Genomic DNA, 55679 nt, shown 5'->3' on the forward strand with positions numbered 1-55679 from the left:
CAAGAAACAGAGCCGACAGCGACGGCGCCATCGGACAGTAACTGGGAGTGACCGCACCGGCGTGGCACCGCAGCTGATCCACCCGGGCTGCCCGCCGTCCGGGCGGCGCCGGCGGATCTCACCGCCCGGCTGGGGGAACTCGACGCGGAGAGCGAGAACTTGCGCATCACCCGCAAGACCCTCCTCGACATCCCCGCACCGGCCCCCACCGACGAACCGGCCCGACCCGACGTCCCGGACCACCCGGCCTACCAGCAGATCCTCGCCACCGTCGCCGACACCGGAAAGCCGCTGCGTGCCCGCGACCTCTGCCAGGCCTCGACCTGCCCATCGTCCCGAAGAACACCGAAGGCATCCGCTCCAAGCTGAAACGCCTGGTCACACGGGGCATCCTCACCGAACCCGAGCCCGGCCTGTTCGCTCAGCCCTGCCCCTGACCGTCCACCCGCCCCGCCGACCAGGGCTCCTCACCCAGGCCCAACCCCGAAACGGACATCAGCTCACATCCCGCACTCTCAGTTCCTCATGCTCGGCTGTGGTCAATCCGTCGTCCCGCTCGCCGCGGTCGACCTCGGCCTGGCGGACCCAGCCGCGGAACTTGTTTCCGTGCGGCTTCGGACGGCTCAGATCTCCTGGGGCTTGTAGGAGCTGGGGTCGCGCAGGATGACGCGGCGCAGGAGATCGACGGTTTTGGTGACGCCCTCGACGGGGGCCACAAGAACGTCCTCGTGCTCGATGCTCAGGACGTCGTCGTAGCCGGCTCGGCGCAGGGCGAGGCAGAAAGCGCGCCAGAAGGCGTCGTCGTGGCCGTAGCCGAGGGTGACGTAGTTCCAGGAGCGTTCCTTGGCGGCCATGACCGGCAGCGTCTCCAGCCTGCTGGTCAGCGCCTGCCGGGTGGGTTCCAGCCGGGTGTCCTTGGCGTGCACGTGGTAGATCGCCTCGCCCAGGGCCTCGATGGCGGCCAGCGGGTCGGCACCCATCCACATCAGGTGACTGGGGTCGAAGTTGGCCCCGACCACGGGCCCGACCTCCTCGCGCAGGCGCAGGAGGGTGGGGACGTTGTAGACCGCCTGGTGGGCGTGCATCTCCAGAGCGAGTTTGGGTACGCCCCGGTCACGGGAGTGGGCGACAAGGTCTCGCCAGTACGGGAGTACGACCTCGGACCATTGCCAGTCGAGGATCTGTGTGGTCTCCGGCGGCCAGGAGACCGTGATCCAGTTGGGGTTGGCGTCGCCCGGCCCGCCCGGCAGCCCGGACATCATCACCACGCGGTCGACGCCGAGGAGCGGGGCGAGAGCGATCGTCCTGCGCGCGACCTGGTCGTGCTCGCGGCCGCTGGGCCCGGGGTGCAGGGGGTTGCCTGAGCAGGTGAGGGCGCTGATCGTGAGCCCTCGGTCGGCGACCTTGGCCAGCAGTTCGCGGCGCGCGCCGTCGCTGTCGAGAAGCCGGTCGATGTCGATGTGCGGGGCCGTGGACCAGGCGCCGGTGGCGAACTCCACGTGGTCCAGGCCGAGTTCGGCGGCCAGGTCCAGGGTCTCGTCGAGCGTGAGCTGCCCGACGCTGTCGGTGTTGAGACCGATCTTCATGATGCGTCCCGTCTGCGGTGTGGTCGGGCGGGGAGCGGTCGTTCCCCGCTGGTTCGGTGTGCCGGCGATAGGGGTCAGATGTAGAGGGCTGGGCGCTCGGCCAGTTCCACCTCGACGCGGCGGCCCTCGGTCTGGGCGCGGATGCCCGCCTCGCAGACCGCGGCCACGGCGTAGCCGTCCCAGGCGCTGGGGCCGGTGACCTCGCCGCGCCGGGTGGCGTCGACCCATGCCTGGACCTCGCGGTCGTACGCTTCCTCGAACCGCTCGACGAAGCCGGGGGTGACCGTGCCGCCCCAGCGTCCGCCGGTGCTGACGAGCATGTCGTGCCGGTCTCCGACGCGGGCGGTGCCGTGCTCGCACACCGCCTCGGCCTGGACCTGGTAGCCGTAGCGGGCGTTGACGTAGATCTCGACGTCGACGAGGGCGCCGCCGTCGGTTTCGAAGACGACGAACTGGGGATCGGCCAGTCCTTGGGGTGCGTTGCCGGAGGGCCGCGGCCGCATGACGGTGACGGAGGTGATCTCCTGGCCGAGCAGCCAGCGGGTGACGTCCATCTCGTGGGTGACGGAGTCGTTGATGAGCATGGCGCTGGTGAAGTCCGGCGGGCAGGACGGGTTGCGGTGCCGGTTGTGCAGCATCAGCGGCCGGCCCAGTTCCCCGCTGTCCAGCAGCGCTTTGAGCTTGAGGTACTCGTGGTCGTAGCGGCGCATGAAGCCCACCTGCACCCGGCGGTGCCCGAGGCGTTGCTCGGCCTCCAGCACACGCAGGGCGGAGGCGGCGTCGGGGGTGAGGGGCTTCTCGCACAGGACGGGCAGGTCGTGCGCGAACGCGGTGAGCAGGGCCGCCTCGTGGGCGATGCCCGGGGAGGCGAGCAGCACCGCGTCGACGTCGGGTGAGGCCATCGCTTCGGCGACGTCGCCGTAGGCCGCGCATCCGTCGACGTTGGCGGCGACCGTCTTGGCGCGATCGATGTCGACGTCGACGACGGCGGCCACATGGGCGCCGCTGGTCACCTCGCTGATCCGGCGTACATGGTCGGCGCCCATGCGGCCGGCGCCGATCACGGCGACTCCAAGGGAGGTGTGGTGGGTCATGTGGTTCCTTGCCTTGGGGGGGTTGGGGGGGGCGGCGGTGACGGTCAGCAGTGGGCCGGCCGGACCCACACGGGTCCGGCCGTGACCCGGGTCGTACGCGTCACCGTGTTCCCTTGGCGGCGAACGCGGCGACGGCGGCGACGTTGGACTTGTCGACGAAGGCCGGGCCTGTCAACACGGGCGCGACGCCGCCGCCGCTGTAGTTGCCGTTGTTCTTGTAGAGCCAGAGGGAGTCGACCGCCAGGTAGCCCTGCAGGTAGGGCTGCTGGTCGACGGCGAACTGGATGCTGCCGTCCTGGATGGCCTTCACGAGTTCCTTGTTGAGGTCGAAGGTGGCGACCTTGGCCTTGCTGCCGCCGTCGGACACCGCCTGCGTGGCGGTCAGCGCGACCGGGGCGGCGAGGGTGACGACGTAGTCGATGGAGGGGTCCTGCTTGAGCTTGGCGGTGATGGTCGACTGCACGGACGGCATGTCGGCGCCGTTGACGAACAGGTTTTCCGTCGTGCCCGAGAAGCCCTTCTTGACGCCCGCGCAGCGTGCCTCGAGGGCGACCTGGCCCTGTTCCTGAATGACACAGGCGACCTTCTTGGCACCGAGGGAACTCAGCTTCTTCCCGACCGCCTCGCCCGCGACGGTCTCGTCCTGGCCGAAGTACTGGAGCAGGCCCTGCTTCTTCCAGTCGTCCACACCGGAGTTGAAGCCGACCACGGGTATACCGGCCTGCACGGCCTTGGCCACGGTGCCCTTCATGGCATCGGGCTTGGCGAGGGTGACGGCGATGCCGTCGACCTTCTGGTCGATCGCGTTCTGGAGCAGGTTGGCCTGGTTACCCCCGTTCGGGTCGGAGGAGTAGATCAGCTTGACGTTGTCCTTCGCAGCGGCGGCCTGGGCGCCCTTGCGGATGGTGTCCCAGAACGTGTCACCGGGGACGGCGTGCGTGATCATCGCGATGGTCATGCGGGGCGTGGTGGCCTTGCCGGCAGAGACGCCACCGGCGCTCTCCTCCGACTTCTTGCCGCCCGAACTGCTGGAGCAGCCGGCGACCGTGAGGACGGTACTGGCGGTCAGGGCCACCAGGACGGTGAATCTGCGGGAGCGGGAGGAAAGCGAGCGGTTCATTTCGGCACCTCACTGTGCTGACTTGCGGGAAGGGGTGATCCACCGGCGGGACGCGACACATCCCGTTGCGGGTCGGGCGGGGAGCTGTTGAGCGGCCGGCTCTGCGGCTCGGGATGGGGATCAGACGGTGAACGCGGCGCGAAACCGCTCCATGGCGGTGTGACTGTCGCCGGAGGGCCATGCCTCCAAGGCGACCGTGCCGTCGTAACCGAGGTCGGTAAGGGCGCGGGCGACGGCCGGATAGTTGATCTCTCCGGTGCCGGGTTCACGGCGGCCGGGCACGTCGGCGACCTGGATCTCTCCGATCAGGCCGGCGCTGTGCGCGCGGCGGACAAGCTCGATGAGGTTTCCCTCGCCGATCTGGGCGTGGTACAGGTCCAGATTCATCCGCAGGCCGGGCCGATCGACTGCCGCGACCAGAGCCAAGGTGTCGTCGGCCCGCGCGAACGGGACACCGGGGTGGTCGACGGCGGTGTTGAGGTTCTCCAGGGTGAAGGTGACGCCCGCGCTTTCGCCCAGTTCGGCCAGGCGGGTGAGCGTGCGGTGGGCGGTGATCCACATTTCGCCGGTGGCCTCGCCGGTCACCGGCACCACGGGCAGGCCCTCGCCGTCCAGGCCGGTGCCGTGCAGGTTGAGCCAGGGGCAGCCGAGATGCTCGGCGGCCTTGATCGACTCCTCGGCTGTGCGCAGGAGTTCGGCTGCGCCGTCCGGGTCGGTCAGGGTGCCGCGGATGTAGCCGGTCATCGAGGAGAACTCTGCGGAGGTCTGGGCCAGTGCGTTCAGGTCGTGCCGGGTCCAGTCCCAGATCTCCACCTGGAAGCCGGCCTCGTGGATGCGCCGGGCCCGCTCCTCGATCGGCAGGTCGCCGTAGACCATCTCGGCACAGACCGCCAACGTGTACATCTCAACTCCAGACTTATAACGTTCTAAGAGAACAGGAGCAGTACGCCAGGCACCGGGCAAGCCTGTCAAGGGTTTGTGCGGACATTTGATTCATAACGTTCTAACAACGTTGACCAGTGCGTGCCCTGCTTGGCCCGGTCTACGATCACCTCGGAGAAGACCCTCGATCAGGAAGGCCGACGGTGCCATCGCGCTCTGCCGCCCGGGACGGAAAGCGGCCGACGCTCAGCGACCTCGCGGCGCGGGCAGGTGTCTCCGTGCCGCTTGCTTCCATGGTCATGCGCGGTGCCAAGGGGCCCAGCGCGGCGAGTCGCGAGCGGGTACTACGGGCCGCGCAGGAGATCGGCTACCGGCCGGACAGCAGGGCACGCCTCCTGCGCAGCAGCCGCTCGCACCTGGTGGGAGTGCAGTTCGACCTGCGACAGCCCTTCCACGCCGACATGGTTGAGGCGCTGTACGCCGCGGCGGGGACGGCCGGCTATCAGATCGCGCTCAGCGCCGTGGCCGCGAGCCGCAGCGAACAGGAGGCGGTGGAGACGCTGCTTGCCGACCGGTGCGAGGCGTTGATCCTGCTCAGCCCCCATGCCCCGGCGGCCCGGCTGGCAGAACTCGCGGCGCAGCTGCCCGTCGTCTCCGTGGCCCGCCGGCTGCGCCCGCTCGCCGACGGCGTCGACGTCGTCCGCGCGGCCGACGACGAGGGCGCCCGACAGGCGGTCGACCACCTCGTGGCACTGGGCCATCGCGACATCGTCCACATCGACGGGGGCAGGGCACCGGGCGCGGCGGACCGGCGCCGCGGCTACAAGTCGGCCATGAAGGACCACGGCCTCACCGACCGCGTCCGCCTCGTGCCGGGCGGGCTGACCGAGGACCACGGCGCGGCAGCCGCACGAACACTCCTTGCCGAGGCGGCCCGCCCCACCGCCGTCCTCGCCTTCAACGACCACTGCGCGATCGGCGTCCTCGACACCTTCCTGCGCGCCCGTATCCCTGTGCCCGACGAGATCTCGGTCGTCGGCTTCGACGACAGCCACCTCGCCCGCCTCGCCCACGTCCAACTCACCACGGTCGGGCAAGAAGCCCGCCAGCTGGCGCGCCGGGCCGTGAGCCGGGTCGTCGCCCGGCTGGAGGGTGGGGCGACGGACGACGAACGAGAAGTCGTCGTCACACCACACCTCGTCATACGAAGCACCACCAGGGCACCTTGCCGCTCCTGACCCGCGCTGCTCCACGTCGCGGCTCGATCTGGTCGAAGTTCCACCCGCCCCCATGGGACCACCCGCGGCTGCCCGCCGAGGAACCCGCCTCCATCCAGGCGGACGCGCGAGCGGTGTCGGCGAAGAGCACGACGGTGCCGGCCTTGACGGGCACCCGGCTCACTCAGTCGCCGACCACGGCGTGACGACACCTCGCAGATCAAGAACTACAGCTGCCGTGTCTGACCGGCTCGGTGCCGGGAGGCATAGTGCACTGCGTGTCCGCGTACGAACGCCGGCCTCGCGAGTCTCACAGACATCTACCGGACGGGGTGAGAGCCGATTCCCGGAGTTGCGTGGGTGGAGGATGTCCTGGGAAGCGTTTGCCGCGAGGCGAGTTAAATGAGCGGCTTCTCGCGCTCTCGATGGTGGCGCAGGCCCTCGGAGGTTACGAAAGGAAGCGGCTCGGCAACGTCCGCGGCATGGTCCAGTCGGGACAGCAGTTCAGCCGCTCCTTCACCGGTCGAGCCGCCTGAGCTCATCCCGGGCGCTGGCGTACCACCCGGCGCCGAATCCACACCGTCACCTGCAGACTCACCGGTCCGTCATCGGCGCGGATCGGACAGTGGGCCGCGGCGCGGTGGCCGGGGTCTTGGAAGACCTGCTCGGCGACCGGCTGGGTGGACCCGGTGACGTGCACGACTATCCGGTCGGTTGGGTAGTCGCAGGGCGGTAGTCGGCGTCGGATGCGGCGCTCCACGCGGCATCGGACTGGTCGACACCCCGGACTGTGACGTTGCTGTCCCGGTCTCCGGTGCCCTTCGCATCGGGGCCGGTGTCGGCGGCGTAGGCGATCGCGGCGAAGGGTGCGGCGCCGGCACCGATGAGCAGGGCCGGGCGGAACGGGAGGCGCCGACGTCGGTACGGCAGCGGGTTCGGGTGGTTCATGTGGTCCTTCACGTGAGGGGTGCGGGGGCGTGCGCCGCGGGTGTCCGCGCGGCGCAATGGCGGGTGGTCACTGGGCGACGTAGCCGCCATCGACGGGCAGGGCGATGCCGGTGACGTAGCCGACGCCGCCGGGGCTGCTCAGCCACAGGACGGCCTGGGCGATCTCATCGGTGGTTCCGAGCCGGTCGATGGCCTGGCCCGCTTCGGCCTGGCGGCGGTCGAGTTCGCCGCCCACGACGTCCGCCACCGCGGCACCGGGGTGAAGCGCTTCCACCACGCGACGGTCGGCGAGTTCACCCTTGCCTTCGAGGGCCTGGAGATGGCCGCCGAACCCGGCCTCACCCTCACCATCTACACGGCTGAACCGGGCACGCCCTCCGAGGAGGGGCCCGCGCCTGCTCGCTTCCTGCGCCGCCACCCAGGGGGCCACCGCACCCGCGCGCTCGGTCAGACGTCCTTGATCTGTACGCGGTCGCCGCACAGTTTCGACCAGTCGTCGCGGTCCGAGGTCAGTGCGAGGACGGGTGCCGGGGAGCGGAGTGCCATCGCTGCGACGAGGGCGTCGATGGCGTACTTGTGGCCGTGCAGACCGCCGGCGTCGCTCAGCAGCTGCACCGCGGTGAGGCTGTCCGCCTGGGTGACGTCCTGGACCTGAAGGCGGGAGAGCACCCAGTGCAGCCGGGCGGTGTCCGTCTTCCCGTAGACGGCCTCCACCACCGTCAGGGCCGACACGAGGACCGGCACGCCTACGCGCCGAGCGGCTTCGATGCGGGTGATCATTTGGCGATCGTTGCGCAGGAGCAGCGACAGTGCCTGGGAGTCGAGTACCAGGGACCTGGCCGCGGGTTCCTTCATGCGGCGCTGTCGTTAGACGCGTAGGGCGCCGGTGCGTCACCGAACAGTTCGCGCTGCGCGGCCTGAACTTCGGCCTCGCTCAGCGGTTCGTGCTCGGCTTCGTAGGCGGCCACGATTTCCGCGAGGCCGTCCATGGCGAGCTGGTGCCGAACCGCCGCCGTCACGTACGCGGACACGCCGCGCTTGCCGGTACGGGTGCGCAGAGCGCCGAGGAGTTCCGAGGGCATCGAGACGGAGATGTTCTCCGTGCCGCCGGGGCGGGGTGACTTCATGAGGTCAGTCTAGTACAGGAACTATTACAGCGCTGGGGGTGCTGTGCAGCCTGCATCGGTGGCGCATAGTCTTGGCGTCCCGGATCTTCTTGTACTTTGTTGCTGCTCCCGTGCTGGGACGGTGCTGGGATGCGCCCGCATACCTGCAGGTCAGAGCCTTGTGGTGGAGTTCCGCTTCAACGTGTGAGCGGGCGAAGGTGTCGAGGCGGCCGTGAGTGGTGCGTTATGTGGCCACTTGGTGTAGAGAGTCGTCTCATGTCGATAACTGCGAGCGAAGCCCGCAAGGCCCTCATTCCGCTGATCAAGAAGGTCAACGACGATCACGAGGCCATCGAGATCGTCTCCAAGCACGGCACTGCCGTGCTTGTCTCGGCCGAGGACTACGCGGCGCTGCGCGAGGGCGCGTTCCTGCTGCGCTCGCCGGCGAACGCACGCCGACTCCTCACGGCGTACGAGAACGCCCTGGGGAACATCAATGTGTCGGAGCGCGAGCTGATCGATCCGGACGCGGCGGGCCCGGCTGCGGGTGCCGCGTGGGCGGATCGACAAGCTCATCGTGGACGTCAGGCGTGATCCCTTCACGGGTTGGGCAAGCCTGAGCCACTCAAGTACCACTTGCCCGGGGCCTGGTCGAGGCGGGTCGATGACGAGCACCGTGCCGCCTGCTGCGTGCGTGCGGGCGGGCCTCAAGCAGGTTTGTGTACGGCCCCCGTCCGAGCATGTCCCAGCGCCGTCACCCCGCCCGCCAGCAAGCCCAACGCCACGAGCGAAGGAATCAGGGTGACCAGCGGGCCCGCCGCCAGGCAGACCGCGGCCGCGATGAAGAGTGCCGGGGAACGGCGGTTCGACGTGCGGAGCACGATGAGGGCCGCGGCCAGGAGGAACAGGCCGACGCCTCCGGGGAGGGCCCAGGCGACCACGCCGTGCAGGGGCTCGGTCAGGTCGTAGTGGTCCGTGTCGGCGATCTGCTGGAGGGTCTTCTTCATGCCGAGGGCCGTGATGACCACGCCCGCCACCAGCGGAAGGTGGAGGAAGGTGTACACGTCGCGGGCGAGGCGGGTGCGGTCGTCGGCGGTCAGCGTCGTCAGGCGGTGTTCGGCGGCGTCGGCGACCTGGTGGAAGTACAGGTGCCACAGGCCCGCGGACAGGAACAGGCCGACGGCCGCGGCACCGACGGTCGGGCCGCTCAGGGGGAAACCGGTCACGCCGACGCCGATGGCCACGATCGACTCGCCCAGGGCGATGATCACGATCAGCCCGTGGCGTTCCGCGAAGTGGCCGGGGGAGGACACCCGCCAGCCGGACTTGCCCGTGACGAAGATGGCCAGGTAGTCGACGGCCACCGCCGCCAGCCAGATCAGGATCTGGGGTACGCCCGTGAAGGCCGTGCCGAGCAGGAGCAGGGCGAAGGGCGGGGCCACCGAGAGGAGGGCCGTACGGCGCAGGACGCGGTGCAGGGCCTGGTCGGTGGGGTCGGAGAGCCAGTACGTGACGAGGTGCAGGATGCGGACGGTGCCGTAGCAGAGGACGAAGAGCAACGGGGTCGGCAGGCCGCCGGGGGCGTCGGAATAGACCTCGGGGACCGCCAGGGAGACGATCAGGACGACCGCCATCACGGCCACCAGCACCGCGAACATCGCGCTCGAATCGGCGCGCACCACGTTGCCCAGCCAGGCGAAGCAGCACCAGCACCACCACAGAAGCGCCAGTACGACCACTCCGCCGAGCAGGCGCAGCGGGCTCGGGGCGGCCGCCATCAGGGCGGTGACCTGGGTGATGGCGTACACGAAGACCAGGTCGAAGAAGAGCTCCGCCGGTGTCACCCGGTGGCCGCCCTCCGTCGCCACCAACCGGGCACGTTCGCTGTTCGTCGCCACAGCACCCCCAACTGCCCCTGCACAGCGCGCCCTTACGCCCGCTGCCCCCATGCGGAACCCTACACACGGGGCATGGGGTCCAGCTGCGGGAGCACCTCACTCGCGATGAGTTCCAGGTGGTCGAGGTCGCGGAAGTCGGTCAGACGCAGATGGATCCGGTTCGCGCCGATCGCGGAGAACTCGCCGAGCCGCTGCACGAGTTGGGCCGGAGATCCGATCACCGGGTCCTCCGGTGGCAGCGCGCTCTTGACGTGCAGCGGGGCGGCCCGCCACTGCGCCTCCGCGTCGGTACGGCCGATCGCGGCCACGACCCCCGCCGAGAGCACCAGCGGTGGCCGGCCGGCGCCGGCCCGGCCGGTCCGTTCGCAGGCCTCGGCGACCCGTCGGTACGCCCGCGCCGTCTCGGCCACCGACTTGAAGGGCATGTTGAACTCGTCGGCGTACCGGGCGGCCAGGTCGGGGGTGCGCTGGGGGCCGCGGCCCCCGACGATGATCGGCGGGGCCGGCATCTGCACGGGCTTCGGCAGGGCGGGCGCGTCGATCAGCTGGTAGTGGGTGCCGCGGTGAGTGAAGCTCTCGCCGACCGGTGTCCGCCACAGTCCGGTGATCACCGCCAGCTGCTCCTCCAGCCGGTCGAAGCGCTCCCGGACGGGCGGGAACGGGATGCCGTACGAGGTGTGCTCCCGTTCGTACCAACCGGCGCCGAGGCCGAGTTCGACCCGTCCGCCGCTCATCTGGTCGACCTGCGCCACCATCACGGCGAGCGGGCCGGGCAGCCGGAAGGTGGCCGAGGTGACCAGGGTGCCGAGCCGGATACGGGAGGTCTCCCGGGCGAGCGCGGCCAGTGTGAGCCAGGCGTCGGTGGGGCCGGGCAGCCCGGGATCGGTGCCCATCGCCTGGTAGTGGTCGGCCCGGAAGAAGCCCTCGAATCCGCCGGCCTCGACGAGCTTTACGAAGCGCAGCTGGTCGTCGTAGTCGGCGCCGCGGTGCGGCTCGGTGAAGACGCAGATCCGCAGGGTCATCGCCCCTCCGTTTCGGCCGGCGTGGGCACGTCCCGCTCCATCAGCAGCTCCTGCAGATCGGCGGTGCACCGGGCCACTTCGTCGAGATAGGCGGTACGGCCCAATGTCCTCGGCCGCGGGATGCCGATGTCGATGACCTTGCGGATACGGCCCGGGCGCGGGGTGAGCACCACCACCCGGTCGGCGAGCAGCACGGCCTCGTCTATCGAGTGGGTGACGAAGACGACGGTGGCGGAGCTCTCGATGTGGATGCGTTGCAGCTCCACCGCGAGTTCCGCGCGGGTCAGCGCGTCGAGTGCGGAGAACGGCTCGTCCATCAGCAGCACCCGGGGCTCGCCCATCAACGACCGGCACAGGGACACACGTTGCTGCATCCCGCCGGAGAGCTCGTGCGGCCGGTGCTTCTCGAAGCCGCTCAACCCGGCCGTCTCCAGCAGTTGGTACGCCCGGTCGCGGTGCTCGGCCTTGTTCCAGCCGAAGATCTCCACGGGCAGCAGGACGTTGTCGAGGACGGACCGCCAGGGCAGCAGGGCCGGCCGCTGGAACAGCATGGCGACATCCCGCCGGGCTCCGGTGACCCGCTCCCCGCCGATGGTGATCTCGCCCTCGGTGACCGGCAGCAGCCCGGCGATCAGCCGCAGCAGGGTGGACTTGCCGCACCCGGACCGCCCCACCACCGCCACGAACTCACCCTCGGCGATGTGCAGATCGATGCCTTGAAGCGCGACCGTCGAACCGGACCGACTGGTGAAGCTCCGGGACACACCGGTGAGTCTGATCATCCGGCGGTCTCCCCATCCCTGGCGACCGCGCTATCCCTGGCGATCGCAATGCCGGCCGGTTCGTGACGCCCGGTCAGGCTACCCGGGACGGGCCGCCCGGCGGTACCTGTCGTCCTGCCGGTGAATCCGGTGAATTCCGCACGCCCGGTTCCACAACTGCCCGGCTCTCGTACGCTGTTGCCCGCACGAAGTGTCATGCCCTCCGGCGGTCGGAAAGGACCTCACAGTGCGCATGAACAGCTTCGCCCGTACGACCGCCGCGATGGCCCTGGCCACGGTGCTGGCCCTGGTGTCGGGGTGCGGCGGCTCGGACTCCGACGACGGTGACGACCCGGACGCCAAGGCACCGCGGAAGGTGACCTACCTGACCTCGTTCGGCAACTTCGGCCGGGACGCGTACGCCTGGGTCGCCAAGGACAAGGGGTACTTCGAAGAGGCCGGCTTCGACGTGCAGATCAAGCCGGGGCAGGGCACCGGCGGCGTGATCCCGGCCGTCGTGAGCGGCCAGGCGCAGTTCGGCCCGATCGACCTGACGGGCGGTCTGCTGAACCTGGGCAGCGGCCAGGCGAAGGACTTCGTCGCGGTGGCCGCCATCCAGCAGCGCACCATGGCCGCGATCGCCTCCACCGAGGGCAACGGCATCACCGCGCCCAAGGACCTGGAGGGCAAGCGGCTCGCCGACACACCCGGCTCGGTCGTGCGCAACCTCTTCCCGACGTACGCCCGGCTGGCCGGAGTGGACGCGGCCAAGGTGACCTGGGTCAACGGCGACGCGCAGACCCTGATGGGCACGCTCGCCAGCGGCGCGGTGGACGGCATCGGCCAGTTCGTGGTGGGTGAGCCGACCATCGAGGCGGTGACGAAGAAGAAGCCCGTCCTGCTCCCGTACAGCGATGTGATCCCCGATCTCTACGGAAACGTGCTGATCACGTCCAAGAAGCTGGCCGAGCAGGAGCCGGAGATGGTGAAGAGGTTCAGCGCGGCGCTGCTCAAGGGCCTGGAGTACAGCCTCGCGAACTCGAAGGAGGCCGCCGAGATCCTGCAGCGGAACGTGGACGCCACGAATCCGGCCGCCGCGGCAGCCGAGTTGGAGCTGATGGCCGCGTATGTCAGGCCGGAGGGTTCCGGCGCGACGCTGGGGACGGTGGACTCCGGGCGGGTCGCGAAGAGCATCGCGCTCCTGGAGGACGCGGACGCGCTGCCGGAAGGGATGACCCCTGAACAGATCATCGACTTCGACCTCGTACCGAAAGCCTGATCGCACCGGCAAGGGGACGAGCGCCGGTGTCGTGCTGCTCCCCTTCGCCGGGCTGCTGGTCGCGCTCGGCGCGTGGTGGCTGCTCACGTCGGCGCTGGAGGTGATCCACCCGGCCATCCTGCCTCCGCCCGGCGCCGTGCTCTCGGCGTTCAGCGCGGCCCCGGCCCGGTTCCTGGACCACACCGGCGACACCACGGTGGAGACGGTGGTCGGGTTCGTGCTCTCCAGTGTCTGCGCCGTGGTCATCGGGCTGTCGCTGGCCGCCTCGCGGGTCCTGGAGCGGATGTTCACGCCGCTGCTGGTCGCCGTCAACGCGGTGCCGAAGATCGCGCTCGGGCCGCTGCTGGTCGGGGCGCTCGGCTGGGGGCAGAAGCCGGTCCTGACCATGGTCTTCCTGCTCTGCTTCTTCCCGATCGTGCTGTCCACCGCGACCGGCCTCACCTCGACCCCGGCGGACCTGGCCGAGCTGGCGCGCTCGCTGGACGCCTCGCGCTGGCAGGCGTTCCGCAAGGTACGGCTGCCGGCCGCGCTGCCGCAGATCTTCGTCGGGCTGAAGGTCGCCATGCCGCTCGCCGCGATCGGCGCGGTCATCGGCGAGTTCCAGGCCGGTGAGACCGGCCTTGGCTATCTGATCGTGCAGGCCGGCGGGGTGGGCGACACCGCCACCGCCTGGGCGGCGATCATCCTGATCGGGCTGATGAGCATCCTGCTCTACTTCGCCCTGGTGCTGCTGGAGCGGTTCGCGCTGCCCTGGGTCAGGGAAACCACCTCGCGCGGCTGACGGCGCTCAACCCATAACAGACTGTTACTTTCACTGGGCGCAGGATATGCTGCGTCCAATGAAAGTATCGCCGAGCCTGCTCCCCATCCTCCGCTCCCGGGCGCAGGGTGAACTGCTCGCGCTCGTGCTGCTGCACCCGGAACGCGAGTACACCATCACCGAGCTGGCCGCCGACATCGGAGTGACGCCCACCGCCGTCCTGCGCGAGGTCGACCGGCTGACCGGCGGCGGGATCCTCGCCGAGCGGAAAGTGGGACGCAGCCGCCTCGTCAGGGCTCGTACGGACACCCCGCTGTACCGCCCGCTGAGCGACCTGATGTCCGTCTCGTTCGGCCCCCTGCCCGTGCTCACCGAGGCGCTGGCGGGACTCGAAGGAGTCCGGCGGGCCTACATCTACGGCTCCTGGGCCGCCCGGTACAGCGGCGAGTCGGGGCCGCCGCCCGCCGATGTGGATGTGCTGGTGGTGGGCGACCCCGACCCCGACGCCCTCTTCGATCTCGCCGAGGACGTCTCCCGTAGGCTCCGCCGCGAGGTCAACGTCCATCGGGTCTCCGCCGAGGCATGGCATGCGCCCACGGACGATCCGTTCCTCACCAGCGTCCGCGAACGCCCGCTGGTCGAGCTGAACCTTGACGTGGAGGCGTAGTGGAGAGCTGGACTCAAGGGCGGTCGACGATCGACGCGCTCCTCGGCAGCGGGCGGCTCGAACGCGTCCCCGCGTCCCGGCAGGCCGCCGAAGCGGAACTGGTCCGCGCCCGCGTCCATGTCGGCTCCGCACGACAGCTGGCGGCCCGGGACCCGGAGGGTGCGTACACCCTCGCGTACGACGCGGCCCGCCGAGCGCTGGCGGCGGTACTCCAGAACCAAGGGCTGCGCGCCACCAGCCGCGGCGGCCACCTCGTCATCTACGAGGCCCTGCGTGCGCAGCTCGACCCGCCGCTCGGATCCACGCTGCGGCCCTTCAACCGGATGCGGGCCCGGCGTAACGAAGTCGAGTACCGGTCCACGGAGGCTCCGACGGTGACGTCGGAGGAGGTTGACGCGGATCTGACGAAGGTTGAGGCGCTGATCGAGTTGGCGGAGAAGACGGTCCCTGAGATGCCGCGTTACTGAGCGCCCCGAAGGGGCGCGGGGAACTGCGCGACCAGCCACAACGGCGCCGCAGCGGACCGACGGCACATCGCGGCACTTCAGCGGAGCGCTCGGCATGCCCGTGCATAGCCCCGTACCAACGGCAGCTCCCCGTCCTCCCTCCGCCATGCCAGGGCGTAGCGGCTGGGCGACAGCCCCCGCACCGGTCGGGTGGTGACGCCGCCCAGGGTGATCAGAGGGGCGTTCCCCTCGGCGACGAGGCAGATGCCGAGGCCCGCGACCAGGGCCTCGTACGTCTCCTCCGTGCCGGCGATCTCCGCGCCGATGCGGGGTGGGCGGCCGGCGCGGGCGTCGAGGGCGAGCCAGTGGTCGCGGAGGACGCCGGCGCTGCGGGGGAGGGCGAGGAAGGGCTCGTCGAGGAGGTCGGTGAAGGTGAGGTCGGTGCGGGCGGCGAGCGGGTGGGTGTCGGGGAGGGCGACCAGACGGGGTTCCTCCGCGAGCACCGTCCACCCGTAGCGCTCGGCGTCGGGCAGGGGCAGCCAGACGAAGGCGACGTCCACCGAGCCGTCCGCGAGGCCCGCGGTGGGGTCCTCCCAGCTGACCTGCCGCACCCGCAGGGCCGTCTCCGGGTGGGCGGCCGTGAAGCGGGAGCGGATCGCCGGGAGCAGACCGCCGCGGCCCGGGCTGGTGCTCATCCCCACGGTGAGCGTGGAGCGCTGGACCGCCCTGGCCCGCTCCACCGCCGCCGCGGCCTCCTCCCACGCCGCGAGCACCCGCCGGGCCGGTGCCAGCAGCGCCTCGCCCGCCGCCGTCAGCGCCACGCCCTGCCGGTCCCGGCGCAGCAGCTCCACCCCCAACTGCCGTTCCAGCGCCCGGATCTGCTTGCTCAACGCGGGCTGGGAGACGTAGAGCCGCTCGGCGGCGCGGGTGAAGTGCAGTTCCTCGGCCACCGTCACGAAATAGCGCAAGTCGCGGCCGTGTACGTCCGAAGTCGCCATAACCATCGGCTATCACGAAGGGTCTTGGACGCGCCACCGGGAGGTCGCACAAGCTGGAAGCAGAACGACGGATCCAGTAAGGCTCAAGCGCTCATGAACCAGGAGAGGTCATGAACAAGGTGTGGCTGGTGACCGGTGCGACCAGTGGGTTCGGACGGGCGATCGCCGAGGCGGCGGTGGCCGCGGGGGACGTGGTCGTGGGCGCGGCCCGGCGCCCAGAGGGCCTGGCCGACCTCGTTGCCGCGCACCCCGACCAGGTGGAGGCGCTCCGGCTCGACGTCGCCGACACGGGCGCCGCGGAAGCCGCCGTGCAGGATGTGCTGGCGCGGCACGGGCGGATCGACGTGCTGGTCAACAACGCGGGGCGGACGCATGTCGGTGCGTTCGAGGAGACCGCCGAGGACGAGCTGCGTGACCTGTTCGAGGTGCATGTCTTCGGGCCCGTCGCCCTTACGTGCGCCGTGCTGCCGGGCATGCGCGAGCGGCGCTCCGGCGCGATCGTGCAGATGAGCAGCATGGGCGGGCAGATGTCCTTCGCGGGCTTCTCGGCGTACAGCGGAACGAAGTTCGCGCTGGAGGGGCTGTCCGAGGGGCTCGCGGACGAGGTCGCGGAGTACGGCATCAAGGTGCTGATCGTCGAGCCGGGCTCCTTCCGCACCGCGCTGTTCGACCCCAGCCGGGCCGGGGTCAGCTCGGACACCGGGCTGTACTCCAAGGTGGAGCAGACCCGCGAGTTCGTCGCCGGCGGTGACGGCACTCAGGCCGGCGACCCGGCGAAGGCGGCGGCCCTCATCCGCGCCGCCCTGGACGCCGAGCAGACTCCGCTGCGGCTGCCCCTCGGCGACGACGGCGTCAGCGCGGTCCTGGACCACCTCGACCAGGTCCGGCAGGACGTCGCCGCCTGGGAGAAGCGGACCCGGGCCACGGCGTTCGACGACTGACGCGGACTGTCGGGTCGGCACGGAGAGCCACGCTTCGTGTGTGAAGCGTGGCTTACGTCTGTGCACAGGGGCTTGTGCAATTCCTGTGGAAGCCTCAATCTTTCGGCTGACGCACAGGCGCGGCACTGGAATTGACATGATCATGCCCATAGTCGTAGCGCCTGGCTTCGTGCACGCCGCACCACCCCCCACCAACGCACCACCGATTGAGGAGGACCCCTCAGATGGCAGTGATGCGTCAGACCCGGCGAAGACTTGCCGCGATCAGCGTGGCAGCCACCGCGGTACTCGCCGCCGGCCTCGTCTCCGCCCTCCCCGCCGCGGCCGCTCCCGAAGGCCGTATCCAGTACGAAGGCGCCGCGAACGCCGTCGCCGACAGCTACATCGTGACGCTGAAGGCCGACACCCGGGCGGGCTCCGCCCAGGGCAAGGCGCTCGCCCAGGAGTACGGCGCCGACATCGAGCGCACGTACACCAAGGCCCTGAACGGCTATGCGATCGAGGCCTCCGAGACCGAGGCGAAACATCTCGCCGCCGACCCGGCCGTCGCCTCCGTCGTCCAGAACCGCACCTTCCACATCGAGGCGACCCAGCCCAACCCGCCCTCCTGGGGCCTGGACCGCATCGACCAGAAGACGCTCCCGCTCAACAGCAGCTACACCTACCCGGATTCGGCCGGGACGGGTGTGACGGCGTACGTCATCGACACCGGCGTCCGCATCAGCCACAGCGACTTCGGCGGTCGCGCCGCCAACGGCTACGACGCCATCGACAACGACAACGTCGCCCAGGACGGCCACGGCCACGGCACCCACGTCGCCGGCACGGTCGCGGGCAACGCGTACGGCGTCGCCAAGAAGGCCAAGATCGTCGGCGTCCGGGTGCTGAACAACTCCGGCCAGGGCACCACCGCCCAGGTCGTCGCCGGCATCGACTGGGTCGCCCAGAACGCGGTCAAGCCGGCCGTCGCCAACATGTCCCTCGGCGGCGGCGCGGACACCGCCCTCGACACCGCCGTACGCAATGCCATCGCCTCCGGCGTCACCTTCGCCGTCGCGGCCGGCAACGAGACCGTCAATGCCTCCACCAGGTCCCCCGCACGCGTGACGGAGGCCATCACGGTCGGCGCCACGACCTCGTCCGACGCGAAGGCGAGCTACTCCAACTTCGGTTCCGTCCTGGACCTGTTCGCCCCGGGCTCGTCCATCACCTCGGCCTGGCGCACCAGCGACACGGCCACCAACACCATCTCCGGTACGTCCATGGCGGCCCCGCACGTAGCCGGAGCGGCGGCGCTTTATCTGGCCGACAACCCCACGGCCACACCCGCTCAGGTGTCCACGGCCCTGGTGAACGCCTCCTCGACCGGAGTCGTCACCAGCCCCGGCACGGGCTCGCCCAACCGCCTCCTCAACGTCGGCGGCGGTACGACGACTCCTCCGGGTCCACGCTTCGACAACACCGGCGACTACACGATCAGCGACAACTCCACCGTCGAATCCCCGCTGACCGTCTCCGGCGTCACCGGCAACGCGCCGTCGGCCCTGGCCGTCGAGGTCCACATCGTCCACACGTACATCGGCGACCTCCAGGTCCAGCTGATCGCCCCCGACGGCACGGCGTACACCCTCAAGGCGTACGGCACCGGCGGCAGTGCGGACAACATCGACACCACGTACTCCGTCAACGCCTCCTCGGAGGTCGCGAACGGCTCGTGGAAGCTGCGGGTCAGCGACAACGCGGCGATCGACACCGGGCGGATCGACGCCTGGGCGCTGCAGTTCTGATCAACCGCTCCTGAAGCAGCAGGCGGCGGTGCGGTGTGCGGACGGCGTGCTTACGATGCGCGCAGCATCAGTCCCGCATCGCGCCGCCGCCTGAACCAGGAGCACGGTACCCGTGTCCATACCTCCGCCCCCCGGGCCCCACCAGCCGCAGGAGCCCTACGGGCAGTACCCGCAGGCGCCGCAGTATCAGCAGGGCCCGTACTACGGGATGCCGTACCAGCCCTGGGGACAGGGCTACCACCCGTTCAACCACCCGGCGCCGGTCAACGGCGTCGCCATCGGCTCGCTGGTCACCGGGCTGCTCTGCTTCATGCCGGGCGTGGGTCTTGTCCTCGGGCTGATCGCGCTGAGCCAGATCAAACGGCGGGGCGAGCGTGGGAAGGGCATGGCGGTCGCCGGATCGGTGCTGTCCTCGGTCGGCCTTGCCCTGTGGGCGCTGTCGTTGGCGACCGGGGCCGCGTCCGGGTTCTGGGAGGGCTTCAAGGAAGGCGCGCGCGACGACTCGAGCCTCTCGCTGGCGAAGGGGGACTGCTTCAACTCGCCCGGCGGTCTCGAGGGCTTCACCTACGACGTCGACTCCGTGCCCTGCGCCGGCCGCCACGACGGTGAGGTGTTCGCGGCCGTGGAGATGCCCGACGGCTCCTTTCCGGGCGACGACAAGGTCTCCCAGGTCGCGGACGACAAGTGCTATGCCCTCCAGGACAGTTACGCGATGGACGCCTGGGCCCTGCCCGACACCGTCGACATCTACTACCTCACCCCGACCCGGCAGAGCTGGCGGCTCGGCGACCACGAGATCACCTGCGTGTTCGGCCACACCGACGGCACGACCAGCCTGACCGGCTCGCTGCGCAACGACGCGACGACACTCGACGACGACCAGATCACCTATCTGAAGGCGGCGGACGTCCTCAACACCGCCATGGACGCCGCTCCCGCGGAGGAGTACGTCGAGGACGACCTGCCGGGCTACAAGGTGTGGGCGGAACGCGTCGCGGACGCGCTGACGAAGCAGGCCGGGATGCTCCGCGACCACCCCTGGCCCGCCGACGCCAAGACGCCGGTCGGCGCGCTGGTCAAGGACCTGGAGGCCGCCCGGAAGGAGTGGGCCGCTGCCGCCGAGGCCACCGACGTGGACGCCTTCTACGAGCACTACGACGAGGGCTACGCACTCACCGCCCCGGAGAAGTCGGTCACCGCGCGCGAGGCTCTGGGGCTGGCCACCACCGTGCCCTCGTACGACTACGACGACGGCGGCTCGGACAGCGGGGGAGGGGACGCCGGGATCGAGGTGTGATCGCGGCCATAGCGGGGAGAAAGTGCCTGCGTAAAGCCCTCCCGGCGAGCAAGTCATCACATCGAGTGATTCCCTGGCCTTCGCTTGCACCGGACAACCCACGGTTGCCACGCTGTTGCTGTCTGTACAACCTGATGGGAGCGGCCAGTGACATTCGGTGAGCAGCCGGCGTACCTGCGTGTCGCGGGTGATCTCCGCAAGAAGATCGTCGACGGCTCACTGCCCCCGCACACCCGCCTCCCGTCACAGGCCAGGATCCGCGAGGAGTACGGCGTCTCGGACACCGTCGCCCTGGAGGCGCGCAAGGTGCTGATGGCCGAGGGCCTGGTCGAGGGCCGCTCCGGCTCCGGGACGTATGTGCGCGAGCGGCCCGTGCCCCGCCGTATCGCCCGCTCCGGATTCCGGCCCGCCGGAGGTGCCACCCCGTTCCGGCAGGAGCAGGCCGACGGCGACGCGCGCGGCACCTGGGAGTCCAGCAGTCGGCAGGCCGAGGCGAGCCGTGCCGTCGCCGAGCGGCTCGCCATCCAGCCCGGGGACCGCGTGATGTGCACCAAGTACATCTTCCGGGAGGCCGGCGAGGCGATGATGCTCTCCACCTCCTGGGAGCCCCTCGCCGTCACCGGCCGCACCCCCGTGATGCTGCCCGAGGAGGGCCCCCTCGGCGGCATGGGCGTCGTCGAGCGCATGGCCGCCATCGACGTGATCGTGGACAACGTGACGGAGGAGGTCGGCGCGCGTCCGGGTCTCGCCGAGGAACTGCTCGCTCTCGGCGGCGTCCCCGGCCATGTCGTCCTGGTCGTCTCGCGCACGTACTACGCCTCGGGCCGCCCCGTGGAGACGGCCGACGTGGTCGTCCCGGCCGACCGCTACCGGGTCGCCTATCACCTTCCTGTGAAGTAGCGCACGCCGTCACGGCAGTTGCCCCGGCCCCCGCCCAACGGGCGCCGGTCCACCCGGCGTTGGAATCCGGTCGTTCTCGCAGGTCGCCCCGGCAGGGGCGGCACGTCGCTGACCGGATGCGCGAACACCTCCGCACGGCGCACTCGTCGTCGTGCGCCCCCTGCGTCTTGGCTGGTTGCGTACCTCTTTGTGAAAAGCCGTATTCGCTGCGTAAAGGTTAGGCGTAGGCTCAGGCATATGCGGATTGCGGTTTCCTTAGCGGGTGGGGCACGGCACTGGCCGCGGGCAGGACTCGTGCGGTCGTGGGCGGGAAGGAGCAGTGGGGCGGAATGAACGACAGCACGATCACTCTTCCCTGGCTCGTCATACGGCAGGACGACAACGGCAACCGCTACCGCGTGGGCCGGTACGCGACCCGGGCCGAGGCCCAGAAGATCGCCGACAGCCTCGACACCCGCGGACACAAGCAGCTCTACTGGGTCGAGCGCATCGGGCAGAACGGATCGGGCGCGACCGACTGAGCAGGCGCCTCCCGTAGGCTCCCGCCCATGACGCAACCGATCGTCGTCGTGGGCGCGGCCCTCCTCGACACCGGCCGCCTCCTGGCCGCCCGCCGCAGCGCACCCCCCGAACTGGCCGGCCGCTGGGAACTGCCGGGCGGCAAGGTGGAGCCGGGCGAAACCCCGGAAGCGGCCCTGGTCAGGGAACTGCGCGAGGAACTGGGCGCCGAGACGGAGACAGTCGACCGCGTGCCGGGCCAGTGGCCCCTAAAACCCCCGTACGTCCTCCAGGTCTGGACAGCCCGCCTACGGCCGGGCTCCCCGGACCCCAAGCCCCTCCAGGACCACGACGAACTGCGCTGGCTCACTCCGGCGGAACTGTGGAACGTACCGTGGCTGGACGAGGACGTACCGGCGGTGCAGGAAATCAAGGCCCGACTGGAACTGACTTAAGGGGCGCGGGGAACTGCGCGACCAGCCCCCACGAGCCGGCACTCGCACGACGCCATCACCCCCCGAGCTATTAGGCGCACCCAGCTAAACCCGAGGAGCGTGCGGTACTGCCGCCGCAATATCGGGTATGTGCCCATTAACCCCATGAAACCGGACGTGCATGGGCTGCTGGCCTGGGAAGTGATCGGCGTGATCGACACCGATGGCGACTGCGCCGAGTGGACCTTTCCCGCGGACCCCGGCGCCGTACGCGCCGCCCGTGCCGCCGTCCGCGCCAGGCTGCACGCGTGGGACCTGGAGAGCGTCGCCGACATCACCGCCCTGCTGGTCAGCGAGCTGGTCACCAACTCCCTGCGGCACGCCACCGGCCCCATCGGCGTACGCCTGGTCCGCCCCGGGGACGTACGGGACGTCCTGCTGGTCGAGGTCTCCGACCCCCTCCCGGACCCGCCGCGCGAGCGTGAGCCCCGGCCCGAGGACGAGAGCGGGCGCGGGCTCCAGCTCGTCGCCCACTCCTCGCGCCGCTGGGGAACCCGGCCCGGCGAGGCGGGCAAGACGGTGTGGTTCGAACTGGCCGTACCGGGCTGACCGGGTGTACAGCCGCGGGCGCACTGTCCGGTGACTGGTTCAGGCCAGTGGCGGTTGTCCCGTCGCGTGATTCGACGACGTGTCCGCTGGTTAGAAGACTGGAAGTGTTGTCGCAGTCCGGACCGAAAACCGTCGGGACCGTGCTGTGATCGTGAACACCGTGTCAGGCGGCGTCGTAGTGCTGGATACTGCGGGCAGCCGCCCCCGGTGACCGGTGCCGGGCGCGGTGAGCTGGAGGGGACGGTTCGCGTGAGCGAGATACCAGCGAAGGCCACGGAGTCCAAGGACCCGTCGGGCGGCGCGAGGGCGGGAGCCGCGGCTGCCGCCGCGGCCGACGCGACGAGAGCCTCCGGCGCCGGGCGGCCCGGCGACGACGGGTCTTCCGGCGCTGTGCCGTCCGCCGACACACCCCCTGGTGACGCCATGTGGCAGAGCAGCCCGCCCGGCTCCATCTACGACTACATCAAGGTCGCGTCCTTCTCCATCGGTGCCGACGGCCTCGTCGACCAGTGGAGCCTGCGCGCCGAGCACCTCTTCGGAATCCCCGCCGAGCGGGCCCTCGGCATGGATCCCATCGAGGCGTTCGTCGACCCCGACCTGCATGAGCAGGGCCAGCGGAAGATGGCGGAGATCCTCGACGGCCGGGAGTGGACCGGTGTGATCCCCTTCCGGAAGCCGGACACGGCCGACGGGGAGGGCGGCGAGGCCCTCGCCGAGGTCTATGTCATGCCGACGCGCACCGAGGACGGGGAGAAGGCCGCGGTCTGCATCGTCGTCGACGTCCGCACGCTCCGCAGCATCGAGACCGACCTCGCTGCCTCGCAGGCGATTTTCGGCCAATCTCCGTTCGGCTTTCTGCTCATCGACTCCGACCTGCGGGTTCGCCGCGCCAACCAGCGGTTCGCCTCCACCTTCGGTGGCACCCCGGACGACCACCGCGGCCACGGCGTCCACGACTATCTGACCAGGCCGGAGGCCGAACGGGTCACCGCGGTGCTGCGCCGAGTCCTGGAGACCGGCGAGACCATCACGGACATGCATGTCACGGGCTTTCTGCCGGGCTCCGACGAGCGCCGCCACTGGTCCATCAACCTCTATCGCGTGCACAGCGGCACCGGCCGCCCCATCGGCATCGCCTGGCTCGGAACCGACATCACCGCCCGTCGCGCCGCCGCCCGCGAGGCCGCCGCCGCCCGGCGCAATCTCGCCCTTCTCAATGAAGCGGGCGCCCGGATCGGCAACTCCCTCGACCTGGAGACCACGGCCCGCGAACTCCTCGACGTCGTCGTCCCCGGCTTCTGCGACCTGGCGACCGTCGACCTCTACCAGGGCCTGCTGGCCGGCGACGAGACCCCACCCGGGCTCGCCGACGGCAGCGCGGCACTGCGCCGGGTCGCCTACGCCAGCGCGGTCTCCGACGCGCCGTTCCTCAGCGGCGGCACACAGGTCGCCGTCGGGGCCGTCCACCACTACCCCTTCAACTCCCCTTGCGCGGACGCCCTGCGCACCGCCAAGCCGCGGCGCGTCCCGCCCGAGGAGGGCGGCCTCGTCCAGTCCACGCTCGCCGTCCCGATGGTCGCCCACGACACCGTCGTAGGACTCGCGCAGTTCTCCCGTACGAAGGGCAGCGAGCCGTTCGGCGACCGGGACCGGGAGCTGGCTGTGGAGCTGGCGGCGCGGGCGGCGGTCTGCATCGACAACGCGCGGCTGTACCGCCGTGAGCACGAACGGGCCCTGATACTGCAGCGGTCCCTGCTCCCGCCGGGCGACCCCGTGGCCTCCGGCCTCGACATCGCCTGCCGCTATCTGCCCGGCAACTCCTCGGCCGACCGGCCCAGCGAGGTGGGCGGCGACTGGTTCGACGTGATCGAACTGCCGGGCCACCGTACGGCCTTGGTGGTCGGGGACGTGATGGGACGCGGGCTCAGGGCGGCGGTGGCGATGGGTGAACTCCGCTCAGCCGTCCGCACCTTGGCCCTGCTCGACCTCGAACCGGCGGAGGTCCTCTCCGCGTTGGACGAGATCGCGCGGGGCCTCGGGGCGCCGGGCGGCGTCCAGCAGGCGACCCGCGCGGCCCGCCGCCCCCGGGAGGCGGACCTGTCCGAGGTGTATCTGGCGACGTGCGTGTACGCGGTCTACGACTCCGTGACGCGCCGGTGCACCTTCGCGAACGCGGGACATCTGCCGCCCGTCCTGGTCGAGCCCGGCGAGGACGCGCTGATGCTGGACGTGCCGCCGGGCATGCCGCTGGGCGTAGGCGGGGAGCCCTTCGAGGAGGTCGAGGTCGAACTACCCGAAGGTGCGCTGTTGGCGCTCTACACGGATGGACTGGTCGAATCCCGCGATCATCCCCTCGACGAGGGGCTGCAAGCCTTCGTAGGCGCGCTGACGGACCCCTCCGACCCCCTGGAGGACGTCTGCGACCACGTCCTCAACACCCTCGACACCCACCACGGCGAGGACGACATCGCGTTGCTGATGGCCCGCGTCCAGGGCCTGCCGACGGACTCCGTCGGTGACTGGACGCTCCCCCGCGAGCCCCGCAGCGTCGGCCGCGCCCGCGAGTACGCGCGCGGGCAGCTGCTGAGCTGGGACCTGGAGCCGCTGGTCGACACGGCCGAGCTGCTGGTCAGCGAACTGGTCACCAACGCGCTGCGCTACGGCGAAGGCGAGATCAGACTACGGCTCCTCCTGGACCGCACCCTCGTCTGCGAGGTCTGGGACTCCGGCCTGGTCCAGCCCCGCCGCCGCCGCGCCCGCGACACGGACGAGGGAGGCCGCGGCTTGCAACTGGTCGGCCTGCTGTCGGCGGCCTGGGGCTCGCGACGGACGCCACGCGGCAAGACGGTCTGGTTCGAACTCCCGCTGCCGGACGGGGAGACGGGGCCGGCGGATCCGGCGGAGGCGTTGCTGAGTCTGTTCTGAGGGGTCGGCTCGGCTCGGCGGTTTAGGTAGCTGTGCTGCCACCTCGGCGGTTCAGGTGGCTGTGCTGCCACCTCGGCGGGCCCGGGTGCGAGGTCCGCCGAAGCTCGCGGGTGGGCCGCCGTCCGGGGCGCCGCCCAGCAGAATCCCGCCCAGGAGGGCCCCGCCGACGCCCATTTCCTGCTCGGCCGCCCCGGCGACCGGGTTGCCGTGCACACGGACGTACTGCTCGGCGAGTGCGTGGGCGTGCCGGGCGAGGGTGTCGGCCGTGACGCGATCGCCGGTCACCGTGCGCTTGGCCTCCGGCATCCACCCCACGCCAGGCGCACGCCGCTGGTCCATAGGCCGGTCCACCCCGGCTCGCGCCCGCAGCCCGGCCGCCACCCGCTCCTCCGGCCCCGCCGCGAGCAACCGCACCGCCTCCGCCAGCCGCGTCCGCGCCTCACCGCCCACCGCACCCCGGTGCGTCACCACAAACCCATCCGCAAGCCCGACCGAGTCCCGCGCGGCGAGCAGGGCAGCCGCCGCCAAAACCCCCGCCCGCCCCGACTCCACCGCCACGACCGCCCGCACGATCCGCCGCAGAGCATCCAGCGGATCGTACGACCCACCGATCACCTCTCCCCGTACGCCGGCCAGCACCCCGTCAGCATGCCGAACCCGCGCCCGCAACTCCCCGACAGCCATCCCCGAAAGCCCACCCGCCGGTTCAACGGCAAGCCCCGAAATCGCGCCCGGCACCCCAACCCCAAGGCCACCCGGCGAACCCATTCCGCCACCACTCGGCGCGCTCGCCCTGCCCGCCCCGCGATCGAACGGCGCGCCTGGCCCGCCCGCCTCACCGTGCGGTGCCTTGTCGGCGTCGCTGTCGCTCGGCGTCCTCGGGCTGCTCGGGCCGCGCCCTGGCGCCCTGCCTGCCCCGCGATCGGACGGCGCGCCTGGTCCGCCCGCCTCACCGTCACTCGGCGTGCGGGCGCCGGACGCCCCGCCTGCCCCGTGACCGGTTGACGTGCTCGCGCCGCCCGCCTCGCTGTTGCTGGCCGAGTCCGGGCTGCCGGTTCCGCTGTCGTTCCGCGTGCCTGGGTTGCCCGGCGCCTGCCCCCGTCCCCTGTCCGCCCCACCATCGGACGGCAAGCCTGGTCCGCCCCCGCCGTCATCGGCCGACGTGCTGTTGCTGTCTGCCCAGCCGCCAGGCGCCCCGCTCGCCCCGCCTCCCGGCTCAGTTTCCGTCCCGCCCATGCCCCCGTCTCCACCCGTCGGCCCCATCGCGCCCTCCGCCTCCGCCAGCCACTCCCGCGCGCCCGCAAGCTCCACCTCTGCGCCGGTGAGGGTGGCCGGGACGAGGTTCGTGGCCTTGGTGAGGGCCTGGGACAGGCGGTCGATGGTGTCCAGGAAGACTGCGGCCTGGGCGATGGCGCTTTCGGCGGCGCGTAGGTGCCGGGCCGCGCGGTAGGTCTCGCCGGAGTCGGCGGCTTGGTGGGCCTCGTTGAGGCGGGACGTGGCGAAGACGAGGCGGTCCTTGGCCTGTTCGACGTGACCGGTGACGGCGGCGGTCGCGGAAGGGGCGTACCGCTTGTGGAGATCCGCGAGGGTGGCTTGTACGACAGCTGTGCGGGACGCCAGTTCCCGGAACCGGGTCTCCGCGACCTCCAGCGCCTCGCCCACGCCCCGCTCCAGGCCACGCAGTTGATCGAACCCGGCCGCCTCCGCGTCCAGCCGCCGTCCCGCCTCCTGGCATCGCCCGACGATCCCGGCGAGCGCATGCCGCCGGGACGCACCGTCGGCCGGGACTCCGTCGTCGTACTGCTGCCGCATCCGGAAGGCGGCCGACAGCTCACCCTCCGCGTCCCGCACGGCCCGCGCGAAGGGCGCCACGGCCGCCGTACCGAACAGGGCCGCCGCGAATCCGAGTTCCTCACGGCTGGTGCGGACCCAGTCATCGGCCTCGACCAGCAACGCCCGGGCCCGCTCGTCGAGTTCGGCGAGGGGCGGCGGCGGGACGACGACGGGAACGCCGCCGGGCGTCGTCCGTGTACGCGTCCGCCTTGTCCGTCGTAGATACGCGTACCCGGCCAGCGCGACCGCCGCACTCGCCGCGACGAGCGGCAGCACGAGGTCGGCGGTGGACGTCTCGTCCTGCGATACCTGCGCCGCCTGCACGACCGTCCCCGTCCGGACCGCCGGAACCGGATCATCGGCACTGATCGTCATCCCCGGCAACACAAGCCACACCAGCCCGGCCGCACCGCCCAGCCCGGCATGCGCCACCCGCACGGCGGCACGCCGCTGCCGGTCCCGGATCAAGGATGACGTCACATTTCGGAGCGTATGACCGGGTATGCGGCCGCGCGAGCGGGGGACGTCGGGTGGGGTGGGGCTTCGATGAGGGAGGGGACACGGGGATGGACGAACCGACGGCTGACGCAACAGGCAAAGACGAACCGAAAGCCGCCGACGGTGACAACCCCCCACAGGGGCCACCCGCACCCGACGACGAAAGCAGCACGGGTGGTGCGGGTGGGAACAATTGGCTCCGCTGGACCCGCCGCACCGTCCTAGCCGCCCTCCTGCTCATCCTCCTCCCCACCCTCACCGCCGAAACAGCCCTCTACATCAACCACACCGGCGACATAGCCCCCGGCACCCACACCCGCAACCGCGACGCGATCTGGCTCGGCCACGCCTGGGTGGACGGCCGTAAGAAGGACGCCGATGTGACCGCGCTGGCCCGGCAGCTCGACACCACCGGCATCAGGGACCTCTACGTCCACGCAGGCCCCCTGGAGCACGACGGAACGCTGCCGGAGTCGTCGTATCCGAGGGCGCGTTGGTTCATCGACGCGGTGCACAAGGAGATGCCCGGCATCCGGGTGCAGGCCTGGCTCGGTGACGTGCTGGCCACCGAGAGCCCGGACGGCATGCGGCTCGAGCGACCGGAGACGCGCGCGGCGGTCGTCGGCTCGACCCGTCAGATCCTCGCGGCCGGCTTCGACGGCGTCCACTTCGACCTGGAGCCCCTCCACTCGGACGACGGCAACTACCTCACGCTCCTCGACGCCCTGCACCGCGTCACGAGCGCCCAGAGCGCGCCCCTCTCCGTCGCCGCCCACCAGATCGACCCGCTCCCCGGCTTCCACTCCTTCTGGGGCACGACCACCGGCCACCCCAAGTGGTGGTCGCAGAAGTTCTTCGGCCAAGTGGCCCGCCGCGTCGACCAGATCGCCGTCATGTCGTACGACACCATGCAGCCGCTGCAGAGCACCTACGGCGGCTATGTCGCCCAGCAGACCTCCCTCGCCCTGGAGGTCACCCCGCCCACCACCGACCTCCTGATGGGCCTGCCGTTCTTCCACGAGAACCGGTTCGGCCACTGGGCCCACGCGGAGACCGTGCCCGCCGCCGTCCGCGGTGTCCGCCTCGGCCTGTCCCGCACGGACGCGGACCGCCGAAACTTCGGCGTGGCGCTCTACGTCGACTTCGCGGCGACCGCGGACGACTGGACGGCGTACCGGGTTGCCTGGGTCAACAAGCCTTGACCAGCATCTTCCTTCAACGTGACCATTCCGTTATCAATTCGTCATGCGAACTTTCCCCGCAGGGGTCCTTTAGTTTGTTGTGAACGTGCTGTGACCGCCCCTAGGGTCCACATCTCCTATCCCTGTGAGGTCGCACATTCATGCGAGCGCTAATCACCAGCAAGGCCGCCCGGCGCGCACTGCGCCCGATCGCCGAACTCATCGACCAGCGCATCGAACGTCAAGTCCGCCGTGTCGTCGAGGAGTCCGCCCGGGCCGACGTGACGCAGGAGGAACTGAAGAAGCTGCGCAACCGTCAGCGGCCACTGGAGCTGTTCTTCGACGGGACCGGGCGGGGCGCGTCGCGGCTGCCGTCGGCGCCTCATCTCAACCGCACCATCGCGGAGTTGGCGGCGGTGTCCGGCGGGGACAGGGATGCCGCCGAGCGCAATGTGGCCCAGGCGTTCCGGCTCCTCATCGCGTTGGAGGCGCTCGGCGTCGGCCGTATCGCGGGCGGCACGATGAACATCGTCGGCAAGCTCTCCGCCGTACCGCTGCTCGATCCGCCGAACGACGAGATCCTTGAAATCGGCACGCTGTACGGGATGTTCGGCGCCGCGCTCATCCGCATGATGGAGCGGGCCGGGCGTGCGCCCAGCCTGACCATCGTCGATCCGCTCGCCGGAACGCAGCTGCAGCCCGGCGCCACCATGGGCACCGACGCCTCCGGCACCCCCGTGAACGGCGCCGCCGTACGCACCAATCTGGCCCTCGCGGGCGCGGCCGGTGCCGCCGCCCGGATCCAGCAGGGCTTCTCGGAGGACCCCGAGGTGCGTGCCCTGGTCGCCGACCGCGCCTACGGCGTGGTCATCGTCGACGGTGACCACTCCGCCGCCGGTGTCGCCGCCGACCTGGAGTGGGCCGAGCAGATCGTCGCGCCCGGCGGCATCGTCGTACTCGACGATTTCGGGCACCCCAAGTGGCCCGGGATCAAGGAGGCTTTCGAGAAGCACATGACCACGGACACCCGGTTCACGTACCTGGGGCAGGTGGCCCACTCGGGGTATCTGCGGGCGGCCTCAGCCTGACGAGGGCCGTCGGCGGATCTTCGATCCCAGCCACACCAGGGGGTCGTACTTGCGGTCGACCGCGCGTTCCTTCAACGGGATCAGCGCATTGTCCGTGATCTTGATGCCCTCCGGGCAGACCTCCGTGCAGCACTTGGTGATGTTGCAGTAGCCGAGACCGTGTTCGTCCTGGGCGGTGCGTTTGCGGTCCAGGCCGGACTCGGCGGCGGCGTCCAGCGGGTGCATGTCGAGCTCCGCGACCCGCATGAGGAAGCGGGGCCCGGCGAACGCCGTCTTGTTCTCCTCGTGGTCGCGGACGACATGGCAGGTGTCCTGGCACAGGAAGCACTCGATGCACTTGCGGAACTCCTGCGGGCGGTCCACGTCCTCCTGCATCATCCGGTACTCGCCCGGCCCGAGACCGTCGGGCGGTACGAAGGCGGGCACTTCGCGCGCCTTGGTGTAGTTGAAGCCGACGTCCGTGACGAGGTCGCGGACGACCGGGAAGGCGCGCAGGGGCGTGACCGTGATCGTCTCGTCCGGCGTGAAGACGGACATCCGTGTCATGCACAGCAGCCGCGGCCGGCCGTTGATCTCCGCCGAGCACGAACCGCACTTGCCCGCCTTGCAGTTCCAGCGGACGGCCAGGTCGGGCGCTTGCGTGGCCTGGAGGCGGTGGATGATGTCCAGGACCACCTCGCCCTCGTTGACCTCGACCTTGAAGTCCTCCAGGCCGCCGCCCTTGATGTCGCCCCGCCACACCTTGAAGCGGGCCTCGTAGCTGCTCACTCGTAGAGCTCCTCTTCGGCGAGGTACTTGACCAGCTCCTCCTTGTCGAAGAGGGCGAGCAGGTCGGAGCGGATGGGTTCGGTGGTCTCGCGCAGCAGGTCGATCTGGCCGCGCACCGAGTCGGTGGCCGCCAACCCGCCGGTGGGGTCGGCCAGTTGGCAGAGCAGGTTGATGTTGCGCCACTTGCGGTCCATCGTCGGATGGTCCTCGCGGGTGTGGCCGCCGCGTGACTCCGTGCGCTCCAGCGCCGCCCGTGCCACGCATTCGCTGACCAGCAGCATGTTCCGCAGGTCCAGGGCGAGATGCCAGCCCGGGTTGAACTGGCGGTGCCCCTCGACACCGGCCCGCCGGGCCCGTACGCGCAGCTCGGCGAGCTTGTCCAGCGCGTGCTGCATCTCGCCCTCGCGGCGGATGATGCCGACCAGGTCGTTCATGGTCTGCTGGAGTTCCTGGTGGAGGGTGTACGGGTTCTCCGGCGTGCCCTCTTCCGGGCCCTCCGCGGAGAACGGGCGCAGCGCCTCCGCCGCCGCCGTGTCGATCTGGACGTCGTCCACCGGCGGACGCTCGAAGGCCTGCGCCGCCGCGTACTCCGCCGCGTGCCAGCCCGCCCGGCGTCCGAACACCAGCAGGTCGGAGAGCGAGTTGCCGCCCAGCCGGTTGGAGCCGTGCATACCGCCGGCCACCTCACCGGCCGCGTACAGCCCCGGCACCCCGCGCGCGGCCGCCGTGTCGGACTCGACCGCGATGCCGCCCATCACGTAGTGACAGGTCGGCCCGACCTCCATCGCCTCCGCCGTGATGTCGACGTCGGCCAGCTCCTTGAACTGGTGGTACATGGACGGCAATCGGCGTTTGATCACGTCTGCGGGCATCCGCGTCGACACGTCCAGGAACACACCGCCGTGCGGAGAGCCGCGGCCGGCTTTCACCTCGGAGTTGATCGCGCGGGCGACTTCGTCGCGCGGAAGCAGCTCGGGCGGGCGCCGGTTGTTGTCCGGGTCCTCGTACCAGCGGTCGCCCTCCTCCTCCGACTCGGCGTACTTCTCCTTGAAGACGTCGGGGATGTAGTCGAACATGAACCGCTTGCCGTCGGAGTTGCGCAGCACCCCTCCGTCGCCGCGCACCGACTCCGTGACGAGGATGCCCTTCACCGACGGCGGCCAGACCATGCCCGTCGGGTGGAACTGCACGAACTCCATGTTCAGCAGCGGTGCGCCCGCCAGCAGCGCCAGCGCATGCCCGTCGCCCGTGTACTCCCACGAGTTCGATGTCACCTTGAAGGACTTGCCGATCCCGCCCGTCGCGATCACGACAGCGGGCGCTTCCAGGACGAAGAAACGGCCGGTCTCACGGTCGTAGGCGAAGACTCCGGAGACCCGGTTGCCGTCCTTCAGGACTCGGGTGACCGTGCACTCCTGAAAGACCTTCAGGCGCGACTCGTAGTCCCCGGTCTCCTTCTTGTCCTGCTGCTGCAAGGAGACGATCTTCTGCTGGAGTGTCCTGATCAGCTCCAGGCCGGTGCGGTCGCCGACGTGGGCGAGGCGCGGGTACTCGTGGCCGCCGAAGTTGCGCTGCGAGATCCGGCCGTCCTTCGTACGGTCGAACAGCGCGCCCCAGGTCTCCAGCTCCCAGACCCGGTCGGGCGCCTCCTGGGCGTGCAGCTCGGCCATCCGCCACTGGTTGAGGAACTTGCCGCCGCGCAGGGTGTCACGGAAGTGCACCTGCCAGTTGTCGTGCGGGTTCGCATTGGCCATCGCGGCGGCGATGCCGCCCTCCGCCATCACCGTGTGCGCCTTGCCGAACAGCGACTTGCAGATCACGGCCGTACGGGCGCCCCGCTCGCGCGCCTCGATCGCGGCCCTGAGACCCGCGCCCCCGGCGCCGACCACGACGACGTCCCACTCCTGCCGGTCCACCACGGACATCAGAAAAACCTCGGATCATCGAATGCGCCGGACGCGACGAGATAGACGTAGAAGTCGGCGAGCGCCACGCTCACCAACGACGCCCAGGCGAGCAGCATGTGACGGTTGTTCAGCTTCCCCACCCACTGCCACATGCGGTAGCGCACAGGATGCTTGGAGAAGTGCTTGAGCTTGCCGCCGACGATGTGCCGGCAGGAGTGGCAGGAGATCGTGTACGCCCAGATCAGCACGATGTTGACCAGGAAGACGAGCGTGCCGAGGCCCATGTGGCCCCACTCGTAGTTCTCGTCGCGGAAGGCGAGCACGGTGTCGTACGTCAGGATCCCGGCGACCAGGATCGCGGCGTAGAAGAAGTACCGGTGGATGTTCTGCAGGATCAGCGGGAAGCGGGTCTCACCGGAGTACTTCTTGTGCGGCTCCGCCACCGCGCAGGCCGGGGGCGAGGCCCAGAAGCCCCGGTAGTAGGCCTTGCGGTAGTAGTAGCAGGTCAGGCGGAAGCCGAGCGGGAAGATCAGGATGATGATCGCGGGGGAGATGCCCCACCAGCTCCCGAAGATCTCCCAGTTGGGACCGGCGTGCATCGGCTCGCAGCGCTCCGCCAGACAGGGGGAGTAGAACGGCGAGACATACGGTGCCGCGTAGTAGTCCGCGTCGGCGAAGGCCCGCCACGTCGAGTAGACGATGAACGCGAACAGACCGGCCGCGGTGACGGCGGGCGCCAGCCACCAGCGGTCGGTCCGCAGATGCGGGGCGTCGATCGCGGCGCGCGTAGCGGTGCGTACGCCGCCGCCGACGGGATGGGGTTCAGTTGTCGGTGGTTCCGTACCAGTGGCCAACTCATGACTCCGGTGGGTTCGAGCGGCTCGATCTGTTCGATCGGTTCGAGGGTTCAGGGGGCGTGGCGGTCACGGGCGCCGAGTCCCTCGTCGTCCGTGTCGATCCACAGAGAGTTGTCGTACGGGGTGTCGGGGATGGTGACGAGATCGGGGCGCTTGGGTGCCGTGGGGGCGGAGGCCGCCTCCTTCAGCAGGGCGGCGCTCTCACGCAGGTGATCGCAGTCGGTGCGGACCCGGCGGATGTCCAGCCCGCCGCTGCCCATCTGCTGTTCCAGGCGGCTGACGGACCTGGACAGGTCGTCGAGGCTGCGCTGGATGGACGTCAGTTCGTCGTGCACGGACATGACGTTTCCTCACTTCCGTAGGCCGGGCGGCCTTGGGCGGCAACGTTCATGCGCCTGCGAGTGTTGCGCGTCACACCTGCCGGTGGGAAGTCGTGTGCACCGATTGGCCGATGTTCGGTTGCGTTCACAGGTGCGAGCCCATTGGGCCGAGCGGGTGGGCTTCCCCTGCTCGCCGCCGTGTCGCACTCCGTTGCTGAACCCTTTCCTCTTAGGTGGCCGCATACGTGTGATCAGCTCCATATACCGCCAAAAGTGATCATAACGCCCTGTGGCCCCGGAGGTAAGAGATGTCCCACGACGGCGTCGGACAGCGCGCGGTCATGCGCTCGGTGGCCTTCCTCAGTGCGGGGGCGCTCGCGCTGACCGGATGCAGCTCCAAGGACCCGGCCGGCAAGCCGCTCGCCGGGCAGGACATCGCGCCCGCCGTCCGCGCCCAGGTCGCCGACGGCGGGACCCTGCGCTGGGCCGTGGACTCCGTACCGGAGACCCTGAACACCTTCCAGGCCGACGCCGACGCCACCACCAGCCGGGTCGCCCAGGCCGTCCTGCCGTCGATGTTCCGGCTGGACGGGAAGGGGAGCCCGGAGATCAACCCCGGGTATCTGGAGTCCGCGAAGGTCGTCGACACCGAGCCGAAGCAGGTCGTCCTTTACAAGCTCAACCAGCAGGCGGTGTGGAGCAACGGCCGGGAGATCGGCGCCGCGGACTTCGCCGCCCAGTGGCGTGCCCTGTCCGGCAAGGACAGCTCGTACTGGACCGCCCGCAACGCCGGCTACGACCGCATCCAGCGGATCCAGCGCGGCGCCAACGACCTCGAGGTCAAGGTCACCTTCGCCCGGCCCTACGCCGACTGGCGGTCGCTGTTCACACCGCTGTACCCGAAGGAGGTCATGGGCACGCCGGACTCCTTCAACGACGGAGCGCGGCGCAAGCTCAAGGTCACGGCGGGTCCCTTCATGGTGAAGAAGATCGACCGCAAGGCCGACCGGATCACCCTCACCCGCAATCCGCGCTGGTGGGGACGGCCCGCCAAGCTCTCCCAGCTCGAGCTGCGTGCCGTACCGCGCGACGAGCGCGCCGACGAGCTGGCCGAGGGCAAGCTGGACCTGGCCGAGATCGAGCCCGACCTGGCGCACCGCATCGTCCTCGCGGCCCGTCCGCAGGGCACGAGCACCCCGCTCCAGGGCCCCGACGGCTCGCAGGCCCTCCGCCGCTTCGAGGTCCGCAAGTCCTTCGAGCCCGCCTACACCCAGCTCGCCCTCAACGGCGCCGACGGCCCGCTCGCCGACGAGCGCGTCCGCCGGGCGGTGGCCCGCGCCCTCGACCGCGAGGAACTGGCCAAGGCCGTCCTCAAGCCGCTGGGCCTGCCCGCCGTCCCCGTCGGCAGCCACCTCGCCCTCGCCGGCCAGCCCGCCTACGCCGACAACAGCGACGCCCTCGGCGGCCAGGACACCAAGGAGGCCCAGGCGCTGCTCGCGGACGCCGGGTGGGTGCGGGGCGGTCCCGTCACGGACCAGGCGGAGAAGGGCGAGAAGGCGGCCGGCTCCAAGGGAAAGAAGTCCGAGGACGCATCGCAGGGCGGCGACGACGGGACGTACATCGTCGGCGAGGACAACAAGGCGCGCGCGGCGGACCACAAGGCGCCGGGCGAGGCCGACCGGGAGAAGAAGCACCCCGAGAAGCGCAAGGAGCACTTCGCCCAGGACGGCAGGCAGCAGCTGAAGCAGGGCGGTGCGCCCGGCGCGTACGCCCCCATGGGCACCGCCGCTCCCGCCGCCGCGCCGGCCGGCCCGCTCGCCAAGAACGGCAAGCCGCTCACCCTCACGTTCGTCCTTCCCACGGGCGACGGCTCGGAGACCCTCCGCACGGTGGCCGACCGGATCCGGCGGATGCTGGACCGGGTGGGCATCCGTACCAAGCTGAAGAAGGTCTCCGACGACAGCTACTTCAAGGACCACATCGCCTCCGGCGAGTACGACCTCGCCCTCTACTCCTGGCCCTCCTCCGCCTTCCCCGCCACCGACGCCCGCCCCATCTACGCCAAGCCCGTCCCCGCCGCCGACGGCTCCCTCAACGTCGAGCAGAACTACACCCGCGTAGGCACCGACCAGGTCGACCAGCTCTTCGACCAGGCCCTCTCCACGCTGAACGAGTCCGAGTCCCGCTCCCTGATCCGCAAGGCCGACTCCCGCATCTGGGCCACCGCCGCCTCCATCCCCCTCTACCAGCGCCCCCAACTGACAGCAGCGAAGAAGAACGTGGTCAACGGGGGAGCCTTCGGCTTCCAGACGCCGATGTATGAGGACATGGGGTTCTTGAAGAAGGGGGCCAAGGCGTCGGCGAGCGCAAAGCCCCGCAGCTGAACGCCTCTGGAGAACCTCAAATGCCTTGCGGCTCCCGTTGCTTATCTCCACGATGAGCGTCGATGATCACGGCCGCGGGATGCCTCCGGCGACCGCACGGGGGAGAGGTCGAGGACATGCGTGGTGCGATACGACGTGCCGGTACGGCGGTGCTGGCGACGGCGGTGCTGGCGACGGCGGTGCTGGCGGTGGGGCTGGTGGGGTGCACCAGTGACTCCGATGGCGACGACGCGAAGGCCGAAGCCTGCACGGACGGGGCGTACGCCTGGGCCACTGTCACGCGTACGGAGAAGCTGACCGCGCTGGCCGACCCGATCAGGTTCGAGAAGGAGACCGACTCCTACTCGGCCGCCCTGAAGCCCGTCGACGACACCGTCTATCGGCCCAGGGTGACCGGCGCCCCCGAGGACGTCGGCGCGGCCCGGGTGATCAAGGCGCTGGGCGCGCACCTCACGGTGGAAGTGCCGCTCGCAGGGCCGTCCGACACGGTGCGTCCCGAAGACGATCACTACTTCGAGGTGGGGACCGCGGACCTCAAGGGTGACTACTACTCCTGGGGTGAGATCGCACTCGTCGAGGCCGACTTCACGTACGTCTGCGAGGGGAAGTCGTCCAAGGGGCACGTGCTGACCTGGGAGACCACCGGCAGCGGCTTCCTGCCCTGCTCCAGCCCCGCCGACGGAGAAGCCGGCCGCACCGCGGCCCGCGAGACCTGCCCGGCCGATTCCGCCGCCGTAAAGCAGGCCTGAGCTGCGCGGAAACAGCCCGGCGAGCCCCTGCCTGCGCGGCCCCGTACGATGGGGTAAGGCCGTGGCATGTTCAGCCCGGCAGGGCCCGCGTGACACAGACGTACGCGTAGGCCGTCCTCACCACTCCGGGAGTACGCCACATCATGGCCACGCGCCACGACATCCGTAACGTAGCCATCGTCGCCCACGTCGACCACGGCAAGACGACCATCGTCGATGCCATGCTCAAGCAGGCCGGCTCCTTCGCCGCGCACGCCGCCGAGTCCCTCGACGACCGCATGATGGACTCGAACGACCTGGAGCGTGAGAAGGGCATCACGATCCTGGCCAAGAACACGGCCGTGAAGTACCACCCGAAGGCCGGCGGCGACGTCATCACCATCAACATCATCGACACCCCCGGCCACGCCGACTTCGGCGGCGAGGTCGAGCGCGGTCTGTCGATGGTGGATGGGGTCGTTCTTCTCGTCGACGCCTCCGAGGGACCGCTCCCGCAGACCCGCTTCGTACTGCGCAAGGCCCTGCAGGCCCGCCTCCCCGTCATCCTCTGCATCAACAAGACGGACCGGCCGGACGCCCGTATCGACGAGGTCGTCAACGAGACCTACGACCTCTTCCTCGACCTGGACGCGGACGAGGAGCAGATCGAGTTCCCGATCGTCTACGCCTGCGGCCGCGACGGCATCGCCTCGCTGACCAAGCCGGACAACGGCACGGTCCCGGCCGACTCCACCAGCCTGGAGCCGTTCTTCTCCACCATCCTGGATCACATCCCGGCGCCGACCTACGACGAGGCCGCCCCGCTCCAGGCCCACGTCACCAACCTCGACGCCGACAACTTCCTCGGCCGTATCGCGCTGCTCCGCGTCGAGCAGGGCGAGCTGCGGAAGGGCCAGACCGTCGCGTGGATCAAGCGTGACGGGAACATCAGCAACGTCCGCATCACCGAGCTGATGATGACCGAGGCGCTCACCCGCAAGCCCGCCGAGAAGGCCGGCCCGGGTGACATCTGTGCCGTCGCCGGTATCCCGGAGATCATGATCGGCGAGACCCTCGCCGACCCCGAGAACCCGATCCCGCTTCCGCTGATCACGGTCGACGAGCCCGCGATCTCCATGACCATCGGCACCAACACCTCGCCGCTGGTCGGCCGCGGCGGTACCGGCAAGGGCGCCGACAACAAGGCGGCCGTCAAGGACCGCAAGGTCACTGCCCGCCAGGTCAAGGACCGCCTCGACCGCGAGCTGATCGGTAACGTCTCGCTCCGTGTCCTCGACACCGAGCGTCCCGACGCCTGGGAGGTCCAGGGCCGTGGTGAGCTGGCGCTCGCCATCCTGGTCGAGCAGATGCGCCGCGAGGGCTTCGAGCTGACCATCGGCAAGCCGCAGGTCGTCACCAAGGACGTCGACGGCAAGGTCTACGAGCCCGTCGAGCGCATGACGATCGACGTGCCCGAGGAGCACATGGGTGCGGTCACGCAGCTTATGGGTGTGCGGAAGGGCCGGATGGACAACATGTCCAACCACGGCTCGGGTTGGGTCCGCATGGAGTTCGTGGTTCCCTCCCGCGGTCTCATCGGGTTCCGGACCGAGTTCCTGACCCAGACCCGCGGCACCGGCATCGGCCACTCCATCCACGAGGGCTTCGAGCCCTGGTTCGGCACGCTCCAGACCCGTAACAACGGCTCCCTGGTCGCCGACCGCGCCGGTTCCGTCACCGCCTTCGCGATGACGAACCTCCAGGAGCGCGGCGTGCTGTTCACCGACCCGGGTACCGAGGTGTACGAGGGCATGATCGTCGGCGAGAACTCGCGCTCCGACGACATGGACGTGAACATCACCAAGGAGAAGAAGCTCACGAACATGCGGTCGTCCTCGGCCGACTCGTTCGAGGCGATCGTGCCGCCCCGCAAGCTCTCCCTGGAGCAGTCCCTGGAGTTCTGCCGCGACGACGAGTGCGTCGAGGTCACCCCGGAGGCCGTGCGCATCCGCAAGGTGAACCTGGACGCCCGCGAGCGCGCCCGCGCCGCGAGCCGCGCCAAGCACGGCTGACCCTCCGCGTCGTACGACCGCGCCGGGCCCCTCCGCCAAGAGGAGCCCGGCGCAGTGGCGTTCGAGCAGACGGAGAGATAAGACAGCAGCCGTAGAGAGAAGACATAGGGAAAACCCTGCGTCTTCACTCAGGAAGCTCACAGGCCGCACGAAACGGATTACCCTGCTGCCGACGCGCCCTTCTCTCTCGTCCTGACGTCTCGTCAAGGGCCGCGCGTCCGGCCTCGCGGGCATGCCGATGGCACCCCGCGCATGGATCACCGTAATCGCAACTGGTTTTCTCCTCCGGATCGTCCGGTATACGGACGCCTGCGACCGATAGGTGTGTAACAAGTCCGTTTCGCAGGGATCTTTCGGCAAACGCTTTGTCCGGATTTTGGAAGAAGTACGCGCCAGGTGTGATCGAACCGAGACCTTGGGGGTGTGGTTCGTCCATCGGCCCATGGCAGATAGTTAGGCGCGTAGAGCTCGGATAAACGGGTCACGCGCTGCAGGCGGCGCCGACTCACGAGCCTGGGGGCACCTGACTATCTCCGGCACCGGTGACGGTGGCGTGTCGTGTGCTCCCCCTTGCGGTGAACCAATGGACTCATGAGGAGGAACCCATGCGTGGTGCCAAGAGCGCCAAGTGGGTCGCGATAGCCGCGGTTGTGGCGCTGGCCGCGACCGCCTGTGGTGGCAGTGACAGCGACAGCGGCGATGACAGCAACGCCGCCATCGATCCGAACGGCAAGTTCTCGATCGAGGTCGGCGAGCCGCAGAACCCGCTGCAGCCGGCCAACACCATGGAGTCCAACGGCAGCATCGTCACCAAGGCGCTGTTCACGGGTCTCGTGGACTACGACTCCACCGGCAAGATCGAGATGATGAACGCCCAGTCGGTGGACTCCACCGACAACAAGACGTTCACGGTCAAGCTGAAGCCCGGCTGGAAGTTCCACGACGGCACCCCGGTGACCGCCGAGTCCTACGTCAAGGCGTGGAACTGGGCCGCCGCCCCGGCGAACAAGCAGACCAACAGCTTCTGGTTCTCCGACATCGACGGCTACGCCGACGTCGCGCCCGAGAAGGGCAAGGCGAAGGCCACGGAGATGAAGGGCCTGAAGGTCGTCGACGACAACACCTTCACCATCACGCTCACCTCCCCGCTGCCCTACTTCGTCTACAAGCTGGGCTACGAGGTCTTCTCGCCGCTGCCCGAGTCCTTCTTCAAGGACCCGAAGGCCGCCGGTGAGAAGCCGGTCGGCAACGGCCCCTACAAGTTCGTCAGCTGGGACCACAAGAAGCAGATCGAGGTCGCCCGCAACGACGACTACCAGGGTCCGAACAAGGCCAAGAACGGTGGTGTGATCTTCAAGAACTACACCAACCTGGAGACGGCCTACGAGGACCTGAAGTCCGGCAACGTCGACGTCCTGCGCCAGCTCGGCCCCCGCGACCTGCCCGTCTACAAGCAGGACCTCGGCGACCGCGCCGTCGACCAGGCCTACTCCGCGGTCCAGACGATCGCCCCGGCCTTCTACACCGACCAGTGGAAGGACATCGACCCGAAGGTCATCCAGGGCCTGTCGATGGCGATCGACCGCAAGACGATCACCACCACCGTGCTCCAGGGCACCCGCGAGCCCGCCACCGGCTGGGTCGCCAAGGGCGTCCTCGGCTACCAGCCGGACCTGGGCACCGACATCTTCACCTACGACCCGGCCAAGGCCAAGGCGCTCATCAAGGAGGGCGGCGGCGTTCCGGGCAACAAGATCTCCATCCAGTTCAACGCGGACGGTGGTCACAAGGAGTGGGTGGAGGCGGTCTGCGGCTCCATCACCAAGGCCACCGGCGTCGCCTGCACCGGCGACTCCAAGGCGGACTTCCAGGCCGACCTCGACGCGCGTGACGCGCAGGAGGTCAAGTCGATGTACCGCTCCGGCTGGGTGCTCGACTACCCGTTCAACGCGAACTTCCTGCGTGACCTGTTCGGCACCAACTCGTCCGGCAACCAGAGCGGCTTCTCCAACCCGGAGATCGACAAGCTGATCAAGGAAGCCGACGCCGCCAAGACGCAGGACGAGTCGGAGAAGCTGTACCAGGAGCTCGAGAAGAAGCTCCCCGAGTACATGCCGAGCATTCCGCTCTGGTACTACAAGGTCAACGCGGGCTTCTCGGAGAAGGTCACCGGCGTCAAGTACGCCCAGGACGGAGACCCGATCCTGACCGGCGTTCAGGTCAAGAAGTAACCGCAACGACCGTTGTCCCGGGCGCGGCCTGACCCGCCCGGGGAACGGCAGCGGCCGGGGGGCCCTTTCCACCGCATCTTCAGGTGATGCGCGAGGAAAGGGCCCGTCGGCTGCCGCCGTGACTGACATGGAGGCACGATGGGGCGCTACGTCGCACGACGACTGCTCCAGATGATCCCGGTGTTCATCGGGACAACTCTGCTGATCTTTCTCATGGTCTACGCCCTGCCCGGTGACCCCGTGCGCGGGCTCTTCGGCGACAAGGCCGGCAGCCCGCAGGTCATCGCGGCGCTGAGACATGAGTACGGCCTGGACCAGCCGATCCTGGTGCAGTACTGGAATTACATGAAGGACATGATCCTGCATGGCGACTTCGGCACCCAGATCGCCAGCGGACGGCCCGTCACGGATGTACTGGGCGATGCTTTCCCGGTGACGTTGCGTCTCGCCTCGCTGGCCTTCGCCATCGAGGTCGTCCTGGGTATCGCCCTGGGCGTGGCCGCGGGCCTGCGCGCCGGGCGGTTCACCGACAACGCGGTCCTGGCGGTCGCCCTGCTCTTCATCTCGATCCCGGTCTTCGTGCTCGGCTTCATCTGCAAGCTGGTCTTCGCCGACCAGCTGGGGTGGCTGGAGCCGAACGTCAACGACTCCACGGACTACGGTCAGTTGCTGATGCCGGCGATTGTGCTGGCGACCGCGTCACTGGCGTATGTGACGCGGCTGACCCGGACCTCGATCGCCGAGAACCGGCGCGCCGACTACGTCCGCACCGCGATCGCCAAGGGACTGCCCAAGAGCCGTGTGGTGGGCGTCCACCTCATGCGCAACTCGATGATCCCCGTGATCACCTACCTGGGTACCGACATCGGTGCGCTGATGGGCGGCGCCGTCGTCACCGAGGGCCTCTTCAACATCCAGGGCATCGGCCTCACGATCTACGAGTCCATCGTGCGTCGTGAAGGAACCACCCTGGTCGGCCTGGTGACGGTCCTCGTCCTCATCTATCTCCTCGCCAACCTGCTCGTCGACCTGCTCTACGCGGTCCTTGACCCGAGGATTCGCTATGCCTGATGTGACCAAGACCGACGTCAAGGCCGACGCGGTGAATCCGGCGGACCCCACGTATCCGGATCTGACGGCACAGTCCAAACCGGAGAAGACCCGCAGCCTCTGGGGCGACGCGTGGGCCGACCTGCGCCGCAGCTGGATCTTCATCATCTCCAGTGTGCTGATCTTCATCCTGCTGCTGATCACGTTCTTCCCGGGGTGGTTCACCAGCGCGCAGCCGATCCTGGGTGACCTGTCCAAGCACTACCTGCAGAAGCCCAAGCTGGGTGAGGTCGGTTCGGCCGACTGGCTCGGCTACGACCAGCAGGGCCGCAGCGTGTACGCCCGTGTCATCTACGGCACCCGGGCCTCCATAGCCGTCGGCTTCGGCACCACCCTGGTCGTCACGCTGGTGGGCGGGACGGTCGGCATGATCGCCGGTTACTTCGGCGGCGTCGTCGACTCGATCCTGTCGCGGCTCACCGATGTGTTCTTCGGTATTCCGTTCCTGCTCGGCACCATGGTCTTCCTCAACTCCTTCCCGGAGCGCACGACCTGGATCGTCATCGGCGCGCTCGGCTTCTTCGGCTGGACGCAGATCTCCCGGGTGATGCGCGGCGCGGTGATCACCACCAAACAGTCCGACTACGTGCAGGCGGCCAAGGCCCTCGGCGCGAGCACCCCGCGGATCATGTTCCGGCACATCCTGCCGAACACCCTGGCCCCGGTGATCGTCGTCGCCACCATCTCGCTCGGCGTCTACATCACGGCCGAAGCGACACTGTCCTTCCTGGGCCTGGGCCTCAGCGGCGTCTCATGGGGCAACGACATCTCCGACGGCGGCAACCAGATCCGCGTGGCCCAGTGGATCATGCTCTATCCGTCGATCATGCTCAGCATCACGGTGCTGGCGTTCATCATGCTCGGTGAGGCCGTACGCAACGCCCTCGACCCGAAGATGCGCTGAGGGAGGCGTACGTGACCGTCATCGAAGAAACAACCGTGCCCTCGCCTCGCGACGGCGACGGCTCCCCGTTGCTCGAAGTGCGTGACCTGCACGTCGAGTTCCATACCCGCGAGGGCCTGGCCAAGGCCGTCAACGGCGTCAACTACAGCGTCAGCGCGGGCGAGACCCTCGCCGTGCTCGGCGAGTCCGGTTCCGGCAAGTCCGTGACCGCGCAGGCCATCATGGGCATCCTCGACATGCCCCCGGCGCGGATCCCGAAGGGCGAGATCCTCTTCCGCGGCCAGGACATGCTGACCATGTCGGGCGAGGAGCGCCGCAAGATCCGCGGACAGAAGATCGCCATGATCTTCCAGGACGCGCTCAGCTCGCTGAACCCGGTGCTCAGCGTCGGCTACCAGCTCGGTGAGATGTTCCGCGTCCACCAGGGCCTGTCCAAGAAGGACGCCAAGGCCAAGGCGATCGAGCTGATGGACCGGGTGAAGATCCCGGCCGCCGCGGCGCGGGTGGGCGACTACCCGCACCAGTTCTCCGGCGGTATGCGCCAGCGCATCATGATCGCCATGGCGCTGGCCCTGGAACCGGACCTGATCATCGCCGACGAGCCGACCACGGCCCTCGACGTGACCGTCCAGGCTCAGGTCATGGATCTGCTCGCGGAGTTGCAGCGCGAGTACAACATGGGCCTGATCCTGATCACCCACGACCTCGGTGTGGTCGCCGACGTCGCGGACAAGATCGCCGTGATGTACGCGGGCCGGATCGTGGAGCGTGCCCCGGTCCACGAGCTGTACAAGCGCCCCGCGCACCCGTACACGCGGGGTCTGCTGGACTCGATCCCGCGCCTGGACCAGAAGGGCCAGGAGCTCTACGCGATCAAGGGTCTGCCGCCCAACCTGCTGCGCATTCCGTCCGGTTGCGCCTTCAACCCGCGCTGCCCCAAGGCGACGGACCTGTGCCGTACGGAGATCCCGGACCTCAAGCCGGTCACCGAGCAGGACGGCACCGAACTGGTCGGCCGCGGTTCGGCCTGCCACTTCTGGAAGGAGACGATCCATGGCTGAGATCGGCAAGAACGACGAGCCGCAGGACGCCACGCCGAACGTCTCCGAGGTGGAGACCGTGGCCGCCGACACCGAGTCGGAGGCGGTCGCGGCCATCGAGGCCCCGGTCGAACGCGGTGAACCGATCCTCCAGGTGCGCAACCTGGTGAAGCACTTCCCGCTCACCCAGGGCATCCTCTTCAAGAGGCAGATCGGAGCCGTCAAGGCCGTCGACGGCATCTCCTTCGACCTGTACCAGGGCGAGACCCTGGGCATCGTGGGCGAGTCCGGCTGCGGCAAGTCGACTGTCGCCAAGCTCCTGATGAACCTGGAGAAGGCGACCGCCGGCGAGATCTTCTACAAGGGCCAGGACATCACCAAGCTGTCCGGCCGCGCGCTGAAGGCGGTCCGCCGGAACATCCAGATGGTGTTCCAGGACCCGTACACCTCCCTCAACCCGCGGATGACGGTCGGCGACATCATCGGGGAGCCCTTCGACATCCACCCCGAGGTGGCCCCGAAGGGCGACCGGCGCAAGCGCGTCCAGGACCTCTTGGACGTCGTCGGCCTGAACCCGGAATACATCAACCGCTACCCGCACCAGTTCTCGGGCGGCCAGCGTCAGCGCATCGGCATCGCCCGCGGTCTGGCCCTGAACCCCGAGATCATCATCTGCGACGAGCCGGTGTCGGCCCTCGACGTGTCCGTCCAGGCGCAGGTCATCAACCTGATGGAGCGCTTGCAGGACGAGTTCAACCTCTCCTACATCTTCATCGCGCACGACCTGTCGATCGTCCGGCACATCTCGGACCGGGTCGGGGTGATGTACCTCGGGAAGATGGCCGAGATCGGCACGGACGAGCAGATCTACGACCACCCGACGCACCCCTACACCCAGGCGCTGCTCTCCGCGGTCCCCGTCCCGGACCCGGACGCCCGCGATCACCGCGAGCGGATCATCCTGACCGGCGACGTCCCGTCCCCGGCCAACCCGCCCTCCGGCTGCCGCTTCCGCACCCGCTGCTGGAAGGCGCAGGACAAGTGCGCGGAGGAGGTCCCCCTCCTCGCCGTCCCCGAGCGGTTCCGCAGCGAGGACACCCCGGCCGCCCACGAGTCGGCCTGCCACTTCGCCGAGGAGAAGGACGTCGTCCACGCGGCGTGACCCACCTTCACACCGGTTCCCGGCGCCCCATCCAGGGCGCCGGGAACCGGCGTTTTCACGGGAGAGTCGGATGCTCCATCACATCGAGCTGTGGGTACCCGAGCTGCCGCGCGCGGTACGCGAGTGGGGCTGGCTGCTCGGCAGGCTCGGCTACGACCCGTACCAGGAATGGGAGCACGGTCGCAGCTGGCGGCACGGGGCGACGTATCTCGTCGTCGAGCAGTCGTCGGCCATGACCGACGGTGCGCACGACCGGATGCGTCCGGGGCTCAACCACCTCGCGTTCCACGCCGGAAGCCAGGAGCAGGTCGACGCGCTCGCGGCCGAAGCCCCCGCCCACGGCTGGACGCCGCTCTTCGCGGACCGCTACCCGAATGCGGGCGGTCCGGAGCACTACGCGGCCTACCTCGCCAACACGGACGGGTTCGAGGTCGAGTTGGTGGCCGTCACGTAGCGACCCGCGCCCGCGCCCAATGACACGCCACCTGCGCCCCGCCGCCCCCGTCGAGGATCTCCAGGTCCCGCGTCCGGCACGCGTCCGCGACGCCCGCTGCCTCCGCATCGCCGCCGGCCAGGATCTGGCAGCGGGCGTGGAAGCGGCAGCCGGAGGGGATGCGGGAGGGGTCGGGGGGCTCGCCGGTCAGGACCACCGGGGTGCCGGGGGACTCGGGGACGACGGACAGCAGGGCCTGGGTGTACGGGTGTTGGGGCGCCGTCAGGACGTCCTCGACCGCGCCCGTCTCCACGATCCGGCCCAGGTACATCACCGCGACCCGGTCGGCGATGTTCCACGCCAGGCCGAGGTCGTGGGTCACCACCAGCGCCGCCAGGCCCAGTTCGTCGCGGAGCCGTAGGAGGAGGGCGAGGATCTCGCCGCGCACGGAGGCGTCGAGGGAGGCCACGGGCTCGTCCGCGATGATCAGTTCGGGGTCCAGGACCAGCGCTCCCGCGATCACCACGCGCTGCCGCTGGCCGCCGGACAACTCGTGCGGGTAGCGCAGGAAGAAGCGCTCGGGTGGGCGCAGTCCGGCCCGGGAGAGGGCCTGCGTCACCGCCTCCCGCTCGTCGCCGTCGTAGCCGTGGATCCGCAGGCCCTCCGCCACCGCGTCGTACACGGTGTGCCGTGGGTTCAGCGAGCCGGACGGGTCCTGGAGCACCAACTGCACGCGCCGGCGGTGGGACTTGAGCGCCCGGGAGGTGTACGACAGCGGCTCCCCGGCGAAGCCGACGCGCCCCGCCGTCGGAGTCACCAGCCCGAGCAGCGCCCGCGCCAGCGTCGTCTTGCCGCACCCCGACTCGCCGACCAGCGCCACGATCTCCCCGGCCCGGATGTCGAGGTCGACACCGTCCACGGCCCGGGCGGAAGCGGCGCCATGGCGGCCGGGGAAGGTGATGTGCAGCCCTTGGGCGGTGAGCAGGGGCGGGGATGTCGTCATGAGGCGCTCCTCCTCGGGTCGCCGGCCGCGGTCGCCGACCCTTTCGTCTCCGCCGCCGACCCGGCGGTCGGGCCACCGGCGTCCCGCTTCGCCGTGGGCAGGCGCGGGGTGTCCTCGGCGGCATCGGCGGGCCCTGGTGCGCCGTCCCCCTTCGTGGCGGCCCCTCCGCCGACCGTCGCGGGCCCTCCGGAACTCGGTGGCCCCACATGCACACACGCCGCCCTCCGACCCGGCCCCGCCTCGCGCAGCACCTGGTCCTCCGACGCGCACTCCGCCAGCGCCACCCCGCACCGGGGATGGAACGCACACCCGGAGGGGAGGTCCGAGGGATCCGGTGGGTCGCCCGCGAGGCCGCGGGGCGCGAACCGTGACGACGTGTCGCCGATGCGGGGGAACGCGGACGACAGGGCCTCGGCGTACGGGTGGCGTGCGTTCTCGTAGACCTGCTGGGCCGGTCCCTCCTCGACCACGCGGCCCGCGTACATCACGGCGAGCCGGTCGCAGGTGTCGGCGAGGACGGCCAGGTCGTGGCTGATCATGATGAGGCCGAGGTCCTGCTCGGCGACGAGGCCCTCGATCAGCCGCAGGATCTGCGCCTGGATCATCACGTCGAGGGCGGTGGTCGGCTCGTCGGCGACGACCAGCAAGGGATCGCAGGCCAGTGCCATGGCGATCATCACGCGCTGCCGTTGGCCACCGGACAGTTCGTGCGGGTACGCGCTTGCCCTGGCCGCCGGAAGGCCCACGTGCTCCAGCAGTTCCCCCGTCCTCTTCCGCGCCGCCGCCGCGGTACCCCCGCCGTGCAGCAGGATCGGCTCGGCGATCTGGTCGCCGATGCGGTGGACGGCGTTGAGGGAGTGCATCGCCCCCTGGAAGACGATCGAGGCGCCCGCCCAGCGCACCGCCCGCACCCGCCCCCACTTCATGGTGAGCACGTCCTCACCGTCCAGCAGCACCGATCCGCTGATCCTGGTCCCGGCCGGCAGCAGCCTCAGCAGCGCCAGTGCCAGCGTCGTCTTGCCGCACCCGGACTCGCCCGCGATGCCGAGTTTCTGCCCGGCGGCCACCGTCAGGTCGACTCCTCGCACCGCGGCAGCCCCGCCGGGGTAGGTCACCTCCAGGTTCCGGACCTCCAGCAGCGTCAACGGGCCACCCCCAGCCTCGGGTTGAGCACGGTCTCCACCGCGCGCCCGCACAGTGTGAACGCCAGCGCGACCACGGCGATCGCGATGCCCGGCGGCACCAGGTACCACCAGTCGCCGGAGCTGACCGCGCCGGCCTCGCGTGCCTCCTGAAGCATGCCGCCCCAGGACACCACTGTCGGATCGCCCAGGCCCAGGAAGGCGAGCGTGGCCTCGGCGAGGATGGAGGTGGAGATCATCAAGGTCGTCTGGGCCAGGATCAGCGGCATGACGTTCGGCAGGACGTGCCTCGACATGATGTGCCAGTGCCCGCCGCCGAGCGCCTTCGCGCGTTCGATGTACGGCCGTGATTCGACGGCCAGCGTCTGCGCCCGCACCAGCCTGGCCGTCGTCGGCCAGATCGTCACGCCGATCGCCAGCACGACCGTACCGAGTGACCGGGACATCACCGTGGCGAGCGCGATCGCCAGGACCAGCGTCGGCATCACCAGGAACCAGTCCGTGATCCGCATGACCACGGTGGCGTACGGTCCGCGGAAGTGCCCGGCCGTGATGCCGACCAGCCCGCCGATCAGCACCGACAGCACCGCCGCCAGCAGGCCCACCAGCAGTGAGACGCGCGAGCCCCACACCAGCAGGCCCAGCAGATCGCGCCCGAACCGGTCGGTGCCCAGCGGGAATTCGGCGCTCGGGCTCTCCATCGGGTTGCCCGGCGCGTCCGTCACGCTCGCGACGTCGGAGCCGACCGTCAGCGGCGCGGTCAGCGCGATCAGCACGAAGAGGGCGAGGGCTGCCATGCCCACCAGGCCCGCGCGGTGCGTGCGGTACTGCTTCCAGAAGCGGACGGCGGAGTCCCGGCGCCGCTGCCAGGTAAGCGTCGCAGCCGTCGTCATCGGCCCACCCTCGGGTCGAGCAGCGGATAGATCAGATCGGCCAGCGTGTTCATCACGACCACCGCCGCCGCGAAGACGAAGAACAGGCCCTGGACCAGGGGGAGATCGGGCACGCTCAGCGCCTGGTAGAAGAGCCCGCCCAGGCCCGGCCACGAGAAGACGGTCTCCACCAGGATCACGCCCGCGACCGTCCGACCGAGGTTCACGAAGATCAGCGTCACCGTCGGCAGCATCGCGTTGGGCACGGCATGCCGCCGCCGGACCAGGTCGTCCCTCAGGCCCTTGGCCCGCGCGGTCGTCAGATAGTCGCTGCCCATCTCGTCCAGCAGTGCCGAGCGGGTGACGAGCAGCGTCTGGCCGTACTCGACCGCGACCAGGGTGATCACGGGCAGTACGAGATGGTGGGCGACATCGATGACGTACGCGAAGCCCTCCTCGCTCCCCGACTCCATACCGCCGGTCGGGAACAGGCCCGGGATCGGGCCGATGCCCACCGCGAACACGATGATGAGCAGCAGCCCCAGCCAGAAGGACGGGATGGAGTAGAGGGTCAGCGCCAGGCCGGTGTTCAGACGGTCGCCGAGCCCGCCGTGCCGCCAGGCCGAGCGGGTGCCGAGGAAGATGCCCAGCGCGGTGTAGAGGACGAATGCCGTACCGGTGAGGATCAGCGTGTTCGGCAGCGCCTCGGTGATCTTGTCGATCACAGGGGCCCGGAACTGGTACGAGGTGCCCAGGTCGCCGGTGAGCGCCTTGCCGCAGTAGTCGACGAACTGCTCCCACATCGGCAGGTCGAGTCCGAACTCCCGGCGGTACGCGGCCAGTTGGTCGTTCGACACCTGACGGCCGCCGGTCATGTACTTCACCGGGTCGCCGGGGATCAGCCGGAACAGGAAGAAGCTGGTGACCAGCACGGCGAAGAGCGAGACCACGGCGCCGCCGACCTTGCCCGCCCCGTAGCGGAGATACCCCGTGCCCGGGCGCTCGGCCTTCTTCGGCGCCGCCGCGGCCGCCGTGTCAGTGGCCATGGACCCTACTCACGGTCGTCGGCGGTCGCCCGCCGCCGCAGCCCGAAGAACACGCCCGCGCCCACGAGGACCACGGCTCCGGCCACGATGCCCACGACCACGCCCGTCGAGCTCGACGAGTCGTCGGAGCCGGACGCGGCCGGTACCGCCGACCACCAGCTCCAGTAGCCGTCCTGGCCGAAGATGTTGCCCGCCTTCTCCGGCATGGTGGTGATCGACTCGATCTGGTCCGTGCGGTACGCCTCGACCGCGTTCGGGTACGCCATGACGTTCATGTACCCGAGGTCGTACAGCCGCGACTCCATCTGCTTGACGAGATCGGCCCGTTTGGCCGGGTCGTACTCGGCCAGCTGCTGGGCGTAGAGCTTGTCGTAGGTCTTGTCGCAGATGAAGTTGTCGGTCGCGCCCACGTCGTCCGGGGTGGCGGGCAGGGCGCCGCAGGTGTGGATCGACAGCACGAAGTCCGGGTCGGGGTTGACGGACCAGCCGTCGAAGGCGAGGTCGTACTCGCCGGCGAGCCAGGGGTCGCTCACGTTGTCCAGGCAGTCGAGCGTGATGCCGATGCCGAGGTCGGCCCACCACTCCTTGAGGTACTGGCCGACGGCCTTGTCCTCGGGGTCGGTGGCGTGGCACAGGACGCGGTAGTTGATCGGCTTGCCGTCCTTGCCGACCCGCTTGCCGTCGCCGTTCTTCTTGTAGCCCGCCTGGTCCAGGAGCCGGCCCGCCTTCGCGGGGTCGTAGGCGATCTCCTGGTCGGCCGACGGCTTCCAGGAGTACGTCGAGAAGCGCGGCGGGATGTAGCCCTCGCCCATCACGGCGTGACCCTGGAAGACCTTGTCGATGATGGTCGTACGGTCGACCGCCATGAACAGGGCCTGCCGCACCCGCTGGTCCAGCAGGGAGGGGTCTCCGTTGCCGAACTTCTCGCCGTTCGCGGCCCGGGCGCCCGGGTTGGTGGCGAGGGCGTAGAAGCGGCGGCCGGGCGCGTCGTTGACCTTGATGTTCTGCTGGCCCTGGAGCGCGGACGCCTGAGCGGGCGTCAGGTCGGGGACGAAGGACACCTCGCCCTTCTGCAGGGCCGCCACGGCGGCGTCACCGTCCTTGTAGTACTTGAAGAGCAGCTCGTCGAACTTCGGGGCGCCGCGCCAGAAGCTCTTGTTGGGCTCCAGGCGTACGTAGCTGTCTGCCTTGTAGCCGGTGAGGACGTACGGGCCGTTGCCGACGACGGGGAAGTCCTTGTCGTTGTTGAACTTGGAGAAGTCCTTGACCTTCTCCCAGATGTGCTTGGGCACGATCGGCACATCGAGGGCGGCCATCGTGGCCTGCGGCTTGTTCAGCTCTATGACGAGCTGGGTGGGGCTGGTGGCCGTCACCTTCTTGAAGTTGGAGACGAAGCTGCCGTTCGCGGTCGCGGCGTTCTCGTCGGTCATCATCTTGTTGAACGTCCAGGCCGCGTCCTCGGCGGTGACCGGCTTGCCGTCCGACCACTTGGTGCCGGAGCGGATCGTGTACGTCCAGGTGAGCTTGTCCGCGGACGGCGTCCACTTGGTGGCGAGACCCGGGATCGCGTGGGCGTCCTTGGGGTCGTAGTTGGTGAGGTACTCGTACATCAGCCGGTGGACGCTGGTGCTGAGCAGACGGCTCGCCAGGAAGGGGCTCAGCGAGTCCACGCTCTGCGAGACGGCGACGGTGAGGACCTTCTTGTCGTCCGCGGCGGTGGCGGGCTGAGGGACCAGGACCGCCGACGTCGTGAGGAGGGCGGCGAGCATCAGGAGAAAGCGGGTCCGGAGTCTGACATGTCTGTTCAGCTGCATGGAACCTGACCTCGCGTCATCACTCGCACCGGCGGACAGTTTTCCGGTGTCTATCAGCGCCGCTCCGGGGCCGTCAATGGCGCCTGCACCCCTGGTGGCCTGCGGAAATAACAAGTTGATACGACAAACGCCCCCAGAGGTCCAGACCGGTGAAGCGTCCCTGGTGAGGGGCTGACGGCCTGTTTGGGCCGGTCCGCACCCGGACGGGTGGCGCCGACGTGCGAGTGATCCATTCCGGGCCGATATTGGCCGATAACGAACGGATCTTGACTCGGACCCGTACCGGGAGGCACTCCATGCGCAGAGCCACGCACGCCAAGTGGGCCGCATGCGCGGCGGCGGCAGCACTCGCGGCGACGGCCTGCGGGGGCGAGGACAGCGGCGGCGGCAGTGACACCGGCGCGGTGCTCTCCTCGTCCTGGGGCGACCCGCAGAACCCGCTGGAGCCCGCCAACACCAACGAGGTGCAGGGCGGCAAGGTCCTCGACATGATCTTCCGGGGACTGAAGCGCTACGACCCCGAGACCGGCGAGGCGAACGACATGCTCGCCGAGAAGATCGAGACGTCCGACTCGCAGAACTTCACCATCACCATCAAGGACGGCTGGACCTTCAGCAACGGCGAGAAGGTCACCGCGAAGTCCTTCGTCGACGCCTGGAACTACGGCGCCAGCCTGAAGAACAACCAGAAGAACGCGTACTTCTTCGGCTATATCGAGGGCTACGACAAGACGCACCCGGCGGAAGGCAAGCAGACCGCCGACACCCTCTCCGGACTGAAGGTCGTCGACGACAAGACCTTCACCGTCAAGCTCAGCCAGACGTTCTCGACCTTCCCCGACACCCTCGGCTACGCCGCGTTCGCCCCGCTCCCGCAGGCGTTCTTCGACGACCGCGACGCCTGGCTCAGCAAGCCCGTTGGCAACGGCCCGTACACCATCGACTCGTACACCAAGGGCTCGCAGATGTCGCTGCGCGCCTGGGACGCCTACCCCGGCGCGGACAAGGCGCAGAACGGCGGCGTCGACCTCAAGGTCTACACCGACAACAACACCGCCTACACCGACCTGATGGCCGGCAACCTGGACCTCGTCGACGACGTCCCCGCCTCCCAGCTGAAGAACGTCAAGGCCGACCTCGGCGACCGCTACCTCAACACACCCGCCGGCATCATCCAGACCCTCGCCTTCCCGTTCTACGACAAGAACTGGAACAAGCCCGGGATGGAGAAGGTCCGCACAGGCCTGTCCCGGGCCATCGACCGGGACCAGATCACCGACACCATCTTCCAGAAGACCCGCACCCCGGCCACCGACTGGACCTCCCCGGTCCTCGGCGAGGACGGCGGCTTCAAGGAAGGCCTGTGCGGTGACGCCTGTGAGTACGACGCCGCCGAGGCGAAGAAGCTCATCGAGGAGGGCGGCGGGCTTCCGGGCGGGCAGGTCAAGATCACGTACAACGCGGACACCGGCTCGCACAAGCAGTGGGTCGACGCCGTCTGCAACTCCATCAACAACGCCCTCGGCAACGACCGGGCCTGCGTCGGCAACCCGGTCGGCACCTTCGCCGACTTCCGCAGCCAGATCACCGACCTGAAGATGAGCGGACCGTTCCGGGCGGGCTGGCAGATGGACTACCCGCTCATCCAGAACTTCCTTCAGCCGCTCTACTACACCAACGCCTCCTCCAACGACGGCAAGTGGTCCAACAAGGACTTCGACAAGCTCGTCGACCAGGCCAACGCCGAGACCGACACCGCCAAGGCCGTCGGGCTCTTCCAGGATGCCGAGGAAGTCGTCCGGGACAACATGGCCGCCATTCCGCTCTGGTACCAGAACGGCAGCGCCGGCTTCTCCGAGCGGCTGTCGGACGTGAAGCTCAATCCGTTCAGCGTCCCCGTCTACAACGAGATCAAGGTCAGCTGACCCGCCGTGGGACGGTACGTCGCCCGGCGGCTGCTCCAGATGATCCCGGTCTTCATCGGAGCCACGCTGCTGATCTTCCTGATGGTGAACGTGATGGGCGACCCCATCGCGGGCCTGTGCGGCGACCGGCAGTGCGACCCGGCGACAGCGGCCCAGCTGCGGAAGGAATTCGGTCTCGATAAGCCGGTCGTGCAGCAGTACCTGACCTACATGGGCAACGTCTTCACCGGCGACTTCGGCACCGCGTTCAACGGCCAGCCCGTCACCGAGCTGATGTCGTCGGCGTTCCCGGTGACCATCCGCCTGACGATCGTCGCCATCCTCTTCGAGATCGTCATCGGCATCACCCTGGGCGTGGTGACGGGCCTGCGCCGAGGCCGCCCGATCGACACGTCCGTCCTCCTGATCACCCTCGTCGTGATCTCCGTCCCCACCTTTGTCACCGGCCTGCTGCTCCAACTGCTCCTCGGCGTCGAGTGGGGCTGGATCAAGCCGTCGGTCTCCACGGACGCGACCTTCGACGAGCTGATCGTGCCCGGCCTGGTCCTCGCCTCGGTCTCCCTCGCATACGTCACCCGCCTGACCCGCACCTCCATCGCGGAGAACAAGCGGTCCGACTACGTCCGTACGGCGATCGCCAAGGGCCTGCCCCGGCGCCGGGTCATCACGAAACACCTGCTGCGCAACTCGCTCATCCCCGTCGTCACCTTCATCGGCACCGACATCGGCGCGCTGATGGGCGGCGCGATCGTCACCGAGCGGATCTTCAACATCCATGGCGTCGGCTACCAGCTCTATCAGGGCATCCTCCGCCAGAACACCCAGACCGTCGTCGGCTTCGTGACCGTCCTCGTCCTGGTCTTCCTGGTGGCCAACCTGCTCGTGGACCTCCTGTACGCCGTACTCGACCCGAGGATCCGGTATGCCTGAACCGAAGGAGCCCGAGCGCGCCATCGCCGGCACCGGAATGGGAGGCGCGATGGACCTCGCGGAGAGTGAGGCGGAGACGCTGGAGAAGACGCCGGGCGGCCCGCAAGGCACCGGACCTCAGGGCAAACCCCGCTCCCTCTGGTCCGACGCCTGGCGCGACCTGCGCGGCAACCCCGTCTTCATCATCGCCGGGCTGGTCATCCTCTTCCTGGTCGTCATCTCGCTCTGGCCTTCGGCCATCGCCTCCGGCAACCCCCTCAAGTGCGACCTCGCCAAGGCCCAGGAAGGCTCCCAGCCCGGCCATCCCTTCGGCTACGACGGCCAGGGCTGCGACGTCTACACGCGCACGGTGTACGGCGCCCGGAACTCGGTCGCGGTCGGCGTGTGCGCCACGCTCGGCGTGGCGATCCTCGGCAGCGTGCTCGGCGGTCTGGCCGGTTTCTTCGGCGGGATCTGGGACTCGATCCTGTCCCGCATCACCGACATCTTCTTCGCGATCCCGGTCGTGCTCGGCGGTCTGGTCCTTCTGTCGGTGGTCACCAGCAGCACCATCTGGCCGGTCATCGGGTTCATGGTGCTGCTCGGCTGGCCGCAGATCTCCCGTATCGCCCGCGGCTCCGTCATCACCGCCAAGCAGAACGACTACGTCCAGGCGGCCCGCGCCCTCGGCGCCTCCAACTCCCGCCTTCTCCTACGCCACATCACACCCAACGCCGTGGCACCGGTGATCGTCGTCGCGACCATCGCGCTCGGCACGTACATCGCGCTGGAGGCGACCCTGTCGTACCTGGGCGTAGGCCTGAAGCCGCCCACGGTCAGCTGGGGCATCGACATCTCCGCCGCGTCTCCGTACATCCGCAACGCCCCCCACGCCCTCCTGTGGCCCTCCGGCGCCCTCGCCCTCACCGTCCTCGCGTTCATCATGCTCGGCGACGCGGTACGCGACGCCCTCGACCCGAAGCTGAGGTGACGCCGCCATGTTGCTTGAAGTGCGGGATCTGCACGTGGAGTTCAGGACGCGGGACGGGATCGCCAAGGCGGTCAATGGGGTCAGCTACGAGGTCGATGCCGGCGAGACGCTCGCCGTGCTCGGGGAGTCCGGGTCCGGGAAGTCCGTGACCGCGCAGACGATCATGGGGATCCTCGATATGCCGCCGGGGAGGATCACCGGCGGTGAGGTTCTTTTCCAGGGCAGGGACCTGCTCACGCTGAAGGAGGAGGCGCGGCGGAAGGTCCGCGGCGCCGAGATGGCGATG

General features: G+C 69.5%; 53 protein-coding genes and 3 pseudogenes (2 of these 56 only partly in view). 34 read left to right on the top strand and 22 right to left on the bottom strand.

Features of this window, described 5'->3' with window-relative positions; genetic code table 11:
* Together AB0I98_RS12515 and AB0I98_RS12520 are read left to right on the top strand one after the other, a co-directional pair.
* A protein-coding gene (locus tag AB0I98_RS12515) for a hypothetical protein (protein ID WP_362939348.1) crosses the window boundary here: on the top strand, positions 1–51 show its end. The gene continues 399 nt to the left of window position 1, outside the view; the window shows 51 of its 450 coding nt (coding positions 400–450); the start codon falls outside the window, past its left edge; its stop codon occupies positions 49–51.
* Positions 52–159: 108 nt separating this feature from the next.
* On the top strand, positions 160–369 hold the full coding sequence (locus AB0I98_RS12520) for a hypothetical protein (RefSeq protein ID WP_362939351.1): 210 nt from the start codon (positions 160–162) through the stop codon (positions 367–369).
* 254 nt (positions 370–623) lie between these two features.
* Here AB0I98_RS12520 and AB0I98_RS12525 read toward each other — a convergent pair whose 3' ends face one another.
* From AB0I98_RS12525 to AB0I98_RS12540, 4 genes are all read right to left on the bottom strand, one after another.
* Entirely contained in the window at positions 624–1586 is a 963-nt protein-coding gene (locus AB0I98_RS12525) for a sugar phosphate isomerase/epimerase (protein WP_362939354.1), read from the bottom strand.
* Positions 1587–1660: 74 nt separating this feature from the next.
* Complete coding sequence (locus tag AB0I98_RS12530) at positions 1661–2680, bottom strand: Gfo/Idh/MocA family oxidoreductase (RefSeq protein ID WP_362939357.1); 1020 nt, start codon at positions 2678–2680, stop codon at positions 1661–1663.
* A gap of 100 nt (positions 2681–2780) precedes the next feature.
* The gene (locus tag AB0I98_RS12535) at positions 2781–3800 is read right to left on the bottom strand and encodes a sugar ABC transporter substrate-binding protein (protein ID WP_362939360.1); all 1020 of its coding nucleotides are present in this window, start codon (positions 3798–3800) and stop codon (positions 2781–2783) included.
* Between the two features lie 120 nt (positions 3801–3920).
* Positions 3921–4703 carry a TIM barrel protein gene (locus AB0I98_RS12540; protein ID WP_362939363.1) on the bottom strand — a complete coding sequence of 261 codons (783 nt, stop codon included), beginning with the start codon at positions 4701–4703 and terminating at the stop codon, positions 3921–3923.
* Between the two features lie 182 nt (positions 4704–4885).
* Here AB0I98_RS12540 and AB0I98_RS12545 point away from each other — a divergent pair, with 182 nt between their 5' ends.
* Entirely contained in the window at positions 4886–5920 is a 1035-nt protein-coding gene (locus tag AB0I98_RS12545) for a LacI family DNA-binding transcriptional regulator (RefSeq protein WP_362939366.1), read from the top strand.
* On the top strand, positions 5908–6105 hold the full coding sequence (locus AB0I98_RS12550) for a hypothetical protein (RefSeq protein WP_362939369.1): 198 nt from the start codon (positions 5908–5910) through the stop codon (positions 6103–6105). Before AB0I98_RS12545 ends, AB0I98_RS12550 begins: the two co-directional genes overlap by 13 nt.
* A 496-nt stretch (positions 6106–6601) precedes the next feature.
* Here the strand turns inward: AB0I98_RS12550 and AB0I98_RS12555 are convergent, their stop codons facing one another.
* Together AB0I98_RS12555 and AB0I98_RS12560 are read right to left on the bottom strand one after the other, a co-directional pair.
* On the bottom strand, positions 6602–6847 hold the full coding sequence (locus AB0I98_RS12555; protein ID WP_362939372.1) for a hypothetical protein: 246 nt from the start codon (positions 6845–6847) through the stop codon (positions 6602–6604).
* A gap of 67 nt (positions 6848–6914) precedes the next feature.
* Positions 6915–7076: pseudogene (locus AB0I98_RS12560) on the bottom strand (SDR family oxidoreductase); the annotation flags it as partial.
* Between AB0I98_RS12560 and AB0I98_RS12565 the strand changes: the two are divergent.
* A pseudogene (locus AB0I98_RS12565) lies at positions 7077–7308 on the top strand (transcriptional regulator); the annotation flags it as partial.
* On the opposite strand, the gene AB0I98_RS12570 reads toward AB0I98_RS12565, so the two are convergent.
* Both AB0I98_RS12570 and AB0I98_RS12575 read right to left on the bottom strand, forming a co-directional pair.
* Positions 7295–7702, bottom strand: a complete 408-nt coding sequence (locus AB0I98_RS12570; protein WP_362939375.1) for a PIN domain-containing protein — start codon at positions 7700–7702, stop codon at positions 7295–7297. The pseudogene AB0I98_RS12565 and the gene AB0I98_RS12570 overlap by 14 nt on opposite strands.
* Complete coding sequence (locus AB0I98_RS12575) at positions 7699–7974, bottom strand: hypothetical protein (RefSeq protein WP_030222583.1); 276 nt, start codon at positions 7972–7974, stop codon at positions 7699–7701. Before AB0I98_RS12575 ends, AB0I98_RS12570 begins: the two co-directional genes overlap by 4 nt.
* A 255-nt stretch (positions 7975–8229) precedes the next feature.
* Here AB0I98_RS12575 and AB0I98_RS12580 point away from each other — a divergent pair, with 255 nt between their 5' ends.
* The gene (locus AB0I98_RS12580) at positions 8230–8547 is read left to right on the top strand and encodes a type II toxin-antitoxin system prevent-host-death family antitoxin (protein ID WP_362939378.1); all 318 of its coding nucleotides are present in this window, start codon (positions 8230–8232) and stop codon (positions 8545–8547) included.
* Positions 8513–8631 (top strand): annotated as a pseudogene (locus tag AB0I98_RS12585) (Txe/YoeB family addiction module toxin); the annotation flags it as partial. The gene AB0I98_RS12580 and the pseudogene AB0I98_RS12585, both read left to right, overlap by 35 nt.
* A gap of 29 nt (positions 8632–8660) precedes the next feature.
* Here AB0I98_RS12585 and AB0I98_RS12590 read toward each other — a convergent pair.
* Genes AB0I98_RS12590 through AB0I98_RS12600 form a run of 3 tightly spaced genes read right to left on the bottom strand, consistent with a single transcriptional unit; the run spans position 8661 to position 11655 of the window.
* Complete coding sequence (locus tag AB0I98_RS12590; protein WP_362939381.1) at positions 8661–9851, bottom strand: low temperature requirement protein A; 1191 nt, start codon at positions 9849–9851, stop codon at positions 8661–8663.
* Between the two features lie 59 nt (positions 9852–9910).
* The gene (locus AB0I98_RS12595) at positions 9911–10873 is read right to left on the bottom strand and encodes an LLM class F420-dependent oxidoreductase (RefSeq protein ID WP_362939384.1); all 963 of its coding nucleotides are present in this window, start codon (positions 10871–10873) and stop codon (positions 9911–9913) included.
* A complete protein-coding gene (locus AB0I98_RS12600; protein ID WP_362939387.1) occupies positions 10870–11655 on the bottom strand; it encodes an ABC transporter ATP-binding protein in 786 nt (261 codons plus the stop codon). Before AB0I98_RS12600 ends, AB0I98_RS12595 begins: the two co-directional genes overlap by 4 nt.
* 232 nt (positions 11656–11887) lie before the next feature.
* Between AB0I98_RS12600 and AB0I98_RS12605 the strand changes: the two genes are divergently transcribed.
* The 4 genes from AB0I98_RS12605 to AB0I98_RS12620 are packed head-to-tail and all read left to right on the top strand — an operon-like array spanning position 11888 to position 14807.
* Positions 11888–12913 (top strand): ABC transporter substrate-binding protein, encoded by a 1026-nt coding sequence (locus AB0I98_RS12605; protein WP_362939390.1) that lies wholly within the window; start codon positions 11888–11890, stop codon positions 12911–12913.
* Positions 12914–12944: 31 nt separating this feature from the next.
* Complete coding sequence (locus AB0I98_RS12610) at positions 12945–13694, top strand: ABC transporter permease (RefSeq protein WP_362939393.1); 750 nt, start codon at positions 12945–12947, stop codon at positions 13692–13694.
* 58 nt (positions 13695–13752) lie between these two features.
* Positions 13753–14340: an ArsR family transcriptional regulator gene (locus AB0I98_RS12615; RefSeq protein ID WP_362939396.1), complete on the top strand. Its 588-nt coding sequence runs from the start codon at positions 13753–13755 to the stop codon at positions 14338–14340.
* Positions 14340–14807, top strand: coding sequence for a hypothetical protein (locus AB0I98_RS12620; RefSeq protein WP_362939399.1), 468 nt, complete (start codon positions 14340–14342; stop codon positions 14805–14807). Before AB0I98_RS12615 ends, AB0I98_RS12620 begins: the two co-directional genes overlap by 1 nt.
* Positions 14808–14884: 77 nt before the next feature.
* Here the strand turns inward: AB0I98_RS12620 and AB0I98_RS12625 are convergent, their stop codons facing one another.
* A complete protein-coding gene (locus AB0I98_RS12625) occupies positions 14885–15790 on the bottom strand; it encodes a LysR family transcriptional regulator (RefSeq protein WP_362939401.1) in 906 nt (301 codons plus the stop codon).
* 104 nt (positions 15791–15894) lie between these two features.
* On the opposite strand from AB0I98_RS12625, the gene AB0I98_RS12630 reads away from it, so the two are divergent.
* From AB0I98_RS12630 to AB0I98_RS12665, 8 genes are all read left to right on the top strand, one after another.
* Positions 15895–16725: an oxidoreductase gene (locus tag AB0I98_RS12630; RefSeq protein ID WP_362939404.1), complete on the top strand. Its 831-nt coding sequence runs from the start codon at positions 15895–15897 to the stop codon at positions 16723–16725.
* Between the two features lie 224 nt (positions 16726–16949).
* Positions 16950–18512, top strand: a complete 1563-nt coding sequence (locus AB0I98_RS12635; RefSeq protein WP_362939407.1) for a S8 family peptidase — start codon at positions 16950–16952, stop codon at positions 18510–18512.
* A gap of 112 nt (positions 18513–18624) precedes the next feature.
* A complete protein-coding gene (locus tag AB0I98_RS12640) occupies positions 18625–19809 on the top strand; it encodes a DUF4190 domain-containing protein (RefSeq protein WP_362939410.1) in 1185 nt (394 codons plus the stop codon).
* A gap of 147 nt (positions 19810–19956) precedes the next feature.
* Positions 19957–20709, top strand: a complete 753-nt coding sequence (locus tag AB0I98_RS12645; RefSeq protein WP_362939413.1) for a GntR family transcriptional regulator — start codon at positions 19957–19959, stop codon at positions 20707–20709.
* A 329-nt stretch (positions 20710–21038) separates the two neighbouring features.
* Positions 21039–21230, top strand: coding sequence for an SPOR domain-containing protein (locus AB0I98_RS12650; protein ID WP_301983744.1), 192 nt, complete (start codon positions 21039–21041; stop codon positions 21228–21230).
* 27 nt (positions 21231–21257) lie between these two features.
* Positions 21258–21662, top strand: a complete 405-nt coding sequence (locus AB0I98_RS12655; RefSeq protein WP_362939416.1) for a (deoxy)nucleoside triphosphate pyrophosphohydrolase — start codon at positions 21258–21260, stop codon at positions 21660–21662.
* A 144-nt stretch (positions 21663–21806) separates the two neighbouring features.
* Positions 21807–22250: an ATP-binding protein gene (locus tag AB0I98_RS12660; RefSeq protein WP_362939419.1), complete on the top strand. Its 444-nt coding sequence runs from the start codon at positions 21807–21809 to the stop codon at positions 22248–22250.
* A gap of 249 nt (positions 22251–22499) precedes the next feature.
* Entirely contained in the window at positions 22500–25175 is a 2676-nt protein-coding gene (locus tag AB0I98_RS12665) for a SpoIIE family protein phosphatase (protein WP_362939422.1), read from the top strand.
* 51 nt (positions 25176–25226) lie between these two features.
* On the opposite strand, the gene AB0I98_RS12670 is transcribed toward AB0I98_RS12665, so the two are convergent.
* Entirely contained in the window at positions 25227–27383 is a 2157-nt protein-coding gene (locus AB0I98_RS12670) for a hypothetical protein (RefSeq protein WP_362939531.1), read from the bottom strand.
* 191 nt (positions 27384–27574) lie between these two features.
* Between AB0I98_RS12670 and AB0I98_RS12675 the strand changes: the two genes are divergently transcribed.
* Positions 27575–28708 (top strand): hypothetical protein, encoded by a 1134-nt coding sequence (locus tag AB0I98_RS12675; protein ID WP_362939425.1) that lies wholly within the window; start codon positions 27575–27577, stop codon positions 28706–28708.
* Positions 28709–28848: 140 nt separating this feature from the next.
* Positions 28849–29775 carry a class I SAM-dependent methyltransferase gene (locus AB0I98_RS12680; protein ID WP_362939428.1) on the top strand — a complete coding sequence of 309 codons (927 nt, stop codon included), beginning with the start codon at positions 28849–28851 and terminating at the stop codon, positions 29773–29775.
* Here AB0I98_RS12680 and AB0I98_RS12685 read toward each other — a convergent pair.
* The 4 genes from AB0I98_RS12685 to AB0I98_RS12700 are packed head-to-tail and all read right to left on the bottom strand — an operon-like array spanning position 29767 to position 33648.
* The gene (locus AB0I98_RS12685) at positions 29767–30543 is read right to left on the bottom strand and encodes a succinate dehydrogenase/fumarate reductase iron-sulfur subunit (protein WP_362939431.1); all 777 of its coding nucleotides are present in this window, start codon (positions 30541–30543) and stop codon (positions 29767–29769) included. The genes AB0I98_RS12680 and AB0I98_RS12685 overlap by 9 nt on opposite strands.
* Complete coding sequence (locus AB0I98_RS12690; protein ID WP_362939434.1) at positions 30540–32468, bottom strand: fumarate reductase/succinate dehydrogenase flavoprotein subunit; 1929 nt, start codon at positions 32466–32468, stop codon at positions 30540–30542. Before AB0I98_RS12690 ends, AB0I98_RS12685 begins: the two co-directional genes overlap by 4 nt.
* Positions 32468–33304 carry a hypothetical protein gene (locus tag AB0I98_RS12695; RefSeq protein WP_362939437.1) on the bottom strand — a complete coding sequence of 279 codons (837 nt, stop codon included), beginning with the start codon at positions 33302–33304 and terminating at the stop codon, positions 32468–32470. Before AB0I98_RS12695 ends, AB0I98_RS12690 begins: the two co-directional genes overlap by 1 nt.
* Positions 33305–33357: 53 nt before the next feature.
* A complete protein-coding gene (locus tag AB0I98_RS12700; RefSeq protein ID WP_362939440.1) occupies positions 33358–33648 on the bottom strand; it encodes a hypothetical protein in 291 nt (96 codons plus the stop codon).
* Between the two features lie 287 nt (positions 33649–33935).
* Here AB0I98_RS12700 and AB0I98_RS12705 point away from each other — a divergent pair, with 287 nt between their 5' ends.
* The 9 genes from AB0I98_RS12705 to AB0I98_RS12745 all read left to right on the top strand — a co-directional run bounded on the left by AB0I98_RS12705 (position 33936) and on the right by AB0I98_RS12745 (position 45712).
* Entirely contained in the window at positions 33936–36011 is a 2076-nt protein-coding gene (locus AB0I98_RS12705) for an ABC transporter family substrate-binding protein (protein ID WP_362939443.1), read from the top strand.
* 116 nt (positions 36012–36127) lie between these two features.
* Positions 36128–36760: a hypothetical protein gene (locus tag AB0I98_RS12710; RefSeq protein WP_362939446.1), complete on the top strand. Its 633-nt coding sequence runs from the start codon at positions 36128–36130 to the stop codon at positions 36758–36760.
* 143 nt (positions 36761–36903) lie between these two features.
* Positions 36904–38811: a translational GTPase TypA gene (gene typA / locus AB0I98_RS12715; RefSeq protein ID WP_362939449.1), complete on the top strand. Its 1908-nt coding sequence runs from the start codon at positions 36904–36906 to the stop codon at positions 38809–38811.
* Between the two features lie 605 nt (positions 38812–39416).
* The gene (locus AB0I98_RS12720) at positions 39417–41042 is read left to right on the top strand and encodes an ABC transporter substrate-binding protein (RefSeq protein WP_362939452.1); all 1626 of its coding nucleotides are present in this window, start codon (positions 39417–39419) and stop codon (positions 41040–41042) included.
* A gap of 138 nt (positions 41043–41180) precedes the next feature.
* A complete protein-coding gene (locus AB0I98_RS12725; RefSeq protein WP_362939455.1) occupies positions 41181–42113 on the top strand; it encodes an ABC transporter permease in 933 nt (310 codons plus the stop codon).
* On the top strand, positions 42106–43056 hold the full coding sequence (locus AB0I98_RS12730; protein ID WP_362939458.1) for an ABC transporter permease: 951 nt from the start codon (positions 42106–42108) through the stop codon (positions 43054–43056). Before AB0I98_RS12725 ends, AB0I98_RS12730 begins: the two co-directional genes overlap by 8 nt.
* 11 nt (positions 43057–43067) lie before the next feature.
* A complete protein-coding gene (locus AB0I98_RS12735) occupies positions 43068–44117 on the top strand; it encodes an ABC transporter ATP-binding protein (protein ID WP_362939461.1) in 1050 nt (349 codons plus the stop codon).
* Entirely contained in the window at positions 44110–45258 is a 1149-nt protein-coding gene (locus AB0I98_RS12740; protein ID WP_362939464.1) for a dipeptide ABC transporter ATP-binding protein, read from the top strand. The genes AB0I98_RS12735 and AB0I98_RS12740 overlap by 8 nt, the downstream gene beginning before the upstream one ends.
* A 70-nt stretch (positions 45259–45328) precedes the next feature.
* On the top strand, positions 45329–45712 hold the full coding sequence (locus AB0I98_RS12745) for a VOC family protein (protein WP_362939467.1): 384 nt from the start codon (positions 45329–45331) through the stop codon (positions 45710–45712).
* Here AB0I98_RS12745 and AB0I98_RS12750 read toward each other — a convergent pair.
* Genes AB0I98_RS12750 through AB0I98_RS12770 form a run of 5 tightly spaced genes read right to left on the bottom strand, consistent with a single transcriptional unit; the run spans position 45705 to position 51523 of the window.
* Entirely contained in the window at positions 45705–46694 is a 990-nt protein-coding gene (locus tag AB0I98_RS12750) for an ABC transporter ATP-binding protein (RefSeq protein WP_362939470.1), read from the bottom strand. The two genes, AB0I98_RS12745 and AB0I98_RS12750, sit on opposite strands and share 8 nt — an antisense overlap.
* Entirely contained in the window at positions 46691–47839 is a 1149-nt protein-coding gene (locus AB0I98_RS12755) for an ABC transporter ATP-binding protein (protein WP_362939473.1), read from the bottom strand. Before AB0I98_RS12755 ends, AB0I98_RS12750 begins: the two co-directional genes overlap by 4 nt.
* Positions 47836–48729: an ABC transporter permease gene (locus AB0I98_RS12760; protein ID WP_362939477.1), complete on the bottom strand. Its 894-nt coding sequence runs from the start codon at positions 48727–48729 to the stop codon at positions 47836–47838. The genes AB0I98_RS12755 and AB0I98_RS12760 overlap by 4 nt, the downstream gene beginning before the upstream one ends.
* Positions 48726–49754, bottom strand: a complete 1029-nt coding sequence (locus tag AB0I98_RS12765) for an ABC transporter permease (RefSeq protein ID WP_362939480.1) — start codon at positions 49752–49754, stop codon at positions 48726–48728. The genes AB0I98_RS12760 and AB0I98_RS12765 overlap by 4 nt, the downstream gene beginning before the upstream one ends.
* A gap of 5 nt (positions 49755–49759) precedes the next feature.
* Positions 49760–51523, bottom strand: coding sequence for a peptide ABC transporter substrate-binding protein (locus AB0I98_RS12770; RefSeq protein ID WP_362939534.1), 1764 nt, complete (start codon positions 51521–51523; stop codon positions 49760–49762).
* A 341-nt stretch (positions 51524–51864) separates the two neighbouring features.
* On the opposite strand from AB0I98_RS12770, the gene AB0I98_RS12775 reads away from it, so the two are divergent.
* The 4 genes in view from AB0I98_RS12775 to AB0I98_RS12790 are tightly spaced (at most 7 nt apart) and all read left to right on the top strand, a layout consistent with a single transcriptional unit that may run on beyond the window.
* Complete coding sequence (locus AB0I98_RS12775; protein WP_362939483.1) at positions 51865–53493, top strand: ABC transporter substrate-binding protein; 1629 nt, start codon at positions 51865–51867, stop codon at positions 53491–53493.
* Positions 53494–53499: 6 nt separating this feature from the next.
* Positions 53500–54423 (top strand): ABC transporter permease, encoded by a 924-nt coding sequence (locus AB0I98_RS12780; RefSeq protein ID WP_362939486.1) that lies wholly within the window; start codon positions 53500–53502, stop codon positions 54421–54423.
* Complete coding sequence (locus AB0I98_RS12785; RefSeq protein ID WP_362939489.1) at positions 54416–55393, top strand: ABC transporter permease; 978 nt, start codon at positions 54416–54418, stop codon at positions 55391–55393. The genes AB0I98_RS12780 and AB0I98_RS12785 overlap by 8 nt, the downstream gene beginning before the upstream one ends.
* 7 nt (positions 55394–55400) lie before the next feature.
* Positions 55401–55679, top strand: the start of a protein-coding gene (locus AB0I98_RS12790) for an ABC transporter ATP-binding protein (RefSeq protein ID WP_362939492.1). Its footprint extends 696 nt past the window's final position; only the first 279 of its 975 coding nucleotides appear in the window; its start codon is at positions 55401–55403; its stop codon lies off the right edge, out of view.

Source organism: Streptomyces sp. NPDC050211, assembly GCF_040656035.1.
GTDB lineage: Bacteria > Actinomycetota > Actinomycetes > Streptomycetales > Streptomycetaceae > Streptomyces.

What these genes read in the sequence shown, in the direction of transcription:
- AB0I98_RS12650 (WP_301983744.1), top strand. Translation starts at nt 21,039, where the DNA reads ATGAACGACAGCACGATCACTCTTCCCTGGCTCGTCATACGGCAGGAC.
- AB0I98_RS12720 (WP_362939452.1), top strand. Translation starts at nt 39,417, where the DNA reads ATGCGTGGTGCCAAGAGCGCCAAGTGGGTCGCGATAGCCGCGGTTGTG.
- AB0I98_RS12570 (WP_362939375.1), bottom strand. Translation starts at nt 7,702, where the DNA reads ATGAAGGAACCCGCGGCCAGGTCCCTGGTACTCGACTCCCAGGCACTG.
- AB0I98_RS12625 (WP_362939401.1), bottom strand. Translation starts at nt 15,790, where the DNA reads ATGGTTATGGCGACTTCGGACGTACACGGCCGCGACTTGCGCTATTTC.
- AB0I98_RS12725 (WP_362939455.1), top strand. Translation starts at nt 41,181, where the DNA reads ATGGGGCGCTACGTCGCACGACGACTGCTCCAGATGATCCCGGTGTTC.
- AB0I98_RS12770 (WP_362939534.1), bottom strand. Translation starts at nt 51,523, where the DNA reads ATGCTCGCCGCCCTCCTCACGACGTCGGCGGTCCTGGTCCCTCAGCCC.
- AB0I98_RS12540 (WP_362939363.1), bottom strand. Translation starts at nt 4,703, where the DNA reads ATGTACACGTTGGCGGTCTGTGCCGAGATGGTCTACGGCGACCTGCCG.
- AB0I98_RS12630 (WP_362939404.1), top strand. Translation starts at nt 15,895, where the DNA reads ATGAACAAGGTGTGGCTGGTGACCGGTGCGACCAGTGGGTTCGGACGG.
- AB0I98_RS12605 (WP_362939390.1), top strand. Translation starts at nt 11,888, where the DNA reads ATGAACAGCTTCGCCCGTACGACCGCCGCGATGGCCCTGGCCACGGTG.
- AB0I98_RS12555 (WP_362939372.1), bottom strand. Translation starts at nt 6,847, where the DNA reads ATGAACCACCCGAACCCGCTGCCGTACCGACGTCGGCGCCTCCCGTTC.
- AB0I98_RS12615 (WP_362939396.1), top strand. Translation starts at nt 13,753, where the DNA reads ATGAAAGTATCGCCGAGCCTGCTCCCCATCCTCCGCTCCCGGGCGCAG.
- AB0I98_RS12760 (WP_362939477.1), bottom strand. Translation starts at nt 48,729, where the DNA reads ATGACGACGGCTGCGACGCTTACCTGGCAGCGGCGCCGGGACTCCGCC.
- AB0I98_RS12730 (WP_362939458.1), top strand. Translation starts at nt 42,106, where the DNA reads ATGCCTGATGTGACCAAGACCGACGTCAAGGCCGACGCGGTGAATCCG.
- AB0I98_RS12575 (WP_030222583.1), bottom strand. Translation starts at nt 7,974, where the DNA reads ATGAAGTCACCCCGCCCCGGCGGCACGGAGAACATCTCCGTCTCGATG.
- AB0I98_RS12535 (WP_362939360.1), bottom strand. Translation starts at nt 3,800, where the DNA reads ATGAACCGCTCGCTTTCCTCCCGCTCCCGCAGATTCACCGTCCTGGTG.
- AB0I98_RS12705 (WP_362939443.1), top strand. Translation starts at nt 33,936, where the DNA reads ATGTCCCACGACGGCGTCGGACAGCGCGCGGTCATGCGCTCGGTGGCC.
- AB0I98_RS12750 (WP_362939470.1), bottom strand. Translation starts at nt 46,694, where the DNA reads ATGACGACATCCCCGCCCCTGCTCACCGCCCAAGGGCTGCACATCACC.
- AB0I98_RS12660 (WP_362939419.1), top strand. Translation starts at nt 21,807, where the DNA reads ATGAAACCGGACGTGCATGGGCTGCTGGCCTGGGAAGTGATCGGCGTG.
- AB0I98_RS12690 (WP_362939434.1), bottom strand. Translation starts at nt 32,468, where the DNA reads ATGTCCGTGGTGGACCGGCAGGAGTGGGACGTCGTCGTGGTCGGCGCC.
- AB0I98_RS12600 (WP_362939387.1), bottom strand. Translation starts at nt 11,655, where the DNA reads ATGATCAGACTCACCGGTGTGTCCCGGAGCTTCACCAGTCGGTCCGGT.
- AB0I98_RS12635 (WP_362939407.1), top strand. Translation starts at nt 16,950, where the DNA reads ATGGCAGTGATGCGTCAGACCCGGCGAAGACTTGCCGCGATCAGCGTG.
- AB0I98_RS12775 (WP_362939483.1), top strand. Translation starts at nt 51,865, where the DNA reads ATGCGCAGAGCCACGCACGCCAAGTGGGCCGCATGCGCGGCGGCGGCA.
- AB0I98_RS12785 (WP_362939489.1), top strand. Translation starts at nt 54,416, where the DNA reads ATGCCTGAACCGAAGGAGCCCGAGCGCGCCATCGCCGGCACCGGAATG.
- AB0I98_RS12700 (WP_362939440.1), bottom strand. Translation starts at nt 33,648, where the DNA reads ATGTCCGTGCACGACGAACTGACGTCCATCCAGCGCAGCCTCGACGAC.
- AB0I98_RS12595 (WP_362939384.1), bottom strand. Translation starts at nt 10,873, where the DNA reads ATGACCCTGCGGATCTGCGTCTTCACCGAGCCGCACCGCGGCGCCGAC.
- typA (WP_362939449.1), top strand. Translation starts at nt 36,904, where the DNA reads ATGGCCACGCGCCACGACATCCGTAACGTAGCCATCGTCGCCCACGTC.
- AB0I98_RS12740 (WP_362939464.1), top strand. Translation starts at nt 44,110, where the DNA reads ATGGCTGAGATCGGCAAGAACGACGAGCCGCAGGACGCCACGCCGAAC.
- AB0I98_RS12670 (WP_362939531.1), bottom strand. Translation starts at nt 27,383, where the DNA reads ATGACGATCAGTGCCGATGATCCGGTTCCGGCGGTCCGGACGGGGACG.
- AB0I98_RS12525 (WP_362939354.1), bottom strand. Translation starts at nt 1,586, where the DNA reads ATGAAGATCGGTCTCAACACCGACAGCGTCGGGCAGCTCACGCTCGAC.
- AB0I98_RS12680 (WP_362939428.1), top strand. Translation starts at nt 28,849, where the DNA reads ATGCGAGCGCTAATCACCAGCAAGGCCGCCCGGCGCGCACTGCGCCCG.
- AB0I98_RS12580 (WP_362939378.1), top strand. Translation starts at nt 8,230, where the DNA reads ATGTCGATAACTGCGAGCGAAGCCCGCAAGGCCCTCATTCCGCTGATC.
- AB0I98_RS12675 (WP_362939425.1), top strand. Translation starts at nt 27,575, where the DNA reads ATGGACGAACCGACGGCTGACGCAACAGGCAAAGACGAACCGAAAGCC.
- AB0I98_RS12745 (WP_362939467.1), top strand. Translation starts at nt 45,329, where the DNA reads ATGCTCCATCACATCGAGCTGTGGGTACCCGAGCTGCCGCGCGCGGTA.
- AB0I98_RS12655 (WP_362939416.1), top strand. Translation starts at nt 21,258, where the DNA reads ATGACGCAACCGATCGTCGTCGTGGGCGCGGCCCTCCTCGACACCGGC.
- AB0I98_RS12530 (WP_362939357.1), bottom strand. Translation starts at nt 2,680, where the DNA reads ATGACCCACCACACCTCCCTTGGAGTCGCCGTGATCGGCGCCGGCCGC.
- AB0I98_RS12710 (WP_362939446.1), top strand. Translation starts at nt 36,128, where the DNA reads ATGCGTGGTGCGATACGACGTGCCGGTACGGCGGTGCTGGCGACGGCG.
- AB0I98_RS12765 (WP_362939480.1), bottom strand. Translation starts at nt 49,754, where the DNA reads ATGGCCACTGACACGGCGGCCGCGGCGGCGCCGAAGAAGGCCGAGCGC.